This window comes from Bacillus cereus group sp. BfR-BA-01441 (genome assembly GCF_022663075.1).
Taxonomy (GTDB): domain Bacteria; phylum Bacillota; class Bacilli; order Bacillales; family Bacillaceae_G; genus Bacillus_A; species Bacillus_A cereus.
The window spans coordinates 1-57,671 of sequence record NZ_JAKUEU010000021.1 but is presented as its reverse complement, the minus strand read 5'-3'; the positions used below and the strand labels follow the sequence as shown (position 1 = coordinate 57,671).

The following is a 57,671-nucleotide window of genomic DNA, read 5'->3' as shown; positions in this document are numbered from 1 at the left end:
AATCTGTTTCCCGCACTTAAAAGTAACAATTGTAGATTCATTGCAAAAACGTATTAATTTCTTAAATCACTTAGCCCAAAAGTTAGAATTAAGTGATGTTGCATTTTGTCACGATCGTGCTGAAACATTTGGGAAAAAAGAAGGTGTACGTGAATCATACGATATTGTAATGGCACGTGCAGTTGCGCGTCTTTCTGTATTAAGTGAGCTATGTTTACCACTTGTAAAAGTTGGAGGAACATTCATTGCAATGAAAGGTGCAGCAGCAAACGAAGAAATTGAAAATGGCAAGTATGCTTTAGAGGTGCTAGGCGGAGAGTTAAAAGAGATGTCTACGTTCCAATTGCCGTTTGAAGAGAGTGAACGTAATATTTTATTAATCGAGAAAAAGCGCAAGACACCAAAGAAATATCCACGCAAACCGGGAACACCCAATAAATTACCTATTGAAAAATAAATCTTATTAGACGTAAGATTAAATTATATAAATGAAAACGTAAATGTTTCATAGGAAACATTTTATGGAGAATAGTCAATAGGCCTAAAAGGTGGTGGAATATGTATGAAAAATACGTTTTCTCGTTTATTTGGCTTTGGAGATAAAGAGAGCGAATTCGAATTACAAGACGAAAGCCATGAAGAGATAGATAAAAAGGTATATGAAGAAATACAAGAAATTCCGATAGTAAATATTACCCCTAACCGTTATCAACCAAGAACAGTTTTTGATGATGCGCGTATTGATGAGCTAGCATTAACAATTCGTACACATGGACTTATTCAACCGATTGTTGTAAGGCAATATGAGGATGATAAGTACGAGATTATTGCTGGAGAAAGACGTTTTCGCGCGGCAACAAAGTTAGGTTGGGAAAAGGTTCCTGCAATTATAAAGAATTTAAATGATACAGAGACAGCTTCTGTAGCTTTAATTGAAAACTTGCAACGTGAGGAACTAACGGCAATCGAGGAAGCTGTGGCATATCAAAAGCTGATTGAGTTACATAATTTAACACAAGAAGCATTGGCACAACGACTTGGAAAAGGACAATCTACAATCGCAAATAAGTTGCGCTTGTTAAAGTTGCCTGAAGAAATAAAAAGTGCATTATTAGAAAAAAGCATTACAGAACGTCATGCCCGCGCTCTCATTCCTTTAAAAAATGAGGAATTACAACTGAAGGTTTTACAGGAAATTGTTGAGAAACAACTAAATGTAAAGCAAACAGAAGAACGAATTGCGAAGTTACTAGAGGAAGCGAAACCGAAGCGTAAGGCAAAGCAAAAAGCAGTAAGTCGAGATACGAGGATTGCTATGAATACAATTAGACAATCTTTACAAATGGTTACTGAAAGTGGTTTGAATGTTAATTCTGAGGAAGAAGAATTTGATGAGTACTATCAAATTACAATTAAAATTCCAAAGAAAAAATAATAATGACGTGCTAGAGACCTTATCCTATTGGAGAGGTCTCTTTTACTATATTTTCTTGTTAAATGAAGAAGGAGTTTAGAAATAAATTTTGAAGTTTAATAAAGGACGTAAAAGAAAAAGTTTTATTTCATGTTACAATAAACGTAATTGTTACTAGAATAAGATAGAAAGGTTGAAAGTAGGTGACATCATGGGAAAAATCATTGCTATTGCTAATCAAAAAGGCGGTGTTGGAAAAACAACAACATCTGTTAATTTAGGGGCTGGATTGGCGCAAGTAGGTAAAAAAGTCCTTCTTGTAGATATTGATGCTCAAGGAAATGCAACGACTGGTGTGGGAATTGAAAAATCTGAATTAGATCAATGTATTTACAACGTTCTTGTGGAAGATGCAGATGTTCAAGGGGTTATACAGAAAACCGCAACTGAAAACTTAGATGTTCTACCCGCTACAATTCAATTGGCTGGTGCTGAAATTGAATTGGTACCGACTATTTCCCGGGAAGTACGTTTGCAAAGAGCATTACAGCCAGTTCGTGATGAATATGACTATATTATTATCGACTGTCCCCCATCTTTAGGGTTATTAACGATTAATGCATTAACAGCAGCAGATTCTGTTATTATTCCTGTACAGTGTGAATATTACGCACTAGAAGGGTTAAGTCAGCTATTAAATACAGTTCGACTTGTACAAAAACATTTAAATAAAAATTTAGCAATTCAAGGTGTATTGTTAACAATGTTGGATGCCCGTACAAATTTAGGGATTCAAGTTATAGATGAAGTGAAAAAGTATTTTAGGGATAAAGTATATCGCTCGATTATTCCGCGTAATGTACGCTTGAGCGAGGCTCCAAGTCATGGGAAACCTATTATGCAGTATGACGCTAAATCAAGAGGAGCAGAAGTGTATATAGATTTAGCAGAGGAAGTGATTGCAGGTGGCTAAAGGATTAGGAAGAGGAATTAATGTGTTTTTTCCTGATTTAGATGTGAAAGAAGAGGAAACAATTCAGGAGATTCTTGTAACTGAATTAAGGCCGAATCCATATCAACCGCGTAAACACTTTAATAAAGAGGCGATTCAGGAATTAGCAATTTCGATTAAGGAACACGGTATTCTACAACCATTAATTGCTAGGAAGAGTATTAAAGGATATGAAATTGTTGCAGGTGAAAGACGATTTCGTGCTGCAAAAGAGGCTGGTTTAGAAAAAGTACCTGCGGTTGTAAGACAATTAACTGAACAGCAAATGATGGAATTTGCTTTGTTAGAAAACTTACAACGAGAAGATTTAAATCCTATGGAAGAGGCAATGGCATACCAGATGTTAATGAATGAGCTAAATGTAACGCAAGAACAATTAGCGAAACGTCTTGGTAAAAGCAGACCTTACATTGCAAATTATACTCGGTTATTAAGCCTACCTTCTTTCGTACAAGATATGATTGCAAATGGTCAACTTTCAATGGCTCATGGGAGAACTTTACTTACGATAAAAGATGAAGAACAATTGAAGTCCTTATTGAAACGCATTGAAAAAGAAGGATTAAATGTTCGTCAATTAGAGAAAATCGTCCAAGAGATTAATCAACACGTTTCACGTGAAACAAAAAAAGTGAAAAAAGAGCGAAATATATTTTTCGTAGAACGTGAAACGTTCTTAAGAGAAAAGTTTGGCACAGATGTGAAAATTAAAGAGACGAAAAAAGAAAAAGGTAAAATCGAAATTGAATTTTTTAATAAAGAAGATTTAAATCGTATTTTAGAACTATTAGCACAGAAAAATTAAAAAGCAAACCATCTTATTATTTATAGATGGTTTGCTTTTTTTAATGCGGATAATTTTTGATCCGTCTCTTTTATACTTTTTACGATTACATCAGCCATTTTCATGACTAAACTTAATCTTGTATTTTGAAGAACGAAAAACTCCATAAACCCATTTAGATTGACGATACCGTGTATGTGCAAATCACCAACTGCAGGTAATTTCTTATTCATAGCAGCTCCAGGTTTACTAGGTCCCTTTCCAGTAGTGATTGATCCGATATTTTGGGACTTTCCTAAACATGCATCAACAGCAATTATAAATGCAGTAGGATATTCTTTCTGTATATTCTGAATTTTCTCCTCTAAATTTAGCGCATGTACTGGCTCATCTAGTGTACCGAATACTTGGAGGTTTTGGATGTCTATTTGTTCAAGTTTTGTACCAACTAATGGGCCGAGTGCGTCACCTGTAGAGCGATCTGTGCCGATACAAACGAGAATGAGTGGTATATTAGTTTTAATAGGAATATGGGTAAGTAAGAAATTACTGATTATCTCAGAGGCTTCTAGATCTTGGTGCATAACGTTTTGAGTTTCTTTCTCAAAAAATGGTAAGCGAAAACTTCCAATATTCATGAAGCACCCATCCTTTTAATAAATTTTCAATATATGTTATATGGTGAGGAAAATGGAAAGTTATAAGTGCGTAATTTTTGCAAAATGTGAATGAAAACGGAAATAATAGTACTAGTATATATATATTCGTTCCATTTTATACCTGGATGTCGGGGATAAAATAGGATTAAAATCATAAAATTTTTTCAGCAATTAGGGGACTTCTGATACAATAATAAGGGTAACTAAAAAGAAATTTTAGCTAGAGAGGTAGAGGTACATGGATTTATTAGCGAAGTGGTTTAATTCTATGAAACAGTATTTATTAGATGCTGATCGTTGGGCTCATATTGGAGTTGCGACATTAAAAATATGTATTATTTTAACAATTGGTGCAGTTGTTGTGCGAATTGCAAGGGCGGTTGTACGAAATGCGTTTCGTATGGGGAGTCGTTCTCCAATTCAAATTTCAGAACGTCGTACAGTTACAGTAGCGAAATTACTTGAAAATATTGTAGCGTACGTTGTTATGTTCATTATGCTAATTGCGATTTTAGGTGTGTTTGATATTAATGCATCAGGTTTATTAGCGGGTGCTGGGGTAATTGGTTTAGCAGTCGGATTTGGTGCTCAAAGTTTAGTGAAAGACGTTATTACAGGTTTATTTATTTTGTTAGAGGATCAGTTTTCAGTTGGCGATTATGTTAAAATCGGTCAATTTGAAGGAGTCGTTTTAGAAATTGGACTTCGTACAACGAAAGTAAAGAGTTGGACAGGTGAAATTCATACTTTACCAAATGGAAGTATTATTCAAGTTACTAACTACTCAGTTAGTAATAGTGTAGCGTTTGTTGATGTATCTATTTCATATGAGGCTGATATTGCGAAAGCAGAGCAAGTTATTGAAGATTTATTAGTAGAATTACCTTCAAAGTACGAAAAAATGGTAACAACGCCTCAATTATTAGGTGTGCAAACATTAGCTGCATCAGAAGTTATATTACGTGTTATTGCTGAAGTAGAACCGATGCAACATGCAGTTATTGCAAGGGCACTTCGTAAAGAGATTAAAAATCGTCTTGATTTACATGGAATTGAAATTCCATATCCACGTATGGTTTTATATAATCGTGAAGAATTAGTTAGTGGAAAAGCAATTTAGTATGGAGAGGAGTTTGGAGAATGGAGCAAAAGGAATATAACTTGTATGATGTTGTGGAAATGAAGAAAGCCCATCCATGTGGCGAGAATCGTTGGAAAATTATTCGTATGGGAATGGATATCCGCATTAAGTGCGAGGGGTGTGACCATTCAGTAATGATTCCTCGAAGAGAGTTTGATCGTAAGGTGAAAAAAATACTTGTGAAGCACGAAGAATAGAGGGAGAGTAACAGTTACAGTAGGTAACTGTTACTTTTTTTCGTTTGGCGGAAACTTGTCATTTTTTTCGTTACTATCTATAATGATGAAAGATTGAGACATAGGAGTGAAAAATATGGGATTAACGGCTGGGATTGTTGGATTACCTAACGTAGGGAAGTCCACTTTATTTAATGCAATTACACAAGCAGGAGCAGAATCTGCGAACTATCCATTCTGTACAATTGATCCAAACGTAGGGATTGTAGAAGTACCAGATGAGCGTTTAAATAAATTAACGGAATTAGTAGAACCGAAAAAGACTGTTCCGACTGTATTCGAGTTTACTGATATTGCAGGTATCGTAAAAGGTGCTAGTAAAGGTGAAGGTTTAGGAAATAAATTCTTATCTCACATTCGTCAAGTAGATGCAATTTGCCAAGTTGTTCGTTGTTTTGAAGACGAAAATATTACGCACGTTTCAGGGAAAGTAGATCCAATTGATGATATTGAAACAATCAATTTAGAGCTAATTTTAGCGGATTTAGAGTCTGTTGATAAGCGTATCGAGCGTGTTGCGAAATTAGCAAGACAAAAAGATAAAGAAGCGGTATATGAGCATGAAATTTTAGTTCGTTTAAAAGAAGCTTTTGAAGAGGGAAAACCAGCTCGTACTGTTGAATTTACAGAAGAGCAGATGAAGATTGTTAAAGGCCTTCATTTACTTACAACAAAAGAAATGTTATACGTAGCGAATGTAAGTGAAGACGATATTATCGATCCTTCGGAAAATAAATACGTACAAATGGTAAAAGAATTTGCAGCAAATGAAAATTCTCAAGTAATCGTTGTATGTGCAAAAATTGAATCAGAAATCGCTGAATTAGACGAAGAAGAGAAAAAAGTATTCCTTGAAGAATTAGGAATTGAAGAGTCTGGTTTAGATCAATTAATTCGTGCAGCATATGACCTATTAGGACTTGCTACGTACTTTACAGCTGGCGTTCAAGAAGTACGTGCTTGGACATTTAAACAAGGAATGAAGGCACCACAATGTGCTGGTGTTATTCATACAGACTTTGAGCGTGGATTTATTCGTGCAGAAACAGTTTCTTACGATGATTTAATGACAAACGGTTCTATGACAGCTGCAAAAGAAGCTGGAAAAGTACGTTTAGAAGGAAAAGAATATATCGTAAAAGACGGAGATGTTATGCACTTCCGTTTTAACGTTTAATTTAATATTTCCTAGGAAAAATAAAGATATGAACTTGGCAAATATATTATATGTTTGCCAAGTTTTTTATGTATTGGTGAGTTGATTCATATAACTTACTATGATATAATCTAAACTCGTGAGTAATTACTATAAATTAATTGCTCCTTGCCCATTACGGGCCGTTTAGACCAAAAGGAGGTGAAAGTGTAATGAGAAAGTACGAAATTATGTACATCATTCGTCCTGGCGTTGAAGAAGAAGCTCAAAAAGCTTTAGTTGAACGTTTTGCAGGTGTTTTAACAAACAATGGTGCAGAAATCATTAACACGAAAGAGTGGGGTAAGCGTCGTTTAGCTTACGAAATCAACGACTTACGTGAAGGTTTCTACATGATCTTAAACGTGAAATCTAACGCAGAAGCGATTAACGAATTCGACCGTTTAGCTAAGATCAACGAAGACATCCTTCGTCATATCGTTGTTAAAGAAGAAGAAAAATAATTGATATATAAGGGAGAGTGGTTCGATTGATGAATCGTGTTATCCTCGTTGGTCGTTTAACTAAGGACCCTGACTTACGTTACACGCCCAATGGTGTCGCAGTAGCTACTTTTACGTTAGCTGTGAATCGCGCATTTGCCAATCAGCAAGGTGAGCGTGAAGCTGACTTTATTAATTGTGTAATATGGCGTAAACAAGCAGAAAACGTAGCAAATTATTTGAAAAAAGGTAGCTTAGCAGGCGTAGATGGACGTCTTCAAACTCGTAATTACGAGGGACAAGATGGTAAACGTGTATACGTAACAGAAGTTCTTGCGGAAAGCGTGCAATTTTTAGAGCCGCGTAATGGCGGTGGGGAGCAACGTGGTTCATTTAATCAGCAACCATCAGGAGCTGGTTTCGGTAACCAAGGCTCTAACCCATTTGGTCAATCTAGTAATTCAGGTAACCAAGGTAACTCTGGATTTACGAAGAATGACGATCCATTTTCAAATGTAGGTCAACCGATCGACATTTCCGACGACGATTTACCGTTCTAATACAGTAAATTTGTTAGTTTTAACAAAGAATGGAGGGAAATAGACATGGCAGGACGCAAAGGTGGACGTGCGAAACGTCGTAAGGTGTGTTTCTTCACAGCTAACGGCATCACTCGCATTGACTATAAAGATGTTGATTTATTAAAACGTTTCGTTTCTGAGCGTGGTAAAATTTTACCTCGTCGTGTAACAGGAACAAGCGCAAAATACCAACGCAAACTTACAGTTGCAATTAAACGTGCTCGTCAAATGGCACTTTTACCATATGTTGGTGAATAATAGCGTATGAAATGCACAGTAGAGTGGGACTCTACTGTGCATTTTGCTATGCTTTTCTTTTTGAAAGAGAGGTTAAAATGTGAAACAAACAAAGTTTATTACAGAAGGTGCAGCATTATTAGCTATATATGCAATTTTATTGCTTATATCTATGTATATTCCGATTTTGGGTACAGTTGTAACTTTTGCGTTGCCGTTACCATTTATACTATTAATGATAAGACATAAACTATCTAATGTGCTCGTGGTTTTTGTAGCAGCACTTTTTGTTACTATTATTGTGAGTCAACCGCTGAATTTAGTGAAGACAATTATGTTTGGATTGATAGGGATTGTTTTAGGATATATGTATAAAACAAGAAAAAAGCCAGTGGAAATCTTAATAGCGGGGACGCTTGCATACTTAATTGGTTTTGTAATTATTTATGTTGCGAGTATAAAGTTTTTCAACATAGATATAATGAAGCAAATGCAAAGTATGTTTAGTGAAAGTATGGCGAAAAGCGAAAAGATAGTAAGTGCTACTGGCATGCCGATTAGTAAGGAACAAAAAGAGTTACTTGCACAAATGAATGATATATTACAATCGTTACTTCCAAGTATACTTGTGCTAGTTTCAGTATGTTTTTCTTGGATTACAGTGATAATATCAGGTAGTGTTTTGAAAAAGTTAAAACATGAAGTTATATCTTGGCCTAAATTTAAAGATATACAATTACCAAAGAGTATCATTTGGTATTACGTTATATTTATTTTGTTAGCAACTTTTATAAAAGTAGAACCAACATCATATTTACATATGGTATTTTCTAACCTAAATGTCATATTTGCACTATTGCTTGTACTGCAAGGTCTGACATTTATCGCCTTTTTAGCGTATAGAAAAGGTTTTACTAAAGGGGTTCCTATTATTAGTTTTATTGCATGCATGTTTATTCCGATGCTGTTTCCTCTTGTGACAATCTTAGGTATAATTGACTTAGGGATTTCATTGCGTTCTAAAATAGGGGGATAAAATAATATTCCTTATACTATTTTAATCTGTTTAACTAACTGGAAGGTAAGTTAGTTTTACTTTATAGGAGTTGTATACATGCCTGAATTTGATAAGAAACAGTGGTTTTTATATCCTGTTTATGTATTGGCATTTTTTGTGTTTGTGCTCATTTTAATTCTCTGTTATTTTCATTTAATTATGGGTATAGCTGCTTTTGTCATTTTTTGTATCGTATTCTTTATCGTTATACGATTTGAACTTAATTTTCAAAGGAATTTCGAAAAGCATACGACAGATATGATTACAAGAGTAAAGAAAGTAAGTAATGAAGCATTTAACCAAATGCCGATTGGTATTTTGTTATACAATAAGGATTATGGGATTGATTGGGCAAATCCTTATTTATCTTCATGTCTGGGACAGCACGCATTAGCTGGATGGCACCTTTACGATGTATCAGAAACATTACTTCTTTTCATTAAAGGAGAAACTTCTGATGATATAGTCTCTTTAAATAATCGAAAGTTTCGCGTTTTTGTAAGGAAAGAAGAAAAGTTAATTTATTTCTTTGATGTAACGGAACAAACAGAAATTGAAAAGATGTACGAGGATCAAAGGACTGTTTTAGCTGTCATCTATTTGGATAATTATGATGAAGTTACACAAGGATTAGATGATCAATTACGTACGAATATAACAAGTCTTGTGACATCGCGACTAAATGAATGGGCACTTAAGTATGGTGCTTATTTAAAACGTGCATCTTCAGAAAGATTCTTCGTTGTGCTAAATGAAAGTATTTTGACGCAGATGGAGAAAGGGAAATTTAGCATTTTAGATCAGGTGCGTGAAGAAACATCTAAAAGGAATATACCACTTACATTAAGTGTGGGTGTCGGATCAGGTGATTTACCTTTATCAGAGCTTGGAGCAATGGCTCAATCTGGTTTAGATCTTGCGCTTGGGCGTGGGGGAGACCAAGTAGCTATTAAACAAGCGACAGGTAAAGTTAAGTTCTATGGAGGTAAGACAAATCCGGTTGAAAAACGTACCCGTGTACGCGCCAGGGTCATTTCGCATGCGTTAAAGGATTTAGTATTAGAAAGTAGTAATGTCATTATTATGGGGCATAGGGCTCCCGATATGGACGCAATTGGTGCTGCGATTGGTATTTTAAAAGTGGCTCAATTAAATGAGCGTAAAGGATATATTGTGTTAGATGAAAATGATTCCGATAAAGGAATTAAGCGTTTGATGGACAAAGTGAAACAAAATGAGGAGTTATGGTCTCATTTTATTACTCCAGAGCAAGCGATGGAATTTGCAAATGATGAGTCGTTACTTGTTGTTGTCGATACGCATAAACCTTCTATGGTGATGGAGCAAAAACTGTTACATAAAATTGAAAATGTGGTAGTTATTGATCATCATCGCCGTGGAGAAGATTTTATTGAAGACCCATTGCTAGTTTATATGGAACCATATGCTTCTTCAACGGCAGAATTGGTTACAGAATTACTTGAGTATCAACCTAAAAATTTAAAGATGACAATGTTAGAAGCGACGGCATTGTTAGCGGGTATTATTGTCGACACGAAAAGTTTCACATTCCGGACAGGGGCTCGTACATTTGATGCTGCTTCTTATTTACGCTCACATGGTGCAGATACTGTACTTGTACAAGAACTTTTAAAGGAAGATATGGATCAGTATTTACGGGTTGCAAAAGCTATAAAAAATGCGTACATTTATAAAAATGGAATTGCGATTGCTAAAGTTGATAGTGATGATTACTACGATCAAGTGCTTATTGCGCAATCGGCAGACACGTTATTAACGATGACAGGGATTATTGCATCATTTGTTGTTGCGAAACGTGGCGAGAATCTCATTGGAATTAGCAGCAGGTCTTTAGGTGAAGTGAATGTGCAGCTAATTATGGAAAACTTAGGCGGTGGCGGGCATTTGACGAATGCAGCCACACAGATGAAAAATGTTACAGTAGATGAAGCTGAGGAGAAGCTTCGATTTGTTATTGATGACTATTTACAGGGAGGCACACAATCATGAAAGTAATTTTTCTAAAAGACGTAAAAGGTAAAGGTAAAAAAGGAGAAGTAAAAAACGTACCAGATGGCTATGCAAATAACTTCTTACTAAAACAAGGATTAGCTGCTGAAGCAACAAATAGCAGTATGAAAACTTTAGAAGCTCAAAAGCGTAAAGAAGAAAAAGATGCAGCAGCAGAGCTTGAAAATGCAAAAGAGTTAAAAGAGACTTTAGAGAAATTAACTGTAGAATTAAAGGCGAAATCTGGAGAAGGTGGCCGTTTGTTTGGTTCTATCACAAGCAAACAAATCGTAGATGCAATGCAAAAATCACACAAGATTAAACTTGATAAACGTAAATTTGAAATGGACGATGCAATCCGCGCGTTAGGTTATACAAACGTTACTGTGAAATTGCATCCACAAGTAACAGCAACAGTAAAAGTTCATGTTAGTGAACAATAAAAATAAATTAAGCAAGGAGGATTGCGTATGAGTGATGTACTTGCTGATCGTACCCCTCCGCATAATATAGAGGCTGAGCAGGCGGTTTTAGGGGCCATATTGATTGATCAAGATGCGTTAACTTCAGCATCAGAGTTATTGGTACCTGATTCGTTCTATCGAACGAAACATCAAAAGATTTTTGAAGTCATGCTTGGGCTATCTGATAAGGGAGAGCCGATTGACTTAGTAATGATGACATCAGCAATGGCTGATCAAGGATTACTAGAAGAGGTTGGTGGGGTTTCTTACTTAGCAGAGTTAGCAGAAGTTGTGCCAACTGCAGCTAACGTAGAATATTACGCACGCATCATCGCTGAAAAGGCGCTTTTACGTCGTTTAATTCGCACGGCGACTCATATTGTATCGGATGGATACGAGAGAGAAGATGATGTGGATGGTCTTTTAAACGAGGCTGAGAAAAAAATATTAGAAGTATCCCATCAAACGAATGCAAAAGCATTCCAAAACATTAAAGATGTTCTTGTAGATGCTTATGACAAAATTGAACTTTTGCATAATCAAAAGGGTGAAGTTACTGGGATACCAACTGGGTTTACTGAATTAGATAAGATGACAGCAGGTTTCCAACGAAATGATTTAATTATCGTGGCAGCACGTCCATCAGTAGGGAAAACGGCATTTTCATTAAATATTGCACAAAACGTAGCGACGAAAACGGATGAAAATGTAGCGATTTTTAGTTTGGAGATGGGTGCTGATCAGCTTGTTATGCGTATGCTTTGTGCAGAAGGGAATATTGATGCACAAAGACTTCGTACTGGTTCATTAACTTCCGATGATTGGGCAAAATTAACAATGGCAATGGGGAGTCTCTCAAATGCTGGTATATATATTGATGATACGCCAGGTATTAAAGTAAATGAGATTCGAGCAAAATGCCGTAGATTAAAGCAAGAACAAGGTCTTGGTATGATTTTGATTGACTATTTGCAGCTTATTCAAGGAAGTGGGAAATCAGGAGAAAACCGTCAGCAGGAAGTATCTGAGATTTCTCGTACCTTAAAAGGGATTGCGCGTGAATTGCAAGTGCCTGTTATTGCTTTATCACAGTTATCTCGTGGTGTAGAATCTCGTCAAGATAAACGCCCGATGATGTCTGATATTCGTGAATCTGGAAGTATTGAGCAGGATGCTGATATTGTAGCTTTCCTATATCGTGAAGACTACTATGATCGAGAAACGGAAAACAAAAATACAATTGAAATTATTATTGCAAAACAACGTAACGGTCCAGTAGGTTCAGTGGAACTTGCATTCGTCAAAGAGTTCAATAAGTTCGTTAACTTAGAACGTCGTTTTGAGGATGGACATGCTCCACCGGCATAAAGGCAGTATAAAAAAGAAACACATTTCTTATAATAAGATGTGTTTCTTTTTTTTTATAAGAAAGATAAGGCTTTCATAAGTTAAATATATAATTCTTACGAACGAAAATGTTTTTTTGTGAAAAAATGTTCGCTTTTCGGTTGACTTCTCTTTCGGTTTTGGTACAATTATATTGTTTGAATAGATCGTTTGAAAATTGCGGAGGTGCTTTAATAATGTCTTCAGTAGTAGTTGTAGGAACACAATGGGGCGACGAAGGAAAAGGTAAAATCACTGATTTTCTTTCTGAGCATGCGGAAGTAGTTGCAAGATATCAAGGTGGAAATAACGCGGGACATACAATTGTTTTCGGCGGAGTTAAATATAAATTACACTTAATTCCATCTGGTATTTTCTATAAAGAGAAAATTTGTGTAATCGGAAACGGATTAGTAGTAGATCCAAAAGCATTACTTGAAGAGTTAAAATACTTACACGATCGTGGTGTAAGTACTGATAATTTACGTGTAAGTAACCGTGCACATGTTATTTTACCTTACCACTTAAAACAAGATGAGTTAGAAGAAGCAAGTAAAGGTGATAACAAAATCGGTACAACGAAAAAAGGTATCGGTCCTGCATATATGGATAAAGCTGCTCGTATTGGTATTCGTATGGCTGATCTTTTAGACCGTGAAGCATTTAAAGAGAAGCTTGAGCGCAATTTAGTAGAAAAAAATCGTTTATTTGAAAAAATGTACGATACAGAAGGTTTCACTGTAGAAGAAATTTTCGAAGAGTACTTCGAGTACGGGCAACAAATCGCGCAATATGTATGTGATACGTCTGTTGTATTAAATGATGCATTAGATAATAATCACCGTGTATTATTTGAAGGTGCGCAAGGTGTTATGCTTGATATTGACCACGGTACGTACCCGTTCGTTACATCTTCTAACCCAATTGCTGGTGGTGTAACAGTTGGAACTGGAGTTGGTCCTGCGAAAGTTACTCGCGTTGTAGGTGTATGTAAAGCATATACAAGCCGCGTTGGTGATGGTCCATTCCCTACTGAGCTTCATGATGAAATTGGTCATCAAATTCGTGAAGTTGGTCGCGAGTATGGAACGACAACTGGTCGTCCACGCCGCGTAGGTTGGTTCGATAGCGTTGTTGTAAGACATGCACGTCGTGTTAGTGGTTTAACGGATCTATCATTAAATTCTATCGACGTTTTAACAGGTATTCCAACTCTTAAAATTTGTGTAGCTTACAAATACAATGGCGAAGTTATTGATGAAGTTCCAGCTAACTTAAACATTTTAGCGAAATGTGAGCCTGTATATGAAGAGCTTCCAGGTTGGGAAGAAGATATTACTGGTGTAAAATCATTAGATGAACTTCCTGAAAATGCACGAAAATACGTAGAACGTGTTTCTGAGTTAACAGGAATTCAAATATCTATGTTCTCAGTTGGACCAGATCGTAACCAAACAAATATTGTACGTAACGTATACGAAGCTTAATTAACATTTTTTGAAAAAAACTCATGTCTGCATGAGTTTTTTTCTTATTCCTTTATAAAAAAACAAAAAAAGTATTGCAATAAATACAGAATACATGTTATGATACATCTTGTCGTCACGAAAATATGACGTTGGTGAGTATGAGCCATTAGCTCAGTTGGTAGAGCATCTGACTTTTAATCAGAGGGTCGAAGGTTCGAGTCCTTCATGGCTCACCATTTTATTTTTCGTGGCCCGTTGGTCAAGTGGTTAAGACACCGCCCTTTCACGGCGGTAACACGGGTTCGAATCCCGTACGGGTCATGTTTTTTTTTGCTTATTTTTGGTCCCGTGGTGTAGTGGTTAACATGCCTGCCTGTCACGCAGGAGATCGCCGGTTCGACCCCGGTCGGGACCGCCACTTTTGTTTATACCACCATTAGTGGTTTTATATATAGTTTTGGCTCGGTAGCTCAGTCGGTAGAGCAGAGGACTGAAAATCCTCGTGTCGGCGGTTCGATTCCGTCCCGAGCCACTCTCAGGATATTAAGTGGGCCCACTTAATATCCTTTTTATTTATGTAATTTTACAAAACTGAGTAGTTATTTTAAAATAGAACGAGGAGCCTCTAGCAGTTGAAGCTAGAGGTTTTTCTATAGATCGTATAGGATGCCGTGTAAAAGTGGATCATACATGAGTCTATGAGAATAGAGGAGAAAATACTTAAACAAAGGATGCGGTCATATAGGACATACTATGTAAACATCAATATGTTTAGGGATTATTGACCATATTTTTATAAGGAGGAAATAGACGATGATGGGAAAGAAAATTTTAGTAGTTGATGATGAAAAGCCGATTGCAGATATTTTGAAGTTTAACCTAGAAAAAGAAGGTTTTGAAATAGTAATGGCGCATGATGGTGATGAAGCAATTGAAAAGGCTAATGAAGAGCAACCAGATATGGTTTTATTAGATATTATGCTACCAGGTAAAGATGGCTTAGAGGTTTGCCGTGAAATACGTAAAAGCTCAGAAATGCCGATTATTATGCTTACAGCAAAGGACTCTGAGATTGATAAAGTATTAGGGCTCGAGCTTGGGGCAGATGATTATGTAACGAAGCCATTTAGTACGAGGGAATTACTTGCTCGTGTGAAGGCGAATTTACGCCGCCATCAACAAGGTGGTGCTGCGGAAAAAGAAGAAAATACAGAAATGGTTATTGGACCAATTGTGATTAATCCAAATGCATATAGTGTAACGAAGCGCGAGGAAAATATCGAGCTTACACATCGTGAATTTGAGTTGCTACATTATTTAGCGAAACATTTAGGACAAGTTATGACACGCGAACATTTATTACAAACAGTTTGGGGTTATGACTATTTTGGAGATGTGCGCACAGTAGACGTTACAGTACGTCGTTTGCGTGAAAAAATTGAAGATAATCCAAGCCATCCTACTTTAATTGTAACTAGACGTGGAGTAGGGTATTACTTGCGTGACCCAGAGCAGGAATAGTATATGAAGAAAGTTGGTTTTTTTCAATCTATTCATTTAAAATTTGTGCTTATATATATGCTATTAATATTAATAGCGATGCAAGTTATTGGAGTATATTTCGTAAGGGAATTAGAGAAGAGCTTAGTACAAGGTTTTAGGGATTCTTTAACGCAGCAAACAAACTTATTATCATATAATTTGAAGCAAGAGTTTAAAAAAAGTTATACAAAAGCAGAAACAGAGTCAACAGATGAAACGATTAAAACTTCAATTCGAAAATTTGCCTCTGATCAGAAGAAAGTTATACAAGAGGTAAGTGTATTTGATTCGCACAGAAAGTTACTGGCTATTTCAGATGAATCAAAGCAGAATAAGGTGAATCGAACATCAACTGATATAGCTGTTCAGCGAGTGTTAGTACAAAAAAAGCCGGAAGTGAAAATTGAGAAGGATGGTAGTACAGGTCATCGTGTTCAAGTTATGCTTACTCCGATTCTAGATGATAACGGTAAGGATGCGCTTGGTGTTATTTACATTGTGGCATCTATGGAAGATGTATATAAACAAATGAAGGATATAAATCAAATTTTTGCTACGGGAACAGTAATTGCTTTATTAGTAACGGCCGTACTTGGGATTTTATTGGCTCAAACAATTACAAGACCAATTTCAGATATGCGGAGACAAGCAATCGAAATGGCAAAAGGAAATTATTCGAGAAAAGTAAAAGTGCATAGCCATGATGAAATTGGACAACTGGCATTATCCTTCAATAATTTATCAAAAAAATTACAACAAGCTCGTTCTTCTACAGAAAGTGAAAGGCGTAAATTATCATCTGTTTTATCACATATGACAGATGGAGTAATTGCTACTGACCGAAAAGGGGATATTATTTTACTAAATGATCCTGCGGAAAAGATGTTAAATGTTTCTCGTGAAACAGCGCTCGATCAATCTGTTTTAGAAGTATTAGGGATACAGGAAGAATTTACGCTCGATCATTTATATGAAGAGCCAGATTCTGTTTTATTAGATTTTAGTACGAGAAACGAACCATATATTTTACGTGCTAGTTTCTCTGTTATTCAAAAAGAAACAGGGAAGGCAAACGGCTTAATTGCTGTACTATATGATGTAACAGAGCAGGAGCGTATAGAACGGGAACGCCGTGAGTTTGTGGCGAATGTCTCTCATGAATTAAGGACGCCATTAACGACGATGCGCAGTTATTTAGAGGCACTTACAGATGGAGCATGGCAGGATCCAAATATTGCACCACAATTTTTAACGGTTACACAAGAAGAAACAGAAAGAATGATTAGACTTGTAAATGCGTTGTTACAGCTATCTAAACTTGATAGTACAGAGCATCGTTTAATGAAAGAATGGGTCGACTTTACTGATTTCTTTAATAATATTATTGATCGCTTTGAAATGTCTAAAGAGCAAAATGTAAGTTTCAAACGATCTTTCTCTAAGAAATCTAGATTTATTGATATGGATACTGACAAAATTACTCAAGTGCTGTATAACATTATTTCTAACGCATTAAAGTATTCACCAGAAGGTGGAACAGTAACATATCGTTTACGTGATCGCGGTGATTTATTAGAAATTAGTGTAAGTGACCAAGGAATGGGTATTCCAAAAGAAAACGTTGATAAAATCTTTGAACGTTTTTATCGCGTAGATAAAGCTCGTTCAAGACAAATGGGTGGTACTGGGCTTGGATTAGCAATTGCAAAAGAAATGATTGAGGCACATGGTGGCTCTATTTGGGCGAAGAGTGAAGAAGGAAAAGGGACAACTATTTATTTCACGTTACCAATGGCAGCAGATGAAGAGGACGATTGGGAATGAGTATGGAAAACTTTAAAACAATAGTTTTAATTAACCTAGTTGTAATTAGCCTATTTCTTACTTTTAACCTATGGACGTATGTGCCAGATTCTACATCCATGCAAAACGCGAAATTTGTGCAGGGAAATGAAGGAATGAACCAAACTAAAATTTCCGATGTTGTCCGTCCTACTTCTATCATCGTGCATAAAGATAAAAATCATTATGGGAGCAGAAGAGAGGCAGATATAGAATCAATCTATAAGCCTCTGGAAGTAGGGGAACTACATGATTTTAAAGAGATATCAATCACTAAGGGTGATTTCCTTTCATATGTGCATGGTGAAGGGAAAGTTGAACTTGTTTTCCCTACCGATATCCCATTTGATGCAGTAAAATCCATGTTTAACATGAAAGAGAAGAGTACAGATAAGCCTAAACATTTTAATCGTATTCTCCTCGATCCTTCTCGAAGTAAGGATCAAGAAATTAAAATTAACTTTGTTTCTGATGGTGATAACTTTAAAATATACGAGGCAAAATTAAGTGGCGTGTATTTAAAAGATATTGTAAATGCCCAAAATCAATTTATAGTATCAGCAAAGCCTTATTTTGATTATCAACTTAATGATATGAAAAAGTTATTTTTACCAGATGGAACGACAGAGTTAAACAATATAACATATATTTCATCTAATTTAGCAGTTGATACGTTTAAGAATGCTCTGTTTAGTGATCCTCGTTATTTAAGTCCGATTACCGAGATGTCGAAAGAAACATTTACAGATGGTATTAGATCCATGGAAATTGAAAACGATCGTCACATGCTAAAGTATAAAAACTCTTCTGTCTTAACTGAGAAAACGATAGATAATTTAATGCTTTTACAAAAAAGCTTTGAATTCGTAAGTGGTCACAGTGGAAGTTTGGATTCATATCGTTTGGACTATATGAATAAAGGAGAGACAGTATTTCGTTTAAATGAAGATGGATATTCAGTATTCAATGAAGATGGATTAGCTGAATTGAGACAAATATGGGGATCAGAAGAAGTAATGGAATATGAAAGACCGTTGCTGTCTTTAAATACTAAAGGTATAGAACAGAAGGTTACTCTTCCGTCAGGGCATGTTGTAATAGCATCCCTAGAAAATAATCCAGAGATAAAGAAACAAGTAATTAAGGATATTGGTATTGGATACAAGTTATCACTAGATGGACAAGTAGTTCGATTACAACCAATTTGGTATGTAAAGCTTGTTGAAGATGAAACAGGTAAACAGAAAATCTATGAGTGGAGTGAGGGAGGACTAAATGGATTGGGATCGGATTAAAACCATATTTATTGTGACCTTTTTTGTTTTGGACCTCTTTCTCATTTTCCAATTCATTCAAAAGCAAGATAGTAATCAATTGGAGCTTATTGCAGAAACAAAGATAGATCAAGAATTAAAAGCAAACAAAATTACGATGGGAAATATCCCTAAAGAACCGAAAAAAGAGTCATTTATTAGAGCAGAAAATAAAGCTTTTAAAGAAGAAGATATACAGTCTTTGAAAAATCAAACAGTGCATATACAAAATATGTACAAGATAGAAAGTAAGCTAAAAGAGCCTTTTTTAAATACGAAATCATTATCAAAAGATAAGTATAATGAATTTTTGAAGAACTATGTATTGGATGGACAAAAGTATGAATTTGGAGCGGTGAAAGACTCTAAAATTTATTTCTTCCAAAAATATAAAGATAAGCCTATTTTCTATAATAATCAGGCGATGATTGTTGTGGAATTAAATGAAAAAAATGAACTTGTTTCATATACGCAGACAATGCTAACTGATTTAAAAGAAATGGGCGAAGGTGAAAAAACGAAAGAGCAAGAAATTATTACGGCTCAAACAGCTTTAGAAAATTTGTATTTAAAAAATAAAATTCATGGAAATACGCATGTTAAAGAAGCGCAAATTGGTTATGCCACTCTTACCGCATCTACTTCTAATAACCAAGTACTGGCTCCAACGTGGAATTTGAAAACGGAGCAGAAGCAGGACTTCTTTGTGAATGCAATTGAAGGACAAGTTATGGAATTAGGAGAAAAGGAAAATCAAGTGGTTGATGAACATACTGGAGTGAGAAAGAATGGGGTTGCATTTTAGCGTACTTGCAAGTGGAAGTACAGGAAATATGCTATACGTAGGAACCGATGAAAAAAAATTACTAGTCGACGCAGGTTTAAGTGGTAAAGCAACAGAGGCTTTATTTAAACAAGCAGAACTGAATATAAATGATGTATCAGGTATTCTTGTAACGCATGAGCATAGTGATCATATTAAAGGTTTAGGTGTACTGGCACGTAAATATGATTTACCTGTTTATGCGAATGAGAAAACATGGAATGCAATGGAACATTTAATAGGAAATATCCCAACTGAACAAAAGTTTATTTTCTCAGTTGGTGATGTGAAAACCTTTGGTGATATTGAAGTCGAGTCATTTGGAGTTTCTCATGATGCGGCAGAACCGATGTTTTATGCTTTCCATAACAATAATAGGAAGTTAGCGCTTATTACAGATACGGGATACGTAAGTGACCGTATGAAAGGCGTTATTAAGGGAGCTAATGCTTTCGTATTTGAAAGTAATCATGATGTAGAAATGCTTCGTATGGGACGTTATCCATGGAGCATTAAACGACGTATTTTAAGTGACGTTGGGCATGTTTGTAATGAGGATGCTGCATTAGCGATGGCAGATGTAATTACAGATGAGACAAAGCATATTTATTTAGCCCATTTAAGCTTAGATAATAACATGAAAGAACTAGCGCGTATGTCAGTATCACAAGTACTAGAGGAAAAAGGATTTGGAGTGGGTGAATCCTTTGAAATTCACGATACAGATCCAAAAATGCCTACAAAAATTCAATACGTATAATTCTTCATTTTAGTAAACAATAAAGGTGAATATAGTTGTTTTCAGGAAGATAGGTGAACAAATATGTCCTTTATTGATGAAGAAAATTATCGTATGAAACGTGCAGGAAAAAAGAAGCACAAAGGTATAGTTCTTTCTAGTATAGCGGGAACAATTGTAGGAGCTTCTTTATTCGCGTTTGGAGCGCCTTTATTTTCAAATTCTGCTGATACGCTTCCGCAAGCTGAAGCAAGCGGAAGTAATATGGCCGAAGCTCAAGGGATTAAACAGATTAGCTTTGTAGATGCTGTTGATCGTGCATCTGAAGCTGTTGTGGGTGTTATTAACATTCAACGAGATAACTTTTCAGAGGCAGATTCAGAGGCCGGTACAGGATCAGGAGTAATTTATAAAAAGACAGATGGTCAAGCTTATATTGTAACGAATAATCATGTTGTAGCTGGAGCGAATCGTATTGAAGTAAGTCTAAGTGACGGTAAGAAGGTTCCTGGAAAAGTATTAGGAACCGATGTAGTCACAGACTTAGCTGTATTAGAGATAGATGCAAAGCATGTGAAAAAAATAATTGAAATTGGCGATTCTAATACTGTTCGCAGAGGAGAGCCAGTTATTGCGATTGGAAACCCGCTTGGACTGCAATTTTCTGGAACAGTTACACAAGGCATTATTTCAGCTAATGAACGTATTGTCCCTGTAGATTTAGATCAAGATGGACATTATGATTGGCAAGTAGAAGTGTTACAAACAGATGCAGCGATTAATCCCGGGAATAGTGGCGGTGCGCTTGTAAATGCAGCAGGACAATTAATTGGTATTAATTCAATGAAAATTGCTGCAAAAGAAGTAGAAGGAATCGGCCTTGCTATTCCGGTGACTAGAGCTGTTCCGATTATGAATGAACTTGAGAAGTATGGAAAAGTAAGAAGACCATATGTTGGGATTGAACTTAGGTCATTAAATGAAATTCCAAACTATTATTGGTCAAAAACATTACATTTACCAGGTACTGTAACAGAGGGAGTTTGTATTTTGGATGTGAAAAGTCCTTCGCCAGGTGCGGATGCTGGTTTAAGAGAACATGATGTTATTGTGGCGGTAGATGGAAAACCGATTCGCGATATTATTGGATTCCGTACGGCCTTATATGATAAGGAAATTAATGATAAAATGACTCTTACGTTTTATCGTGGCACAAAAAGAGTAACAACAACAGTGAAATTAGGCATTCAAAAGTATTAAAAACAGGAGGGCCTACCTCCTGTTTTCTATTGTAGAAAAGTGAGGTGAAGAAAATGAATTTACCTTGTTGTTTAGAGCATGTTGAATTAGCGTTAGATATTATTGTGGATGAGTGTGAAGTTGCGCCAGTTATCAACAATGTGGATAACTCGAAAAAAGAGAAAAAAACATGTGAATTTTGTCAAAATGAGGCGACATATGTTGTATCGAACACAGATTCTCACACAATATGTGGGTAGCATTTGTGGATATGTGGATAAGTTTTGTGGATAACATGTTTGTAAGGTGGAGGATACGTGTGAATATCTCGATTATTTCAATTGGGAAATTAAAAGAAAAATATTTGAAACAAGGTATAGCAGAATACTTAAAACGATTATCTGCATACGCAAAAGTAGAAGTAATTGAATTGCCTGATGAAAAGGCGCCAGAAAATTTAAGTGAAGCAGAAATGTTAATTGTAAAGGAAAAAGAAGGTATACGTATACTGGATAAAATTTCGGATGACACGCATGTGATTGCATTAGCTATAGAAGGAAAGCAAAAGTCATCAGAAGAATTCGCGATAAGTCTAGATCGCCTTGCTACATACGGAAAGAGTAAAGTCGCATTTGTAATTGGTGGATCACTTGGACTAAGCTCAGAAGTGATGAAGCGTTCAAATGAATCACTTTCTTTTTCAAAGATGACATTACCACACCAATTAATGCGATTAGTGTTGCTTGAGCAAGTGTATAGAGCGTTTCGGATTAATCGTGGTGAACCGTATCATAAGTGATGTATTCTATATAAAACACTGATATTATCATATTTATTTTATTATGCCTATAACTGGAGGCTATGTGAATGGTAAGTGATCAGACGAGATATTCTAGGCTCGCGAATATAACAAAAATAATAAATACGAAATTAGAACTACGTGACGTATTGCAGCGTGTGACAATGGCGATATCAGAGGAGATTGTTAGGTGCGACGCTGTTGGAATTTATTTACCCCAGGAAGATGGAACATTTAGAGGGTTTGCAGGAAAACCAGAGACTATAAATTGTGTAACGCTCGATACTCAAGTAATTGATCCTGAAATAGACTTACTGGCAAAAGAAGTTATTGAAACGAAAAGAACCATCTATATTCCTGATACCTCAAAGGATCATCGACCAGATCCGAGACCGGTTAATGCATTCAAAATTAAGTCCTTATTAGCTCTGCCTATCTCATTTGGGCAAGAGTTATTTGGTCTGGTTTTTTTATTTGATTATGGAATTCCGATGAACTTAACAGATTCAGAAATTCAAAGTGTTGAAGCTTATGTAAATATGGCTGCGGTTGCAATTCAAAACGCAAATAATTTAAAACAAAAGGAAAACCTTATTGCTGAGAAACAACTGTTACTAAATGTTACACGTGATTTATCGATGTGTTCCTCGATACAGGAGAGTTTTGATAAATGCTTTTTTTACCTAGAACAGATTTTAGAGAGTAAAAATATGACTGCTCATCTTCTAGATCCGCTAGACAAAACAACAATTAAAACAACGAAATTAAGTAAGGACTGTCATTGGACAGAAGCGGATTGGACAGAGAAAAGCTATGAAGCCAAGATCCAAGAGGTTATTCAAACAAAAAATATAGATAGTAAGGGTCTATTGATGATTCCATTGGTTTCAATGGGAGAAGTATTAGGGGTAATCGTCGTTGGCAAAGAAGGAAAAGCTCACAATTATGATGATTCCCAACTTCAACTAGCAAAATCTATCGTTGATGCCACAGCCCCTACGTTTTCGAATTTGTTGTATATGGATCAACTAGAGAGCATAGTGGAAGAGCGAACGAGAGAGCTAGCTGCTGCTAATGAAAAAGTTACAAGTGTGATTGAATGTATTACGGATGGATTTTTTATTTTAAATAATAAATGGGAATTTACGTACGTAAATAAGCACCAATATTTTCCGCAAAGAAAAACAGCAAAAGATGTATTAGGAAAGAATATATGGAATGTTTTCCCGAGTGAAATTGAAACAGTTATGTATAAGGAATTTCATCGTGCGATGTCAGAGCGAACTACAGTTCATTTCGAATTTCTTTCTACTGCAGATGAATATTGGCACGAAGTTATTGCATACCCATATGATGATGGTATTTGTTGTATTTTTAAAAACATAACGGAAAAAAAGAAATATGAACAGGAATTGAAAAGATTATCCAATATAGATTTAATAGGGCAAATGGCAGCAGGTATCAGCCATGAAATTAGAAATCCAATGACAACAGTACTGGGATTTTTACAGTTATTAAAAGAAGAGAATACCTATGAGAAACATAATAAGTACTTTCATTTAATGATTGAAGAACTTAACCGTGCCAATTCTATTATTACTGAATTTCTCTCAATGGGTAATACAAGGAAATTGGATTTGCAGATGTTAGATTTAAATTCAATTATCCGCGATATTATTCCTTTAATAAAGATTGATACGTACAATCAAAATAAATATATTCAAGTCGATACAAATGACATTCCAGAATTACTTTTAAATCGTAATGAGATACGGCAATTATTAATGAATCTATATCGTAATGGCTTAGAAGCGATGAATACAGGGAAAGTTCTAACCATTAGCACTTACAAAGAAGGTCAAAATTGTGTGGTGCTTGCAGTGCGGGATCAAGGAAAAGGTATCAGGCCTGAAGTATTAGAGAAACTGGGTACGCCGTTTTACACGACCAAAGATAATGGAACTGGATTGGGGTTAGGTGTATGTTATGCCATTGCTGCCCGCCATAATGCAAAAATAGAAATTCAAACAGGATCGGAAGGCACTACCTTTTTTGTTAAATTTAATTATGAAAATAATAAAAAATAACCTTATTTAGAATAGTTACGATGAGCCGTATCATAAATAAATTTATTCTTTGTATATAAAAGGATAAAAAGACCATTGGACAAAAATTACCGATGGTCTTTTAAATATTATTAGATGGTGTGTAGATTTCCTAAAATAAGTATGTTTCTATTTCCATAAAAATATGCTGTAATATGAAGAGGAAAAAGTATAAGTAGTTAGAGAAGTGAGGAATTAAAGGTGAAGAAGTTTAAGAAGTTTTACTTGGAGATTACGAGTGTATGTAATCTTGCGTGTAGCTTTTGTCCGCCGACGGAAAGGCAGAAGCAATTCATTTCTGTGGAGGATTTTGCTAAAAGATTAGACCAAATTAAACCTCACACAGACTACATTTATTTGCACGTGAAGGGTGAGCCGTTGCTCCATCCGAAAATAGATCAACTATTAGACTTAAGTCATGAAAAAGGATTTAAAGTTAATATTACAACGAACGGAACGTTAATTAATAAGAGAAGACATAGGCTGTTAAATAAGCCTGCGTTAAGACAAATGAATTTTTCACTGCATAGTTTTGATGGACATCCAGGTTCGCAAGATAAAGAGGGCTATGTAAGGAGTATACTTTCCTTCATTAGGGAAGCGACAAGTCAATCAGATTTAATTGTATCGTTAAGGTTATGGAATTTAACTCAGGATAATAAAACAAATGCTGAAATCCAGAAAAATAGAGAGTTATTATCTATAATTGAAAATGAATTTGATCTAGCTTATCAAATTGAAGAGAAGCTTACACCAGGAAAAGGTATAAAAATTGCAGAACGTGTCTTTATTAATCAAGACTATGAATTCCAGTGGCCAGCATTACATGAGGAAGAGGATGATGGGAAAGGATTCTGTCATGGACTTCGTAATCAAGCGGGTATTTTAGCGAATGGAACAGTTATTCCTTGTTGTTTAGATGGTGAAGGGATTATTAACCTTGGGAATATTAATAATGATTCATTTTCTAACATTATTGAAGGTGAAAGGGCAACAAACATTGTCGATGGATTTTCGAAAAGAGTTGCGGTTGAAGAACTTTGCAGGAAATGTGGATATCGCAAACGTTTTGGGAAGTAAATATGAAATAAGCCCTCATTAAAGCGAGGGCTTATTTTTTTATTCTTGATAAGAATGCTCTAATTCATCAATTAATGAACCAACGTAAGAAACAGCTTTACGGATTGCATCTGGTTTTGACATATCTACTCCGGCATGTTTCATTAGTTCAAGTGGTTTCATTGTACCACCAGCACGAAGCACATCTAACCAGCGATCAATAGCAGGTTGTCCTTCCTCTTTAATCATTTGAGCTACTGCAGTGGATGCAGTGAGGCCTGCGGAATATGTATAAGCATATAGACCCATATAATAATGAGGCTGACGCATCCAAGTTAAGCCCGCACCTTCATCGATTTCTACAGAATCTCCCCAGAATGTCGAAAGGACATTTGTTTTAATTTCAGTTAAAGTTGTAGCTGTAAGGGCCTGTCCTTTTTCTGCTAGAGCATATACTCTACGTTGATATTCACCCTCAAGTAAATGAGTAACAAAGTTGTGATAATATGTGCCAAGTAGTTGTAGAATGACCCATCTGCGCATTCTCTTATCGTCAGTAGTCGCTAGTAAATGCTGAGCTAATAGTAATTCATTCATGGTTGATGGTGCTTCAACAAAGTACATAGATGGGCGTACGTTCATGATACGTTGGTTTTTATTTGCTAAATAGAAATGACCAGCATGTCCAAATTCATGTGCTAATGTAAAGCATCCACGCATCGTATTTTGCCATGTAATTAAAATATAGGGATGAGAGCCGTATGGACTTGAGCAAAATGCCCCTGTTGATTTGCCTACGTTATCTGCAAGATCTACCCATCTTTCTTTGAATCCTTTTTGGATTATGGAACTATATTCATCGCCTAATACTTTTAAAGAATCTTGAATGAGCGTGCCTGCTTCTTCATAAGTAATCGCCGGATTAAATTCGGGATCTAAAGGTGCATGTAAGTCACAGAAAAGCATTTGATCGAGTCCTAATACTCTCTTTTTTAAATCTGCAAAACGGCGCATATGAGGTGCTAGTTCTTTATAAATAATATCAAGTTGGTTGTTATACATTTCAAGTGGAACCTTTTGTGGTTCTAATAGCATATGAGTAACGGATTCATATTTACGTAAACGAGAAAGTGTTACTTGTTTTTTTACTTCAGTAGCATATGTTGTGGCAATTGTATTTTTATATCGTTTTAGTGTGGAAACAAATGATGAATATGCTTTTCGACGTATATATGTGCTTGGAGAAAATTCATATTTGCTTTCAAATAATGAGAATGAAACAGGAAGTTCGTTTCCTTGTTCGTCTTGTATAGAAGTGAAATCCATATCGGCCAATTTAGTCATGCCGTAAATTTTGTATGGAGAACTATGAACTTCGCCAAGTGCAGCAAGTGCTTCTTCTGTTTCAGGAGAGAGAGTGTGCTGTCTTTTTTGTAGTATTTCTAGTAAAGATTTACGGAAAGGTTCGAGTTTTGTTTCTTCAGTTAAACATCTTTCAATTGTTCCTTCGTCGAATGAGAGGATTTCATTATGAATAAAGGATAGTGCAGTATGTACTTTCGTCCATAAAGCAGAAATTTTGGAAGAGTTCGCTTGAATACTTGGATTTGTACGATCAGTAGCTTCTTTTAAATTTGCATATGAGTACAGTTTTGTTAACGTCATTAAAAGCTCTTCTTCTAAAAGTAGGCAATTTAATAAAGTGTGGGAGCTAGTATGTAAATGCCCTTTAAATGAATCAAGTTTCTGTATATCATTTTCCAATGCGTTTAATGCAGTATGCCATTCGGCATCAGAATTATACAAATCGGATAAATCCCATGTTAGTTCAGCGGGTACCTCTGCGCGATTAAGGCGATTTTCTATTACATTTTTCAAGTCGTATCTCCCCCTTATTAAGACTATCTAAACACATAATACTAGAAAATTCAGTTAAATTAAAATGTTTTACATTTTCATATACAAAAAAGAAGGACAAGCATGAAAATGCTTGTCCTTCGAGTTAATTTAAGAATTAATATACTTTGTCACCATTGAAAATCGAGTTTTTCACGACAACATAATCTACAGTACGAATAGCGTCTAATTTTGTTCCGCCAGCGTAAGAGATAGAAGATTGAAGATCTTGTTCCATTTCGATTAACGTATCTTCTAAAGAACCTTTATGCTCAACGAACATTTTCTTACCTTCAACGTTTTTCTTCTCACCCTTTTGGAATTCAGAAGCAGAACCGAAGTATTCTTTATAAAGTTTTCCATCTCTTTCAATTGTTTCCCCTGGAGACTCTTCGTGACCAGCAAATAGAGAACCGATCATGACCATAGTTGCCCCAAAGCGAATAGATTTAGCTACGTCGCCGTGTGTACGAATACCACCATCAGCGATAATTGGCTTACTTGCAGCTTTTGCACACCAGCGAAGTGCAGCTAGCTGCCAACCACCAGTTCCGAAGCCTGTTTTAATTTTAGTAATACAAACTTTACCAGGTCCAATACCAACTTTTGTTGCATCGGCACCAGCATTTTCTAATTCTCTTACCGCTTCTGGAGTTCCAACGTTTCCAGCGATAACGAAGCTCTCTGGTAAATGTTTTTTAATATGTTGAATCATGTTGATCACAGCATTAGAATGACCGTGTGCGATATCAATCGTGATATATTCAGGTGTAAGTTGCTCAGCAGCTAATTGTTGTACGAATTCATATTCGTCCTCTTTTACACCAACGCTGATAGAAGCGATTAATCCACGTGATTGCATATCTCTAATGAATGAGATTCGTTTCTCTGGTTGGAAACGATGCATGATATAAAAGTAGTTGTTCTCAGCTAAATAAGTTGCAATTCTTTCATCAATAATCGTTTGCATATTTGCAGGCACGACAGGTAATTTAAATTTATGTTTTCCTAAAGTGACAGTTGTATCACATTCAGAGCGGCTATTTACAATACATTTTGCAGGAATTAATTGAATATCTTCATAGTCAAATACGTTTTCCATCATTTACACCCCTAAAATACGAATATTTTATTTTTATTAATCAAAAATGTTCGTCCATAGGATAATTTACATTATTTTTATTAAGAAGTCAAAGGATTTCTTAACATTTTTTAAAAAAGTAGATTTTACATCTGAAAAAAAACGTTAAAAACGAATTTAAAACATTTTTTTGTTTTTATTGTTCGTTTATGGGAAGGGTTGAAAAATTAAGATAATTATACAAGGTTGTATGTATTCTTTTTATTTTTTTGATTGGATGTAGGATACTATAAAAAGGTTAATGCTAACAATACGAGCAAAAGATGTTATCAAGTAGTTGAACAATATATGAAATGAAAAGGTTTATTTCTATATAAAAAGATGAATCTGGCATGATTCACCTTTTATGTGAGGTTTCAAGTATAATAAGTAGGGTGATAGTAACGTATACAAAAGATAAAAAAGAAAATAATACAGAATAAAATGAGGTTAATATATGAGTAAAAAAAGTTTTTCTGATTATAAATTAAGTAAGGAAATTGTAAGGGCACTTACTGGGTTAGGGTATGATCATCCAACAGAAGTACAAGGTGAGGTTATTCCAGTTGCATTACAAAAGAAGGATCTTGTTGTGAAGTCCCAGACTGGAAGTGGAAAAACAGCTTCATTTGGTATTCCACTTTGTGAAATGGTGGAGTGGGAAGAGAATAAACCACAAGCATTAGTTTTAACACCAACGAGAGAGCTTGCGGTACAGGTAAAAGAAGATATTACAAATATAGGTCGATTCAAAAGGATTAAGGCTGCGGCAGTTTATGGGAAATCTCCATTTGCACGTCAAAAATTAGAATTAAAGCAAAAGACACATATTGTAGTTGGGACTCCTGGTCGTGTGTTGGATCATATTGAGAAGGGTACCCTTTCTTTAGAGTGTTTGAAGTATTTAGTTATTGATGAAGCAGATGAGATGCTAAATATGGGCTTTATCGATCAAGTAGAGGCAATTATTGATGAATTACCTACAAAAAGAATGACGATGTTATTTTCAGCAACACTTCCAGAAGATGTTGAGAAATTGTCTCGTACATATATGAATTCACCAACTCATATTGAAATTAAAGCGGCTGGGATTACGACGGATAAAATTGAACATACTCTTTTTGAGGTGATAGAAGACGAGAAGCTTTCACTACTTAAAGATGTAACAACGATTGAGAATCCTGATAGCTGTATTATTTTCTGCCGTACACAAGAAAATGTAGATCATGTATATAGACAATTAAAACGAGCTAACTATCCCTGTGACAAAATACATGGTGGTATGGTACAAGAAGATCGTTTTGAAGTCATGGATGATTTTAGAAAAGGAAAATTCCGTTATTTAGTAGCAACAGATGTAGCTGCGAGAGGAATTGATATTGATAATATTACACATGTTATTAATTATGATATTCCACTTGAAAAAGAAAGCTATGTACATCGTACTGGAAGAACGGGACGAGCTGGAAATAGTGGAAAAGCTATTACATTTATAACACCATATGAAAATAGATTTTTAGAAGAGATTGAGGAGTATATTGGATTTGAAATTCCAAAGGCAATTGGACCTTCAAAAGAAGAAGTTATGAAAGAGAAAGCTGCATTTGAAGAAAAGATACATGCTAAACCAATTATAAAGAAAGATAAAAATGCAGACATCAACAAAGGCATTATGAAGCTGTACTTTAATGGCGGGAAGAAAAAGAAAATTAGGGCGGTAGATTTCGTCGGTACAATTGCTAAAATTAAAGGTGTTACAGCAGAAGATATAGGTATTATTACGATACAAGATAATGTTTCTTATGTTGAAATATTAAATGGAAAAGGACCACTCGTCTTGAAAGTCATGAAGACTACAACGATTAAAGGGAAACAACTAAAAGTTCATGAAGCAATTAAGTAAATAAAAAACTATCCACTTTAATAGGTGGATAGTTTTTTATTTATGATTCTTTTAAATCATCCACTAGTTGCTCCGCTAAACGTCTATACATATTACTCATAGTCACGAAGGATGTTAGTAGTAGAAATTTTTCTAGCTTTGTATCTTCTAAGGAAGAAATCTCATTTACTTCTGTAACACGGTTATTTACGTCTTGTTTAAAGCTTTCGACATTGCTTTCAGTAAGAGCAAGATAATTTTTGTATAACGTATTTAATTCGAATGAATCATCATTTAATAAGGAGTCATTTATAGTTTCTAATGAACTTTTTATATCGTTAATGGAGAGAGCTCCCTTTAATTGATAAATTAGGCTAATTAAAATCATATGCTCTTTTGAATACTTTTTATTTTTGATGGGGATGAATAGTTTTCCTTTTGCGTAATTATTAATCATGGTTTTAGTTAATACTTTTTCATCATCAGTTCTCGTTGTATCTGCATAAGTATTCTCAAATAGTTGAACAACTTGATCTACATATAAGTCAACATTTGGAATATCCTCAAGTTTAATGTTTTTTTCTAAATGCAATGTCTCAAGTAATTCATTTATATTTTCCACGTAGAATCCCTCACTTTTATAACTTAGTGGAACTTAATGTTTAATATATCTTTAAATATGGTATTACGAAACAAATGAATTGTAAATGTTGACCTTAAAAAGAAATGTGTATATAATTACATGTAGTTATCAAAACTACATGTAATTATATGAGGGGTGTTATTATGAATGCTTATGTAAGGGAACCGGTTAATGCATTTACTCACTTAGGTGGAGCAATATTATCATTTATTGCCTTATTAGCTATGCTTGTGAAAGTTTCTATCAAGATGCCATCATTTGCTGCAATTACAGCTGTTATTTTGTTTGGTATTGGAATGATGGTCCTTTATACGGCGTCAGCTGTGTATCATAGTGTTGTGGCCAATGAACGTGTTATTTACTTCTTTAGGAAGCTAGATCATTCTATGATTTTTATATTAATTGCAGGTACATATGCACCCTTTTGCTTAATTACATTAAATTCAGCAAGTGGTTTACTATTATTTTGTTTAGTCTATGCAACTGCGATTTGTGGCATTGTATTTAAAATGTTTTGGTTTAATTGTCCAAGATGGTTATCGACAGCAATTTATATTACGATGGGTTGGTTAATTGTGTTATTCTTTGCACCGTTAGCTGAGAATTTAAGTACAGGAGGCATTATTTTCTTAGTACTTGGGGGCATTTTTTATACAATTGGTGGATTTATTTATGGAACAAAGCCAAAATGGTTAGAGTTTAAATATATGGGGCATCATGAAATTTTTCATGTTTTTGTATTATTAGGTAGTCTTGCGCATTTTCTAAGTGTATATTGTTATGTAATTTAATAAAAAAACGCCACATAATAAAAATTATGTGGCGTTTTTTTATTACCTGATTAGAATCGTATATGTTATAAATTTATTATGGGATAAAATGTAAGTTTCTGTGTTCGCATGTTAAACATAGGATAAGAAATATGTGATATACTTTGAGAAGTTTATAATGAATGAAATATGGAGGACTATAATTATGGCAATACTTGTAACAGGTGGAGCAGGATATATTGGTAGTCATACATGTGTAGAATTACTAAATAGCGGTTACGAAGTTATAGTAGTGGATAATCTTTCGAATAGCTCGGTAGAATCTATAAATCGAGTGAAAGAAATAACAGGAAAACAATTTAAGTTTTATAAAGAAGATGTTTTAAATCGCGAAGCGCTTGACGCAATTTTTGAAGAAAATGCAATTGAAGCAGTTATTCACTTTGCAGGATTTAAAGCTGTAGGGGAGTCAGTAGCGATTCCATTAACATATTATCATAACAACATTACAAGCACGTTAGTGCTATGTGAAGTAATGCAGAAACATAATGTAAAGAAGATAATCTTTAGTTCATCTGCAACTGTATATGGTATCCCGGAAACGTCACCGATTACGGAGGAGTTTCCATTAAGTGCAACAAATCCATATGGTCAAACGAAATTAATGATTGAGCAAATTATGCGTGATGTAGCATTTGCAGATGCAGAATGGAGTATCGCATTACTTCGCTATTTCAATCCATTTGGTGCACACGAAAGTGGGCGTATCGGAGAAGATCCAAATGGAATCCCAAATAACTTAATGCCATATGTAACGCAAGTAGCGGTAGGTAAGTTAAAAGAATTAAGCGTATTCGGAAATGACTATCCAACGAAAGATGGAACAGGAGTCCGTGATTACATCCATGTTGTGGACTTAGCAAATGGTCACGTAAAGGCGCTTGAGAAAGTACTGAGTACAACGGGAGTAGATGCTTATAACCTGGGAACAGGTATGGGCTATAGTGTACTAGAGATGGTTGAAGCGTTTGAAAAAGTTTCGGGTAAGAAAGTTCCTTATAAAATTACAGAGCGTCGCCCAGGTGATGTGGCAGTATGTTTTGCTGATGCATCGAAAGCAAAGCGTGAATTAGGCTGGGAGGCAACACGCGGATTAGAAGAAATGTGTGCAGATTCTTGGAAATGGCAATCAAATAATAAAAATGGCTATTTAAAAGTTTAATGATGAATATAAAAAAATGACCTTTGCATAAAAGCAAGAGGTCATTTTTTATTAATTTTATTAGCGAACCTAGAAAAGAACGTTCGCTGTTTTAAATGATGTGATTTTACAATATCTTATGCTAGAAGGTAGTAGAATGAGATAGAGGAATGTATTATTTTATTAATTTTTTATAGAAATTGAAAGCGTATTATTGAAAAGTATTCCAACACTTGTATCATTGATAGAGTCCGTTTATAATCAAGGAATCCTAGTTCATGTTTTAATAGGATTATTTATTATTGAAAGCGTTTTAAGTTCGCTCCTTTTTGAGGTAGGAGGTCTGACTTATTTGAATGAAAAATTATGTATGTAGTTTTAAATGGGAAGAAAAATAATATAAGTATCACTTTATAGTGTGGGGAGGTTAAAAGTGTGAAAGGTAAAGATTTTCACACGAATATATATGGGTTATGTAGGATTATTACTTTCAGGGGCAGCTTTATTTTTAAATAGTCTTGTTATATTAGGGAAAGCAGAGATGAAAAGTGCGGGTGTTTTTAATTTATTTGTGGGTGCACTACAAATTATTATTCCGTTTTATTTGATCATGATTTCTGACCAAAGCAATTGGACAGTGTATTCATATGCGGCTACTTTCTTATTTGGATTAACTTATTTATATGTAGGTGTTACTTTTATAAAAGGAATGGATAGTAGTGGTCTAGGATGGTTTTGTATTTGGGTAGCAATTATAGCCTTATTCTATATGGTTGTTTCATTTGTTCAATTCCATGATGTTGTTAATGCGTTAACGTGGTTTATGTGGGCATTACTTTGGTATTTATTCTTTGTATTAAATACACAAAAGAAGAACATTAATCAATATCTTGGAAGGATTGCCTTCGTACAATCATGGGTAACATTGACTTTACCTTCACTCTTTTATTTTATGGGAGTGTGGGGAGAGGGATTTGTATATGAACTATGGGTTTATGTATCAGTAATTTCTATTTTGTACTTCTGTTATTGTATTTATAAATATCGAGTACGTTAATATATTTTCTGTAGAAAAGCATGGAATCGTTAAACGAATTCCATGCTTTTTATATTTTGGCACTTATAATAGAGAGGTAGTATTTTACAATTTGCTAAAATGGGGATGATGAAGTTGAAAAAAGTATTGGTGCTAGGGGGAACAAGATTTTTTGGTAAACATTTAGTAGAAGCACTTTTGCAAGAGGGGCACGATGTAACGATTGCGACGAGGGGAGTTACTGAAGATTCTTTTGGTAGCACAGTAAAAAGAATAATTATTGATAGAGAAGATGGAAAGCTACTAGAAAAGCGTCTAGAAGGAAAAAGTTATGATATTGTATACGATAATTTATGCTATAGCTCGAATGCAGCGAAGATAACATGTGAAGTGTTACGAGGGAAAACGAAGAAATATGTTATGACATCTTCAATGGCCGTCTATGAACCTGCCCTAAGCTTATCAGAAGAAGACTTTAATCCGTACGATTATGCAATCGCGTATGGAGATAGGAATGACTTCAATTATGGTGAAGGAAAGAGATTAGCTGAAGCCGTTGTATTTCAACAAGCAACATTCCCAGTTGTTGCAGTTCGTTTTCCAGTTGTTATTGGAGAAAACGATTATACGAAAAGGTTACAATTTTACGTTGAATGTATTGTGAACCAAAAACCTATCGTTGTGGATCATGTAGATGGAACTTTGTCATTTATACATGAAAAAGAGGCAGGAGAGTTTCTAGCTTGGTGCGGAATGGAAAATGTGAAAGGGCCAATTAACGCCTGTAGTAACGGGGTAGTTTCTACGGAAGAAATTATTCATTTCATAGAAGAGAAGACAGGAATAAAAGCACTCATTCAGAAAGCTGGGGAAAATATAGCTCCTTATAATGAGGTAACTAACTGTACATTACATAATGGAAAGGCTCGTGAATTCGGATTTTTGTTCCGAGAGCTGAAACTAGAAATGAAAAATGTTTTAAAACATTATATAAATACAATGAAGTAATCATAAATCCCCCGGTGGCAATCCGGGGGATTCTGGAGGATTTCGACAATACTGATTTTACATTACCAAATTTACCTTATACGTACGACTAATGTTTTTGTGATTGTATTGCTTGTAAATACTTCTCGTTTACTTGGTCCCAGTTTACTGTATGCCACCAGTTGGTAACAAACTCTGGGCGCCTATTTTGATACTTTAAATAATAAGCATGTTCCCATACATCAATTACGAGTAAGGGGATTTTCCCTTCTTGCAAAGGCGTATCTTGATTTGGTGTACTCATAACAGAGAGTTCCTCACCGTCAAGAACAAGCCATCCATAGCCACTTCCAAAACGACTAATAGCTGCTTTGGAAAGTTGATCTTTTAAGTTGTCAAAGGTATTGAAATAATAATCAATTACTTTTGCAACGTCTCCATTAGGCTCACCGCCACCTCGTGGGCTCATCACTTCCCAAAAAAGACTATGACAATAGTGACCACCACCGTTATTTCGTACAGCTGTAACAATTTCCTTCGGTAAAGTATCTAAATTACATAGCAATTCTTCTAAAGATTTATTATGTAATTCAGTATAATTTTCTAAAGTAGCATTTAAATTGTTTACGTATGTCGCATGGTGCTTTCCATGATGAATGGAAAGTGTATTGCTATCAATATGTGGCTCTAGTTCATCATAGTCATATGAAAGCTTTGGCAATTGAAATGAAGACATAACATTACCTCCTTTCTATTTAAAAAGTTGGTCTAGGTAAAAATACTTTACCTGAGTCAAAAATACACCCATTTTCCATATAAGTCAATAGTAAGTTCATTAATTTTCTGAAAAATATTACAATAAAAGTAACACTCTCACTTTCATTTGTGACTCCTATCCTTTTTGCTTATACTGTAAAGTAGCAGGGTTTTGTTGAAATAGAAGGAGATTGTTTATGAGTAAAACGAAACAATTAATAGAGGAAGCAAGTAATTTTATTACGATTTGTTATAAGGAGCTTCATAAAGAACAATTGATAGAAGAACGTATAAAAGAAATTCAAATTGAGATAGAGAAGACAGGGACATATGAGCATACATTTGAAGAACTTGTTCATGGTTCACGAATGGCATGGCGTAACAGTAATAGATGTATTGGAAGACTATTTTGGAGTAAGATGCACATATTAGATGCGCGCGAAGTAAATGATGAAGAAGGTGTATATAATGCATTAATTCATCATATTAAATATGCAACGAACGACGGGAAAGTTAAACCAACCATTACGATTTTTAAGCAATATCAAGGTGAAGAAAATAATATAAGAATTTATAATCACCAATTGATTCGATATGCAGGATATAAAACAGAAACGGGAGTGATTGGTGATTCTCATTCCGCTACATTTACGGACTTTTGTCAGGGGCTTGGTTGGCAAGGAGAAGGTACGAATTTCGATGTATTGCCACTTGTGTTCTCTATAAACGGGAAGGCGCCTACATATAAAGAAATTCCGAGAGAAGAAGTAAAAGAAGTGCCAATTGAACACCCAGAATACCCTATTTCATCACTTGGAGTAAAATGGTATGGTGTTCCAATGATTTCAGATATGCGTTTAGAAATTGGCGGTATTTCTTATACAGCCGCTCCGTTCAATGGATGGTATATGGGAACAGAAATTGGGGCGCGCAACTTAGCAGATCATGATCGTTATAATTTACTTCCGGCTGTTGCGGAGATGATGGATTTAGATACATCGAGAAACGGTACCTTATGGAAAGATAGGGCGCTAATTGAGTTGAATATTGCCGTACTACACTCCTTTAAAAAACAAGGAGTTAGTATTGTTGATCACCATACTGCTGCACAACAATTTCAGCAATTTGAGAAGCAAGAAGCTGCTTGTGGTCGTGTTGTAACAGGTAATTGGGTATGGCTTATTCCGCCATTATCTCCAGCTACCACTCACATTTATCATAAACCGTATCCGAATGAAATTTTGAAGCCAAATTTCTTTCATAAATAATATTTAGTGCAGTTTTTTTCTGCAAAATATATTTTTTTTAATTACTGTTATGTAGCAAATGGAAGCCTTTACTCTCGGTTATTTTTGGAAGAGGCTTTTTGAACCAAGGAGTACCTTATGTTATAATCAAATTTCTGTTTCGAAGACCTTATAGAAATATAAGGTCTTTTGTTTTGCTTTTTTATGTAAGAGGAAGAGAATTTTTCTTTTTAATAAGGGATTTGGCATATTTTTAGGGACAACATAAGTATGTGGGAAGTCGATAAAATGTTATGCATATATAATTATTATGTTTTAGGTTTAAACAATAAAACATAATAAAGTTGTTTTTTTAGATTGCTAAGGAAGGAGGAAGTATAAATGAGGATGAAGAGTCGAAAAACTGATTGGCCTGTATTTATTATTAGTGGTGGTTCACTTTTATTATTTGTAATTGCAGTTTTTTTGAACAAGGATTATGTAGAGAGTGCGATTAATAAAAGTTTCGCTTTTTCAATTAAATATTTCGGTGCCTTCTGGCAAGTTTTATTATTAGGTACATTTATTGTTGCGATGTGTATGGCTTTCTCCAAATATGGGAGAGTTAAGCTTGGGGGATTAGAAAAACCTGAGATTAGTACGGCAAAATGGCTTGCTATTATTATGTCTACATTACTTGCTGGAGGTGGCGTTTTTTGGGCAGCAGCAGAGCCAATGTATCATTTGATGACGGTGCCACCAATACATGATGGTATATCTGCTGGAACGAAAGAAGCAGTCATGCCTGCTTTAGCACAAAGTTATATGCATTGGGGATTTTTAGCATGGACGATTTTAGGTACAATTAGTGCGGTAGTTATGATGTATGGACATTATCATAAAGATATGCCGCTAAAACCTCGAACACTTTTATATCCTATTTTTGGGGAAAAATTAAGAAAGAGCCTGCTTGGAACGATAATTGATGCAGCTGCAATTATTGCAGTAGCTGCAGGTACAATTGGCCCAATTGGATTTTTAGGTTTACAAGCAAGTTATGGATTACAAGAATTATTTGGAATTTCTGATGTGTTTACTACTCAATTAGCAATTATTGTTTGTGTGGTGGCCGTGTCTACCATATCGGCAGTAACAGGTATTGATAAAGGGATTCAAATTATAAGTAATTTAAATGTTAGATTAGCAATTGTGTTAATGGCATTCATATTACTATTTGGGCCAGGTGGATTTATTATTGATTCGTTTGTTTCTTCGTTTGGATTTTATGTAAATGAGTTTATACCGATGAGCACATACCGTGGTGATACAAGTTGGTTAGGATCTTGGACAATCTTTTTCTGGGGATGGTTTATTGGATACGGACCAATGATGGCAATTTTAGTGAGTCGAATTTCAAGAGGGAGAACGATTCGAGAAATCATCGTTGCAATTGGAATTATCGCACCTATTATTACAATATTTTGGTTTACTATATTAGGTGGATCAGGCGTGTTTTATGAGTTGATGAATCCTGGGTCTATCTCGGACGCATTAAGTGAATCTGGTATGCCGGCAGCTATGATTGCAATTACAGGGCAATTGCCACTTTCTAATATTATTGGACCAGCATTTCTTTTATTAACAATTTTATTTGTAGTGACAACAGGAGATTCAATGGCGTATTCCATTTCAATGGCAGTGACTGGAGACGGAGATCCTAGAATTAGTTTGCGAATTTTTTGGTCGCTTATTATGGGCGCAGTTGCAGCAATTCTTTTATATATGGGTGAAGGAAGTATTAATGCGCTACAATCGTTTATCGTGGTGACGGCAGTTCCGGTATCAATTTTGTTATTCCCAATGCTATGGTTAGCGCCTAAAGTTGCGGGAGAATTAGCATTAAAACAAGGTATTGTAAAAGAAGAAGATAAAACTGCATTCTTATTTCAGAAGGCTAGTAAATCAAAATAAATAAAAACGTAAAAGAGGAAGCATCTTAAATGAGATGCTTCCTCTTTTACGTTTAATCTAATACTTTTCCCTTTGTTTCTGGTACACATAGTAGCATTGTAATTAACCCGATTGGGTAGATGATAAAAATCAAGGACAATGCTCCAAGTAGGTTGCCACCTGTAGCAAGTAAGCCAATAATAACAGGCCCAAATCCAGCTAATCCACGTCCTGTACCGAAAATAAAGTTTTCGGCGGTAGAGCGAGCTTCAGCAGGATAGTTTTCAGCTAAAATTGCTCCAAATCCTCCCATCATTCCATTTGCAAAGAATCCAAGCAATGCACTTCCCCATAATAATAATGTTGAATCTGTGAATAAGAAGAAGTAAATGAGACAGTATACTGTACCGCCAATATAATAGATTGCAAAAGTTTTACGGCGACCAATTTTATCAGCTAGAATACCAAAGATTGCAATTCCAATTAGCATACCGATGGTAGAAATGAACATCCAGCCACTTGCTTTTGCTAATGTATAGTTATATTTATTTGCTAAAATAGTGGGCATCCATGTGAAGATTCCGTAATATCCAAAGTTTTGGATGAACGACATAATAATAAGACCAATTGTTGTAATTGTTACTTTTTTATTGGCAAATAACTTTCGAAGTGGAAATTTTTTTATATGTTTTAGTTGTTCTGCTTCAGTAGTTGTTAATTTACCTGCAGCTTCTTTTTGCAATAGCTCCTTTTTGTAGCGTTGTTTTTGCTCCCATATTTTCGGTTCACTTAAACTTTTACGGACATAGACAGCTAGTAAAGCTGGAATTAATCCAAATAAGAAAACGGCTCTCCATCCAAAGTGTGGGACAATAAATGCTGGAAGGAGTGAAGCAATCAGTACACCAAATTGCCATCCAAGTGCAACAACAGATGTCGCTTTAGCGCGCATTTCTTTAGACCATGTTTCTGTTACGATGGCCATTCCGATTCCGAATTCACCACCAACTCCCATTCCAACTAAAAAGCGCAGAATTAATAATTGCCAGTAGTCTGTTGCGAAATAAATGAGTGCGGTTGCTAGTGAAAACAGTAAGATTGTGAAGGCCATTGTACGAATACGGCCAAATAAATCAGCAATAAATCCAAATAAATAAGAACCAATTAACATTCCTATTGTGGTAGCTAAAGTTAAGTTTCCACCTTCAACAGGACTTAAGTGAAACTCTTTTAAAATATAGACAAGTACGAAAGATAATAGCAACATATCTAAACCTTCTGCTGCATATCCTAGCGCAGAACCAAATAATGTTTTATATCTTTTCGCTTTTGTCTCCTCTGTTGTTTGTTGTACATCAGTAGTGACGTTCATTATTACTCCTCCTTATTTTCTACAGTCGCTATGGAAGAATAACAAAAGGCCTTCTCACCTGATATGATGAGAAGGCCAAAAAAGCATACGTATCCCCAAGAAAAGAACATACGTATATTGTATTCCGACTTCCTTCTCAACCTCACGGGGTTGGGTTAAAGGACTGTATTATATTACTTTATTTTTAGCACTCTTCTATATGTATTGTCAAATAAAGAGGAAGTTATTATGTGTAAAATATTTCAAAAAACATTTCGTTCTTCTTGACGCCGACTTCATTATTTTCCCATAATAAAACTAACTAAATAAAAAGGAATGAATCAAAGATGCTAAATTTAGTACTCATGATGATTGAACGAGTCGGACTTATAGTTATTTTAGGATTTTTACTCTCTCATATTAAAACTTTCAGACGCCTCCTTCATAAACAGGATGGCTATGTAGATAAGCTTAAGCTTATTTGTATTTTTTCGGTATTTACAATTGTAAGCAATTACACTGGGATTGAAATAGCAGGAAATACGATTATGAATGAAAATTGGTTACAAGGTGTTTCATCATCGAGTACCATTGCGAATACACGTATTATGGGTGTTGGAATTAGTGGATTGCTTGGTGGTCCTATCGTCGGAATTGGGGTAGGATCAATTGCTGGTATTCACCGTTATATGCTTGGAGGGACGACAGCTCTAAGTTGTGCAATCTCTTCAATTTTAGCAGGCGTTATAACTGGTTATATCGGATACATTTTTAAAAAATATAACCGTACAATTACCCCTAAGTTTTCAGCGATTTTAAGTGTTTTTATCGTTTCTTTAGAAATGATTATGATCCTATTAATTGTAGAGGATGGAATGAGCATTGTGAAAACAATTGCGATACCAATGATCCTTGTAAATAGTTTTGGAAGTTTTATTTTACTTTCTATGATACAAGCTATTTTGCGTCAGGAAGAGAACGCAAAGGCACTTCAGACTCATAAGGTATTACGTATTGCAGATAAAACGTTACCATATTTTCGCCAAGGCTTAACAGAAGAATCGTGTAAGCATGTGGCACAAATTATTCACCGCTTTACAGGAACAGATGCGGTATCCTTAACAGATACAGAGAAAATATTAGCTCATGTTGGATTAGCATCAGATCACCATATTCCGTCACATAGTTTAATAACTGGTTTGTCGAAAGAAGTGTTACACACAGGGAAAATAATGAAAGCAAAATCACGTGAGGTTATTAATTGTCAACATGAAGGTTGCCCTTTGCAAGCGGCGATTGTTATTCCACTAACTTCACATGGAAATACAATAGGGACATTAAAACTGTATTTCAAAAATCCTAACCAGTTAAGTCGTGTGGAAGAGGAATTAGCAGAAGGATTAGCAAAAATATTCTCTACACAACTTGAATTAGGTGAAGCTGAGTTGCAAAGTAAATTATTGCAAGATGCGGAAATAAAGGCATTACAAGCACAAATTAACCCCCATTTTTTATTTAATGCGATTAATACAGTATCAGCTTTATGCCGAACAGATGTAGAAAAAGCAAGGAAGTTATTATTACAGCTTAGCGTATATTTCCGATGTAATTTGCAAGGAGCACGTCAGTTATTGATTCCGCTAGAACAAGAATTAAACCATGTACAGGCATATTTATCCCTAGAACAAGCAAGGTTCCCAAATAAGTATGAGGTAAAGATGTATATTGAGGACGAGCTAAAGACAACTTTAGTACCACCATTTGTTCTTCAACTATTGGTTGAAAATGCGTTGCGACACGCCTTTCCGAAGAAGCAACCAGTATGCGAAGTGGAAGTGCATGTTTTTGAAAAAGAGGGTATGGTTCATTTTGAAGTAAAAGATAATGGGCAGGGAATTGAGGAAGAACGTTTAGAACAATTAGGAAAGATGGTAGTTTCGTCAAAGAAAGGGACTGGAACAGCTTTATATAATATTAATGAACGTCTTATTGGATTATTTGGAAAAGAAACGATGCTTCATATCGAAAGTGAATTAAATGAGGGGACAGAGATTACTTTTGTTATTCCAAAAAAAGTAGGGGAGGAAGAACAGATTGTTAAAAGTATTAGTAGTTGACGATGAAATGTTAGCACGTGATGAACTAAAGTATTTATTAGAGAGAACGAAAGAAGTTGAGATAATTGGTGAGGCTGATTGTGTGGAAGACGCATTAGAAGAACTAATGCAAAGTAGACCAGATATTGTGTTTTTAGATATTCAATTATCCGATGATAACGGATTTGAAATCGCCAATATATTAAAGAAGATGAAAAATCCACCTGCAATTGTATTTGCTACTGCCTATGATCAATATGCGCTGCAAGCATTTGAAGTAGATGCGTTAGACTACATTTTAAAACCATTTGATGAAGAGCGTATTGTGCAGACATTAAAGAAGTATAAAAAACAAAAACAATCGCAAATAGAAACGAAGCACGAAATAAAGGGGACAGATGTAACAGTAGAGATGCATAAGTTAGCATTACCAATTGAAGAATCAATCGTACTTGTTAATATTGAAGATATTGTATATGTAGGACTTGTGGACGGAAAAGTGACAGTAAAAACAATGAGGGAAACATATGTAACACACGATACACTTGTGATTTTGGAAAAGAAGTTGCCGCAAGTAAGTTTCATGCGTGTTCATCGTAGCTTTATTGCAAATATTAATCATATTACTGAAGTTCAGCCATGGTTTAACTCTACTTATAATTTAATTATGAAAGAAGGATCAAAAGTACCTGTTAGTCGTACATATGCAAAAGAACTCAAGAAGCTGCTTCGTATTTAAGAAGCAGCTTTTGTATTTCATCCTTTTATATTTGTAACTGATTCTGTATATTTGACGTTCCGTTATGTAAACGCTTACTTATGCGGTTATCTCCTATACAATAAAGGTACCAAATCGAAAGAGGTGGCCAAAATGAGTACGAAAAAAGTATATAGTTTCTTATCACAAGCATTCATATTCTCAGCTATTATGTTAATTTCTAATATTATTGCAACACATTTACCAATTCCAATGCCTTCATCGGTAATCGGGTTAGTTATTTTATTTAGTCTATTATGTTTAAAAGTTATTAAATTGGAGCAAGTTGAATCACTCGGAACAGCTTTAACAGGTATTATTGGATTCTTATTCGTCCCATCAGGTATTTCAGTTATTAATTCTCTTGGTGTAATGGGGCAATACTTTGTACAAATTTTAACTGTAATTGTTGTAGCGACAGTTATTTTACTCGCTGTAACAGGATTATTTGCACAATTTATTTTAGGAAAAGATGAAAAAGAAACAGAAGATATAAAAGAATTGAAAGTAGTAAATAAAGGACGCAAGCACGGAAAGGTTGCGTAACCATTGTATTTATATATTGTTGGGAGGTAATGAACATGGCAAGCACAATGACTCCATATTTCGGAATCGTCGTTTCATTAATCGCATACGGAATCGGAACATTATTATTCAAGCATTCAAAAGGGTTCTTCCTATTTACACCATTATTCGTAGCGATGGTATTAGGGATTGTATTTCTAAAGGTAGGTAACTTTACTTTTGAAGAATATAATACTGGCGGAAAAATGATTAGTTTCTTCTTAGAGCCAGCAACAATTGCATTCGCTATCCCACTATATAAACAAGTTGATAAGTTGAAAAAATATTGGTGGCAAATTTTATCAGCTATCGTGGTTGGATCTATTTGCTCAGTAATTGTCGTGTTCATTGTTGCAAAAGCAATCGGTTTAGATACAGCAGTAATGAATTCAATGCTACCACAAGCAGCAACAACAGCAATTGCGTTACCAATTTCAGAAAGTATTGGTGGTATTCCAGCAATTACATCGTTTGCAGTTATTTTCAACGCAGTTATCGTATACGCATTAGGAGCATTATTCTTAAAAACATTTAGAGTGAAACATCCGATTGCAAAAGGTTTAGCACTTGGAACAGCGGGTCATGCATTAGGAGTTGCAGTAGGAATTGAAATGGGTGAGGTAGAGGCAGCGATGGCAAGTATTGCTGTAACGGTAGTTGGGGTTGTAACAGTAGTTGTCATCCCAATGTTCATGCCATTCATTGGATAGTAAAACTTACTTAAAAAATAAGAAAAGCAAGCTATTTGTAGGACAGATTTCTACTGATAGCTTGCTTTTTATGTTACAGTAGTGGTAAGACCTATTTAAAAAAATGTAAGTTTCCTTAAATCTTCATTAATACTATGTAGAATACGTTTTGAATTAGGTCATTGTATTGTAAAATAAGAAGTAAGCTACTATATACCTGTTAAAGTAGGCATATAATGAGTTTATAAAAATCTTAATATGAATGAATAATTAAAAGTAGAAAAGAGAGAGAAATCTACTTATTAACGTTTTAGTTTATAGGACAGGAGAGAGTATTCGTCGATTATGCAAATAAAAAACCTGTTTCAAAGCAAAGGATTTCAGAGGTTACTCGTATTAGTAATACTTGCTCTCGTGTTATACGGGCTGCAAAGTATGTTGAATTTAATATTAATTACGTTTATTCTCACGTATTTAATGGATCGATTCCAAAAGTTTATTTCACGCAAATTAGATCATTTCATGCCTATTAATCGAAAAATTATTATAGCATTTCTATATGTAATGTTAATTGGTGGAATTGCTATTACGCTATTTAAATATTTACCAGTATTGACGATACAAATTTCACAACTGATTTACCAATTCAATGTATTTTTAAGAAACCCACCAGATAGTGAACTAATTAAGTATGCAGTTAATGCTGTCAATCATATGGAGCTTTCTAAATATGTAGGACAAGGCGTAGACATTTTGTATAAATCGATTACGAATGTTGGTAAATTTGGCCTTCAAGTTTTACTTTCTTTAATTTTGAGTTTGTTTTTCTTATTAGAAAAATCTCGTATTGTCGGTTTTACTGCAAAGTTTAAAGAAAGCAGGCTTGCAATTTTCTATACTGAAATTGAGTACTTCGGAAAGAAATTTGCACGTTCATTTGGAAAGGTAATCGAAGCGCAATTTTTAATTGCTGTTGTTAACTGTGTTCTTTCAGTTATCGCATTATGGATATTAGGATTCCCGCAATTATTAGGTTTAGCGTTAATGATTTTCTTGCTTGGCTTAATTCCAGTAGCGGGGGTTATCATTTCGTTATTCCCACTTTGTATGATTGCTTACAATATTGGCGGTATCATGTACGTTGTTTATATTTTGGTTATCGTAACAGTGATTCATGCGCTTGAAAGTTACGTATTAAACCCGAAGTTTATGTCGCAAAAAACAAATTTACCGATTTTCTATACATTTATGGTATTAATCTTCTCAGAACACTTCTTAGGTGTATGGGGATTAATTATCGGTATTCCAATCTTCATCTTCTTATTAGATGTTTTAGACGTGACAAGTGATGAAATGGAGAAGGATGTTGGAAAAAATAAAGTGAAGTAAAGAAAAAGCATCGATGTTCGGTGCTTTTTCTTTTATAATATGATGTTTCTTATGCCATACTGTAAGCAGAACATAGAATAGGGGTGAAGTAATGGCTGTAAATGAAAAGGTAGAATTGGCTACATTTGCTGGAGGGTGCTTCTGGTGTATGGTTTCGCCATTTGAAGAGATGGAAGGGATTATAAAGGTTGTTTCTGGCTACACAGGTGGTCATAAAGAGAATCCAACGTATAAAGAAGTATGTTCAGAAACGACGGGACATTATGAGGCAGTACAAATTACATTTGATGCAAATAAAATGCCGTATGAGGAATTGTTAAATATATATTGGAGACAAATTGATCCAACCGATATTGGTGGACAATTCCACGACCGCGGACAGTCTTATGAAACGGTGATTTTTTATCATAATGAAGAACAACATAAAAAAGCAGAGGCCTCAAAAGAAGAGCTTGAGCAGAGTGGACGCTTTTCAAAACCAATTGCGACAAAAATACTACCAGCAGCTACATTTTATCCAGCTGAAGAATATCACCAAGGATACCATAAGAAAAACACATTCAGCTATGAGTTATATCGTAAAGGCTCAGGACGAGATGCTTTTATTAAGCAACATTGGTCAAAGGATAATGCTCATTTAAAAGAAAAACTCAATGAGATGCAGTATTATGTAACACAGGAAAATGGTACAGAACCACCATTTCGAAATGAGTATTGGAACCATAAAGAGGAAGGTCTTTATGTAGACATCGTTTCAGGTGAGCCGTTGTTTACTTCTCTAGATAAATTTGATAGTGGATGTGGATGGCCTAGTTTTACAAAACCAGTGATGTCAGCAAGTGTGAAAGAAAAGATGGATGTGAGTCATAATATGACACGTACAGAAGTGAGAAGTAAAGAAGGAGATTCACATCTTGGGCACGTATTTCCAGATGGTCCAGGACCAAATGGCCTTCGTTACTGTATTAATTCCGCAGCTCTTCGATTTATTCCAAAAGAGGAATTAGAGAAAGAAGGCTATAGCGATTTCCTAATCTTGTTTGGAAATAAAAAATAACCTCGCAGTTAGCGAGGTTATTTTTTTGTTATTTTGTTTTTTTCTTTTTAAATTTGCTTAATACTTCATAAACGATTGGAACAATAAGAAGTGTTAATAACGTTGAACTTGTTAATCCACCAATTACCGTTACGCCAAGTCCTTTAGAAATTAAGCCACTACCTTCAAATCCTAATGCAAGCGGGATAAGAGCACCGATTGTTGCAATTGCAGTCATTAAAATTGGACGAAGGCGTGTTGCACCAGCTTCTAATAAAGCTTCACGTGTTGATAGTCCTTCATTTTCCTTATGAATAACGCGGTCGATAAGCACGATTGCGTTTGTTACAACGATACCGATTAACATAAGCGCACCAATCATTGCAGATACACTTAATGTTTCACCAGAGATTAATAAGGCAACAAGAGCCCCAATAATTGTAAATGGTAGCGAGAATAAAATTGCGAATGGTGCTAGGGCACCACCAAATGTAACGACAAGAACGAAGTATACAATGGCAATCGCAGCTAACATCGCTAGGCCAAGTTGCTTGAATGATTCTTGAATATCTTTAGTAACACCGCCCATAGAAACATCTACACCAGAAGGAAGATCCATTTTATCTACTTCTTTTTGTACTGCAGCAGATGCTTTTGAAACGTCATCAGATGTTAATTTGGCACTAACCTCTGCATAAACACGTCCATCTCGGTGTGTTACTGTATTCGATGTTTCACCTTCTTTTACATTCATAACATCTTTCACAGCTACTTCATTACCAAGTGGTGTTGTAATTTTGCGATTTGTTAAGTCATCGATTGTTTCATAATTTTGTTTTTCAGCTTCTACATATACATTGATATCTTTACCGTCTTTTTTAATTGTTGTCAGAACAGGGCGATCATGTTGATTAGAAAGTCCCATTCCAATTTGAGCAGCCGTTAAGCCCATTTTACTCAGCTTTTCTTGATCTGCGACTAAAGTGTACTCTGCATATGTTTTTGCAATACTAGAATCTATATCTTTTAAGTTTTTATTTTTCTTCATGATATTTTGAATATCTTTTACGACAGGCTTAATGTCTTCTGAGCTATCTCCATAAACGTATAGTTTAATTTCGTTACTACCGCCACTTGCTCCGAAGTCTTGGTTTTTCCATTCGCCTTTGCCAGACATCTTCTGTAAATCTTTAACGACTTGTTCTTTCTCTTTTTCAAAGTTTTTCGTGTCGTTATCATATTGCACGAAGAACATTGCTTGGTTTGATTGACCAGGACTCATTGGATTCTCTCCACCTAATGAGAACTGAATTGTTTTGACGTCTTTATTATCTTGGAAGTGCTTCTCAGCTTTTGTTGCAATTTTTTCAACGTCTTCTAACGTTTGACCTGGTTCAGGATTATATGTTGCAATAATCATTTTTTCTTCTTCAGAAGGTAAGAAACTTACACCGATAACTGGTACAAGTGCAAGACTACCAACTAATAGAAGGACAGCGATACTTGATGTAATAATTTTGTGATTTAAAGCCCATGCAAGTATGCGTTTATACCCATTTGCTAATTTACTTGGTTTTTCTTCATGATGTACTTCTTTTTCCCTCATGCTCTCTTTCTTAAATAAGGAATGAGCTAGCATCGGTACGATTGTAACTGCTACTAGTAATGATGCTAATAAAGCAAAGACGATAGTTAAGGCGAATGGTAAGAACATTTCACCAATCATACCTTTTACTAGTCCAAGCGGTAAAAATACAGCAATTGTTACAATGGTGGAAGACATAATCGGGATAAACATTTCTTTCGTAGCTTCACGAATTAAATCTTTTCCACGTAATTTCTCTTCTGATAACGACATACGTCGGTAAATATTTTCAATAACAACAATTGAGTCATCGACAACGCGGCCTATAGCAACGGTCATTGCTCCAAGTGTCATAATGTTAAGCGTAATATCCATTTGCTTTATGACTAAAACAGCAATTAATAAAGAAAGTGGTATTGAAACGACAGAAATTAACGTTGTTCGAATATTTCGTAGGAACAGCATAATAATAACAATCGCAAAGATAGCACCGAAAATTGCTTTGCTCAGCATTGTTTCAACTGATTTTTCAATAGGTGCACCTTGGTCGAATGTTGAAATGATCTCTAAATCTTTATATTTTTTCTCAAGATCTTTTACTTTATCTTTTACTGCATTTACAACATCAACTGTATTTGCATCAGAGGCCTTCACAATTTGAATTCCAATTGCTTCTTTTCCATTTGTTCGAGAAATAGATTCTGCTTTCCCAACTTCTTTAATGTCAGCAATTTCGTCTAATGTAACTGTTGGAATCCCGTTCATAGCAGCTGGATTCATTTGCGGCGTTTGTGCACCAGCGCCAGCATTTTGACTACCTTGACCGTTAGGTGAGGAAGGTATAGCTGGGATTTTAAGTTCTTTTAACGCTTTAATCGTTGTAATATTGCCATCTACAACAACTGATTTTTCCGTGTCTTTAAATGTGTATAAGCCAAGTGGTAAAGATACATCCGATCCCTTAATCACATTTTTTACGGTATCTTCACTTAGTCCTAGTTCTTTCATTTTATCTTTCTTGAAGACAAGCTGTACTTCATCTACTTGTTGGCCAGCAATTTGAACAGATGCAACACCATCAAGTCCTTTTAATCCTGGTACAACATTTTTTTCTACATTTTCAGTTAAGGTAGCTAAAGATTCATTCTTACTTGCCACGCTTAACGAAATAACTGGAAAGGCATTGAAGTTTACTCGTGAAACTTTAGGATCTTTAACACCTTCTGGGAGTTTTACATTTGTGAGAGCTTCTTTAATTTCTGTTTCTGCTTTTTCCATATTTTTATCAAAATCGTATTCTACTTGGATAGAAGATGCGTTTTGAAAAGATGATGAACTCACAACGTTAACACCGCTTAAATTTTGTAGTTGTTCTTCCATCGGCTTTGAAACTTTATCAGCTACTTCTTCTGGTGTAGCACCAGGATAGACCGTAGTTACTGTCACAATCGGTGTTGTAATATCAGGGATTGTTTCCAGCTTCATATTGAGTCCAGAGTAGATCCCCGCAATAGTAACAATAATGGTTAGTAGCCAAACTGCGAACTTATTTTTTAACGAGAAATTGATGATTTTGTTCATGTTTGCGCTCCCTTTTTATTATATTGACCAACTGGTCAGTCTAATACATAATATAACTGACCGTTCGGTCAATCGTCAATAAAAAGAGATGGTATAATACATTTATAATAAGATGCGAGATTAAATTTAGGAGAGAAGATATGAAAGAAAAAGAGCGTTTAATTATAGAATCGGCTATGAAGTTATTTGCTACTAAGGGTGTAAATGCGACATCAGTGCAGGAAATTGTGACAGCTAGTGGTATATCTAAGGGAGCTTTTTACTTATATTTTAAATCGAAAGATGAGCTTTTATTAGCGACACTTCGATATTATTATGACAAAATCCAAAAGAAAATGCTGGATATTGAAAAAGAGTCTTTATTACCACGTGAAAAATTTGCAAAACAATTACATTGTCAGTTTAATGATATACAAAAGCATAAAGAATTTATTATTATGCATGCGAGAGAAAATGCGATTCCGTTTAATAAAGAAGTAGAAGAATTTATGATGCGGATGAAGTTAGAGTCTCATGCATTTTATCGGAATAGTTTATTGTCCATTTATGGTGAAAAGGTTATGCCATATTTATTGGATTTAGTAATTATGGTAGAAGGCATATGCCGTGGGTATTTAGAATTAATTATTTTACAAGCACCAGAAATTGATTTATCGTATGTAGCTGCTTTTATTTTAAAAAGAGTAGATAATTTAGTAGATGGCTTAGTAGAATCTTCGGAAGAACCTATTTTACATGAAGAAAAGCTTGGAGAATTCCTTTGTAAATCAGAGCTTATTAAGGAACAAGTTAAAGAACATTTTTTAAAAGAGATTATTGTATTTAAGCGCACTTTAGCTGATCAATTAGAGGAAGATGAGCTGTTGGTTACATTAGATGTTTTAGAGGCGGAAATACGATTGCTTAATCCAAGAATTCCGGTAATTAGAGGTATGTTAGCAAATTTAGAGGCGTATTCGGAATTAAAAGAATTTCGATTACGCCTTATAGGATACTACAATATAAAAAATTCTTAATAAAAATAAGTAAAAAACTCCTTGTCTACACAAGGAGTTTTTTCTTAAAGACTACTTACTATTTTGAGACCATTCTTCAACATCCCAAACTTTTGTGATCCAATCTTCATAGAAGTCCGGTTCGTGACATACAAGGAGAATTGTTCCTTTATATGCTTTCATAGCCTTCTTAAGTTCCGCTTTTGCTGTAACATCAAGATGGTTTGTCGGCTCATCAAATAATAGCCAGTTACTTTCCTCACCCATTAGCTTACATAAACGAACTTTTGCTTGTTCTCCACCACTTAATTGACTTAATGGGCGAGAAATATGTTCATTTTTTAATCCGCATTTTGCTAACATCGCACGAATTTGATGCTGGTCTAGGCCAGGGAATGTATTCCATACATCATCAATTGGTGTTATATTATCAGCTTTAACTTCTTGTTCAAAGTATGCAGGCTCTAAGAAGTCACCAAGACTTGTTTTACCGCTTAAAGGTTTAATTTTACCTAAGATCGTTTTTAGCAACGTTGATTTACCAACACCGTTACATCCAACAATAGCAATTTTTTCACCACGTTCAATCGTCATTGATAGCTTTGGTAGTAGAGGATGCGTATATCCGATTTCTACATTTTCACCTTCAAAGACGAAGCGACTACTTGCGCGACTTTCTTTAAATGAGAATTCAGGTTTAATCGCTGTTTCTGGGCGATCAATAAGTTCCATGCGATCAAGTTGTTTTTGACGACTCTTTGCACGACCTGTCGTTGAATAACGAGCCTTGTTCTTTGCAATGAAGTCTTCTTGCTTTTTGATAAACTCGCGCTGTTTTTCATAAGCGTTTATATGTTGATTTTTATTGATTTCTGCTAGTTCTAGGAATTTTTCATATGTCGCTGTATAGCGTGTCATTTTTGTGAATTCTAGATGGAAAATAACATCAACACATTTGTTCATAAATTCCGTATCATGAGAAATTAATAAGAATGCATGTGGATATTCTTTCAAATAATTTGTTAACCAATGAATATGTTCAACGTCTAAATAGTTAGTAGGTTCATCAAGCAATAACACTTCTGGCTGTTCAAGTAATAGCTTTGCAAGCAATACCTTTGTACGTTGTCCACCACTTAATGCTGAAACATCACGATCTAAACCAATTGCATCAATTCCAAGACCACGTGCAGCCTCTTCAATTTTCATATCTAGTAAGTAGAAACCACCCGCTTCAAGTGCATCTTGTATTTCTGCCATTTGCTCAAGAAGTTCTTCTAGTTCTTCTGGTGTAGCAGTTCCCATTTTTTCTGTAACTTCATTTAAAGCTTTTTCCTTTTCGAATAACGGTAAAAATGCATCCGCTAGTACGTCACGGATTGTACGCCCAGGTGTTAAAACAGTATGCTGATCTAAGTAGCCGTAATGTGTGCCCGGTGTCCATTCTACGCGACCTTGGTCATGAATAAGCTGACCAGTAATGATATTCATGAATGTTGATTTACCAACACCGTTTGCACCAACTAATCCAACGTGCTCACCTGCTAATAATCGCATAGATACATCTTTAAATAATGTACGATCGCCAAATGTATGTCCTAATTTTTCAACTGTTAATAAGCTCATAGTATCCTCCGTCCAACTTGAAATAGTACCTTGAATCATGATACTAAATTCTTTCATATAATGCCATCATTTCAAAATGTATATTTTTTCAAAAGAAGTGTTTGTAAATGTTAGTATATAAAAAAGTTACTTCTACCTACAGAAGTAACTTTTTGGTTATGCCTTTTGTTTAACTTCACTAACTTTCTTTTCAGCTACAATAAAATGCGGTCTACGTTTTGTTTCATAATAAATACGACCGATATATTCACCAATCACACCTAGGAATATGAGTTGAATACCGCCAATAAATAGTATAGCGGAAATGAGAGTAAAGTAACCAGGAACTTCCACACCACCAAGGATGATTTGAACGAACGTAGTGATTACGTATAAAAGTCCTAAAATGGTTGTTAGTAATCCGAGATATATAGATAGACGTAACGGTTTATTATTGAATGAAATTACACCATCAATTCCGTAATTTAATAATTTCGAGAAGGTCCATTTACTTTCTCCATCAGAACGTAATACATTTTCATATTCAATGATTAATTCGTTATAACCAATCCAAGAGAATAAACCCTTTGAAAATCGGTTGTATTCACTTAAAGACACTAAAGAATCCACTGCTCTTCGACTTAAAAGTCTAAAGTCACCAATACCATCTACTAATTCAATATCTACAAACTTATTCATCACCTTATAGTAAAGACGAGAGACGAAAGAGCGAACAGGTGAATCACCAGTTCTTGTTCTTTTTGCAATGACTTGGTCGTAGCCTTCGTTATATCCTTCTAACAATTCTTTTATTAACGTAGGAGGGTGTTGTAAGTCAGCATCCATAATAACAATTGCATCGCCTGTAGCATATTTTAAACCAGCTAACATTGCAGCTTCTTTTCCGAAGTTTCGACTAAATGATATATAGTGTACCGATGAATCTACACTAGCTAAATCACGTAAAATATTTAATGTATCATCTTTACTACCATCATTAACAAAAACAAATTCATAATCGGTAGTTAATTTATGAATTTCAAGAGAAGTCTCTGAATAAAAGGCACGAAGCACCTTTTCTTCATTGTAGCATGGTACAACTATTGAAAGGGTCATGTTTGACACTCCTTGTTTGTAGTGGATTAAAATAATATTTAGATATTATTTTAGGAAGCTATCTAAATAGATAGCTTCATGATTCATTAAGTGCTCATTATTGCTTTTTAAAAGAAAATTTTCGTCGTGCTTTTGGATTTTTGAAAATTAGTAAAGCTATACAGATAATTAGTGAGATGATTGATATAGTCATACCTAATTTGAAGTAAGGTGTAACGTAAGTCATTTCGATTACATGTGAACCTTTTGTAATTGGAACACCGATAAAGGCAGAATTCGCTTTCGTAAATTCTGTTTCTTTCCCATCAATTTTTATAGTCCAGCCTTTACTATATGGGACAGATAGATATAAGAGCCCGTCTTTATTTGATTTGATATCCCCTTTTAAATAATTGTTCTTATAATAAATATTTTCAAGCCTATTTTCAGTTAGTTTTTTTGTTTCTTTTTGTATACTTTCATAGTTTACAATATTTGCTTGCAAGTCACCTAATTCATACTCACCTGCCATATCAATAGAGATAGTTAGGTTTTCTGGACGCTCATTGCCCAAATTGTAAACAAACCTTTCTAACGGATAAGAGTATGCACCAGCATCGTCCCCTTTTCCTATCGTTTTTCCATTAACAGTTGCATTGAATGTGCCTGCATTTTTTAATTTTAATTCTATCAGTAGATCACCAGGTGTATCAGGATAATTGATAGGTACAATCATATTTCCAAAGCCATGAACAATTAGTTTATTTTCTTGTTTTTCCATGTTTTCGAATTTTGCTTTTTCCGTTTTAATAGATACTGCCTTTGATTTAAGGTCTTGTTTATTAAAATGGTTTAATGAAAATTCTTTTGTATTATTAACGACAACAGCATGTAATAATAATTGATCACGCTGAGCGAAGTTTAATTTAGAAAATTCTTCTTCACTTATAGCCGAATCATATACATATCCTAACGGTAAAGCATAGTCATTTTTGTAAATATTATATGGTCCTACTTGCTGTAATAGTTTATATCCATAAGGTACATTCTTTGAATCTGTATCAGCACTTAATACGCGATATTTTATACCTAGCATATTTTCGAGTAGTAGTCGACTATCAGCTTGATAAAACATTGAAGGTGTATCGTACATTTGGAATACGCCATATTTATTTTTCATAAAGTCATGGACATAATAATTAACCAAGCTTTGATACGTACTTACGCCATGATATCCTTGTAGCATTGGTGTGTTATATTCGCTATATGGATTAAGAATACGATAAAAGTCTTTATCATTTTCTTGTATGTAGCGAATTGCAGCAATTTCTTCTTGATTATCATAGCCTGGTTCGTGTAACTTTTCAGTTGAAATCTGGCTCTGTCCGTAAACTGTGCTAAGTATATTATTCGCATACATATAATTCATAGAAATTGTGCTAACGAGTACGTTCAATACAACTAAAAATTGTATGAAAGGTTTAGAAATATAACGCCATAAACATACTGTAATAACAGAAAGAACGACAGTTCCGAGTAAAATGTTATCAACGTCTTGTAAAGGTTTATCAGTTACATTTATATTTGCCTTTCTATAAAATGCATAAATGAATAATCCAATAGACACTAATAAACTTATTAAATAAGGTAATTTGTAGTCTTTCTTATGAATAATCATCCAATCTAGAATGTATGCAATTGTTTGGGCAATTACAAATACAAATAAATAAAACCATCTAGATTGCATTGCTGAAAAACCATTAAACATAGAATATGTATATGGAAGCATAAACAGAATGAACATGAATAACGTAAAGAATACTTTATTCTTTACGAGTTTATCACGTATAAACATTCCAAATACGATTAAGAATAAAATTAAAGCTGGTAAAGCTAATTGATGATTTTCAGCATTATACATGAAGAAAATATTTTCCATTAAATCTTTATAAAATTTATCTTCAAATAATAATGGTATCTCAAACTTTTTTGATAGTCGATCAGCGCTAAATACGGCATTAACTGATGGGAGGAAGCAAACGGCGGCTAAACCGAGTGATAATCCGTACAATAAACCGATTCTAATATAATAAGTTAGAAAAGAGACAATCGTTTTATTTTGTTGTGTCGCAAAGTATTGGAATAATGCATAAATAAATATGAAAATACTTGTGATAAAAGCAAAATAAAAGTTTGATGCTAACATTAAAGTAGCAGCGATTAGGAAAAGGCCGTGCTTCTTTTCAATAATATATTTATCAAGTCCCCATATTACTAATGGTAAAAATACAATGGCATCAGCCATGAAATCCCATAGTAAAGAGTGGCGGATGAAAGTAATACAGCCACCATATATAATAGCAGCAACAAAAGATGAGAATGCTGTTTTATTATGGTAACGTAAAGAACCATACATGAATACCATAGCTAAAAAGTTTTTTAAAATACTCATGTATAATTTCACGTCATATACTTGCTCAAGACTTAGTTTAGGTAGTAACAGTGTAATCCAGAAAAACGGTGATGTGCTGTAATAATAACTAAACTCTCCAAATAAATCTCCACCTAATCCATAATCAAAAGACCAAAAAAGGTTGCCATCTTTAAAGGCATGTTGTAGAAGAAACGTAAAAAAGCCAAATTGACGTAACGCATCCCCTGTACCAGAAAAGGCTTGATTAGATGTTAAAAAGAAATAATGAAAAGCAAAAGCGCACAATAATAATATTGGCATAATTATCATTGTTTTCTTGGAAAAGAATTTATTATTCGGCTTTATGCTCATAAAAATTGATAATCCTCCTTTGAAAGTCGTTACATGTAACAACTAGTTTTTAGGTAGCATATAAAAACACACCAATTTTTAAAGGTGTGTTCTTTAGTTTTAACATGAGAAAATATATATTTTTGTTGAAGCATATATATTTTTACAAGCGTTGAAGTTCATAGTTTACATGTAATTTAGTATAAGGCATTTTCAGAAAGTAAGTCAATTTGAGCTGGAATATATAGCATTTTTTTACTGAAGAAAAATGATGGTATATAAAAAAAGCAAAAAGCTTTTCCATTTTTAAATAGGAAAAGCTTTTTGCTTTTAAGCATGTTTGCGAATGAGCTTTTGTTTTATAAACCCTAAAACAAATCCACGTATTTGAGGATCAATTCCAATTCCAATTATACCGTATAGTATACCAGTAAGAGTTAAAGCAATTAGTGGCGGTAAGTTGATTAATGCAATTCGGTATATACCGTAACTAATAATAAAGGCTAAGGAATTAAATATAACTCCTTTAACTAATAATTGCATGCCTTTACGAATAAAGAGGGTAAATCCGATTAATAGTGTAATTTCGGTAAGGATAGCTGCGGCAGCTGCTCCCATCATTCCATATTTACTACCTAATACAATATAACCTATGATGGCAACAACTAATCCAATAGTCATTGTTGTTGCACGTTTCCATTGCTGGCCAATCGTTGTTAAATTATCGGCTAGTGGATAGTTAATTGATTGTAAAATAACCATAAACGCTAGAATAGCAAGAGCGTCACCGGCGGGAGCGTATTCTTCTCCTAATAAACTAACAATCCAGAAACTTGGATCCGCAATAAAGGGGATAGAAATTCCCATTCCTAAAAAAGACATAAGTTTTAATTCAAAACTTGATAATTTTCTATGTTCTTCAATATTTTTCTCATTACCAAAAGCAAAAAGCCTTGGATAAAAGGCCGCTGCAATTACCCCAGGTATTTGATATAGTACAGCAGGTATTTTAGATGCAGCACCAAAGAATCCAACTTGATTATACGTTGAAACCTTTTCTAATATAATAGGGCCCAATTGTGGTAAGAGCATAATGATGATGCCATTGATTGTAAAAATAAGTAGTT

50 protein-coding genes, 4 tRNA genes and 1 pseudogene (1 of these 55 running past the window's edge) are annotated in these 57,671 nt (G+C 34.8%); 44 read left to right on the top strand and 11 right to left on the bottom strand.

All coding sequences use genetic code 11. The features are described from left to right. The 4 genes from rsmG to spo0J all read left to right on the top strand — a co-directional run. Window positions 1–457, top strand: the 3' portion of a protein-coding gene (gene rsmG / locus MR107_RS11625) for a 16S rRNA (guanine(527)-N(7))-methyltransferase RsmG (protein ID WP_001019628.1). 263 nt of this gene lie to the left of the window's left edge; 457 of the gene's 720 nt are visible here — the last part of the coding sequence; its start codon lies off the left edge, out of view; the stop codon is at window positions 455–457. Window positions 458–562: 105 nt separating this feature from the next. Then, on the top strand, window positions 563–1,435 hold the full coding sequence (gene noc, locus MR107_RS11620; RefSeq protein WP_000799016.1) for a nucleoid occlusion protein: 873 nt from the start codon (window positions 563–565) through the stop codon (window positions 1,433–1,435). A 190-nt stretch (window positions 1,436–1,625) separates the two neighbouring features. After that, a complete protein-coding gene (soj, locus tag MR107_RS11615; protein WP_000516114.1) occupies window positions 1,626–2,387 on the top strand; it encodes a sporulation initiation inhibitor protein Soj in 762 nt (253 codons plus the stop codon). Continuing rightward, window positions 2,380–3,231, top strand: coding sequence for a stage 0 sporulation protein Spo0J (spo0J, locus tag MR107_RS11610; protein ID WP_001051832.1), 852 nt, complete (start codon window positions 2,380–2,382; stop codon window positions 3,229–3,231). The genes soj and spo0J overlap by 8 nt, the downstream gene beginning before the upstream one ends. A 20-nt stretch (window positions 3,232–3,251) precedes the next feature. Here the strand turns inward: spo0J and yyaC are convergent, their stop codons facing one another. Next, the gene (gene yyaC / locus MR107_RS11605; RefSeq protein ID WP_226368867.1) at window positions 3,252–3,848 is read right to left on the bottom strand and encodes a spore protease YyaC; all 597 of its coding nucleotides are present in this window, start codon (window positions 3,846–3,848) and stop codon (window positions 3,252–3,254) included. Window positions 3,849–4,107: 259 nt separating this feature from the next. Here yyaC and MR107_RS11600 point away from each other — a divergent pair, with 259 nt between their 5' ends. From MR107_RS11600 to MR107_RS11480, 25 genes are all read left to right on the top strand, one after another. Beyond that, a complete protein-coding gene (locus MR107_RS11600; protein WP_000364814.1) occupies window positions 4,108–4,989 on the top strand; it encodes a mechanosensitive ion channel family protein in 882 nt (293 codons plus the stop codon). 20 nt (window positions 4,990–5,009) lie between these two features. Then, a complete protein-coding gene (locus MR107_RS11595; protein ID WP_000435485.1) occupies window positions 5,010–5,207 on the top strand; it encodes a DUF951 domain-containing protein in 198 nt (65 codons plus the stop codon). A 115-nt stretch (window positions 5,208–5,322) separates the two neighbouring features. Then, window positions 5,323–6,423 carry a redox-regulated ATPase YchF gene (gene ychF, locus MR107_RS11590; protein WP_000524657.1) on the top strand — a complete coding sequence of 367 codons (1,101 nt, stop codon included), beginning with the start codon at window positions 5,323–5,325 and terminating at the stop codon, window positions 6,421–6,423. Between the two features lie 191 nt (window positions 6,424–6,614). Further along, entirely contained in the window at window positions 6,615–6,905 is a 291-nt protein-coding gene (gene rpsF, locus MR107_RS11585; RefSeq protein ID WP_001233778.1) for a 30S ribosomal protein S6, read from the top strand. Window positions 6,906–6,931: 26 nt separating this feature from the next. Then, the gene (gene ssb / locus MR107_RS11580) at window positions 6,932–7,444 is read left to right on the top strand and encodes a single-stranded DNA-binding protein (protein ID WP_000981966.1); all 513 of its coding nucleotides are present in this window, start codon (window positions 6,932–6,934) and stop codon (window positions 7,442–7,444) included. A 45-nt stretch (window positions 7,445–7,489) separates the two neighbouring features. Further along, entirely contained in the window at window positions 7,490–7,723 is a 234-nt protein-coding gene (gene rpsR / locus MR107_RS11575) for a 30S ribosomal protein S18 (RefSeq protein ID WP_000918873.1), read from the top strand. Window positions 7,724–7,802: 79 nt separating this feature from the next. Then, window positions 7,803–8,738: a YybS family protein gene (locus tag MR107_RS11570; RefSeq protein WP_242292386.1), complete on the top strand. Its 936-nt coding sequence runs from the start codon at window positions 7,803–7,805 to the stop codon at window positions 8,736–8,738. A 78-nt stretch (window positions 8,739–8,816) separates the two neighbouring features. Beyond that, the gene (locus tag MR107_RS11565) at window positions 8,817–10,790 is read left to right on the top strand and encodes a DHH family phosphoesterase (protein WP_001113778.1); all 1,974 of its coding nucleotides are present in this window, start codon (window positions 8,817–8,819) and stop codon (window positions 10,788–10,790) included. After that, window positions 10,787–11,233, top strand: coding sequence for a 50S ribosomal protein L9 (gene rplI / locus MR107_RS11560; RefSeq protein WP_000864228.1), 447 nt, complete (start codon window positions 10,787–10,789; stop codon window positions 11,231–11,233). The genes MR107_RS11565 and rplI overlap by 4 nt, the downstream gene beginning before the upstream one ends. A gap of 27 nt (window positions 11,234–11,260) precedes the next feature. Continuing rightward, window positions 11,261–12,622: a replicative DNA helicase gene (gene dnaB / locus MR107_RS11555; protein WP_001286148.1), complete on the top strand. Its 1,362-nt coding sequence runs from the start codon at window positions 11,261–11,263 to the stop codon at window positions 12,620–12,622. A 215-nt stretch (window positions 12,623–12,837) separates the two neighbouring features. After that, complete coding sequence (locus MR107_RS11550) at window positions 12,838–14,127, top strand: adenylosuccinate synthase (protein ID WP_000100238.1); 1,290 nt, start codon at window positions 12,838–12,840, stop codon at window positions 14,125–14,127. A gap of 142 nt (window positions 14,128–14,269) precedes the next feature. After that, window positions 14,270–14,345: transfer RNA gene (locus MR107_RS11545), tRNA-Lys, on the top strand. Window positions 14,346–14,358: 13 nt separating this feature from the next. Further along, window positions 14,359–14,430 (top strand) — tRNA-Glu (locus tag MR107_RS11540). A 21-nt stretch (window positions 14,431–14,451) separates the two neighbouring features. Beyond that, a tRNA-Asp gene (locus MR107_RS11535) sits at window positions 14,452–14,527 on the top strand. Window positions 14,528–14,568: 41 nt separating this feature from the next. Further along, a tRNA-Phe gene (locus tag MR107_RS11530) sits at window positions 14,569–14,641 on the top strand. Window positions 14,642–14,922: 281 nt separating this feature from the next. After that, window positions 14,923–15,630 (top strand): cell wall metabolism DNA-binding response regulator WalR, encoded by a 708-nt coding sequence (gene walR / locus MR107_RS11525; RefSeq protein ID WP_000971865.1) that lies wholly within the window; start codon window positions 14,923–14,925, stop codon window positions 15,628–15,630. A gap of 3 nt (window positions 15,631–15,633) precedes the next feature. Beyond that, window positions 15,634–17,475: a cell wall metabolism sensor histidine kinase WalK gene (walK, locus tag MR107_RS11520; RefSeq protein WP_000755367.1), complete on the top strand. Its 1,842-nt coding sequence runs from the start codon at window positions 15,634–15,636 to the stop codon at window positions 17,473–17,475. After that, window positions 17,472–18,788, top strand: coding sequence for a YycH family regulatory protein (locus MR107_RS11515; protein ID WP_000061560.1), 1,317 nt, complete (start codon window positions 17,472–17,474; stop codon window positions 18,786–18,788). Before walK ends, MR107_RS11515 begins: the two co-directional genes overlap by 4 nt. Then, on the top strand, window positions 18,769–19,611 hold the full coding sequence (locus tag MR107_RS11510; RefSeq protein ID WP_000383740.1) for a two-component system regulatory protein YycI: 843 nt from the start codon (window positions 18,769–18,771) through the stop codon (window positions 19,609–19,611). Before MR107_RS11515 ends, MR107_RS11510 begins: the two co-directional genes overlap by 20 nt. Next, entirely contained in the window at window positions 19,595–20,389 is a 795-nt protein-coding gene (locus MR107_RS11505) for an MBL fold metallo-hydrolase (RefSeq protein ID WP_000522837.1), read from the top strand. The genes MR107_RS11510 and MR107_RS11505 overlap by 17 nt, the downstream gene beginning before the upstream one ends. Window positions 20,390–20,452: 63 nt before the next feature. Further along, on the top strand, window positions 20,453–21,628 hold the full coding sequence (locus MR107_RS11500; RefSeq protein WP_000008031.1) for a S1C family serine protease: 1,176 nt from the start codon (window positions 20,453–20,455) through the stop codon (window positions 21,626–21,628). 53 nt (window positions 21,629–21,681) lie between these two features. Next, window positions 21,682–21,867: a CxxH/CxxC protein gene (locus MR107_RS11495; RefSeq protein WP_002183021.1), complete on the top strand. Its 186-nt coding sequence runs from the start codon at window positions 21,682–21,684 to the stop codon at window positions 21,865–21,867. 59 nt (window positions 21,868–21,926) lie between these two features. Further along, window positions 21,927–22,406, top strand: a complete 480-nt coding sequence (gene rlmH, locus MR107_RS11490) for a 23S rRNA (pseudouridine(1915)-N(3))-methyltransferase RlmH (RefSeq protein WP_001027000.1) — start codon at window positions 21,927–21,929, stop codon at window positions 22,404–22,406. Between the two features lie 68 nt (window positions 22,407–22,474). Beyond that, window positions 22,475–24,493: a GAF domain-containing sensor histidine kinase gene (locus tag MR107_RS11485; protein ID WP_242292385.1), complete on the top strand. Its 2,019-nt coding sequence runs from the start codon at window positions 22,475–22,477 to the stop codon at window positions 24,491–24,493. 219 nt (window positions 24,494–24,712) lie between these two features. Then, window positions 24,713–25,591 (top strand): radical SAM/SPASM domain-containing protein, encoded by an 879-nt coding sequence (locus MR107_RS11480; protein WP_000713630.1) that lies wholly within the window; start codon window positions 24,713–24,715, stop codon window positions 25,589–25,591. Window positions 25,592–25,630: 39 nt separating this feature from the next. Here MR107_RS11480 and pepF read toward each other — a convergent pair whose 3' ends face one another. Beyond that, window positions 25,631–27,448: an oligoendopeptidase F gene (gene pepF / locus MR107_RS11475; protein WP_000800003.1), complete on the bottom strand. Its 1,818-nt coding sequence runs from the start codon at window positions 27,446–27,448 to the stop codon at window positions 25,631–25,633. A gap of 136 nt (window positions 27,449–27,584) precedes the next feature. Next, window positions 27,585–28,568: a GMP reductase gene (gene guaC, locus MR107_RS11470; RefSeq protein WP_000432447.1), complete on the bottom strand. Its 984-nt coding sequence runs from the start codon at window positions 28,566–28,568 to the stop codon at window positions 27,585–27,587. Between the two features lie 475 nt (window positions 28,569–29,043). On the opposite strand from guaC, the gene dbpA reads away from it, so the two are divergent. After that, window positions 29,044–30,489 (top strand): ATP-dependent RNA helicase DbpA, encoded by a 1,446-nt coding sequence (gene dbpA, locus MR107_RS11465; protein WP_000039350.1) that lies wholly within the window; start codon window positions 29,044–29,046, stop codon window positions 30,487–30,489. A 40-nt stretch (window positions 30,490–30,529) separates the two neighbouring features. Here the strand turns inward: dbpA and MR107_RS11460 are convergent, their stop codons facing one another. Then, window positions 30,530–31,090 carry a DUF1836 domain-containing protein gene (locus MR107_RS11460; protein WP_000427879.1) on the bottom strand — a complete coding sequence of 187 codons (561 nt, stop codon included), beginning with the start codon at window positions 31,088–31,090 and terminating at the stop codon, window positions 30,530–30,532. Window positions 31,091–31,254: 164 nt separating this feature from the next. On the opposite strand from MR107_RS11460, the gene trhA reads away from it, so the two are divergent. The 4 genes from trhA to MR107_RS11440 all read left to right on the top strand — a co-directional run bounded on the left by trhA (window position 31,255) and on the right by MR107_RS11440 (window position 35,126). After that, window positions 31,255–31,902: a PAQR family membrane homeostasis protein TrhA gene (gene trhA, locus MR107_RS11455; protein ID WP_000995363.1), complete on the top strand. Its 648-nt coding sequence runs from the start codon at window positions 31,255–31,257 to the stop codon at window positions 31,900–31,902. Window positions 31,903–32,086: 184 nt separating this feature from the next. Continuing rightward, on the top strand, window positions 32,087–33,103 hold the full coding sequence (gene galE / locus MR107_RS11450) for a UDP-glucose 4-epimerase GalE (RefSeq protein WP_000996541.1): 1,017 nt from the start codon (window positions 32,087–32,089) through the stop codon (window positions 33,101–33,103). A gap of 445 nt (window positions 33,104–33,548) precedes the next feature. Beyond that, a complete protein-coding gene (locus tag MR107_RS11445; RefSeq protein ID WP_000542569.1) occupies window positions 33,549–34,139 on the top strand; it encodes an AmiS/UreI family transporter in 591 nt (196 codons plus the stop codon). Between the two features lie 99 nt (window positions 34,140–34,238). After that, window positions 34,239–35,126, top strand: coding sequence for an NAD-dependent epimerase/dehydratase family protein (locus MR107_RS11440; RefSeq protein WP_017657607.1), 888 nt, complete (start codon window positions 34,239–34,241; stop codon window positions 35,124–35,126). 88 nt (window positions 35,127–35,214) lie between these two features. Here the strand turns inward: MR107_RS11440 and sodA are convergent, their stop codons facing one another. Beyond that, entirely contained in the window at window positions 35,215–35,841 is a 627-nt protein-coding gene (sodA, locus tag MR107_RS11435) for a superoxide dismutase [Mn] (protein ID WP_000094042.1), read from the bottom strand. A gap of 217 nt (window positions 35,842–36,058) precedes the next feature. Here sodA and MR107_RS11430 point away from each other — a divergent pair, with 217 nt between their 5' ends. Together MR107_RS11430 and MR107_RS11425 are read left to right on the top strand one after the other, a co-directional pair. Next, entirely contained in the window at window positions 36,059–37,129 is a 1,071-nt protein-coding gene (locus tag MR107_RS11430; RefSeq protein ID WP_242292384.1) for a nitric oxide synthase oxygenase, read from the top strand. Between the two features lie 360 nt (window positions 37,130–37,489). Beyond that, window positions 37,490–39,058, top strand: a complete 1,569-nt coding sequence (locus tag MR107_RS11425; RefSeq protein ID WP_242292383.1) for a BCCT family transporter — start codon at window positions 37,490–37,492, stop codon at window positions 39,056–39,058. 52 nt (window positions 39,059–39,110) lie between these two features. Here MR107_RS11425 and MR107_RS11420 read toward each other — a convergent pair whose 3' ends face one another. Further along, window positions 39,111–40,409, bottom strand: a complete 1,299-nt coding sequence (locus MR107_RS11420; RefSeq protein ID WP_001103412.1) for an MFS transporter — start codon at window positions 40,407–40,409, stop codon at window positions 39,111–39,113. A 326-nt stretch (window positions 40,410–40,735) separates the two neighbouring features. Here MR107_RS11420 and lytS point away from each other — a divergent pair, with 326 nt between their 5' ends. The 7 genes and pseudogenes from lytS (at window position 40,736) to msrB (ending at window position 46,940) form a co-directional block, all read left to right on the top strand. Continuing rightward, window positions 40,736–42,505: a two-component system sensor histidine kinase LytS gene (lytS, locus tag MR107_RS11415; protein WP_000933561.1), complete on the top strand. Its 1,770-nt coding sequence runs from the start codon at window positions 40,736–40,738 to the stop codon at window positions 42,503–42,505. Next, the gene (locus tag MR107_RS11410) at window positions 42,483–43,223 is read left to right on the top strand and encodes a LytR/AlgR family response regulator transcription factor (RefSeq protein ID WP_017657608.1); all 741 of its coding nucleotides are present in this window, start codon (window positions 42,483–42,485) and stop codon (window positions 43,221–43,223) included. The genes lytS and MR107_RS11410 overlap by 23 nt, the downstream gene beginning before the upstream one ends. Before the next feature lie 132 nt (window positions 43,224–43,355). Further along, complete coding sequence (gene lrgA / locus MR107_RS11405; protein WP_000104900.1) at window positions 43,356–43,787, top strand: antiholin-like murein hydrolase modulator LrgA; 432 nt, start codon at window positions 43,356–43,358, stop codon at window positions 43,785–43,787. 35 nt (window positions 43,788–43,822) lie between these two features. Further along, window positions 43,823–44,515 (top strand): antiholin-like protein LrgB, encoded by a 693-nt coding sequence (gene lrgB, locus MR107_RS11400; protein ID WP_000168869.1) that lies wholly within the window; start codon window positions 43,823–43,825, stop codon window positions 44,513–44,515. A 324-nt stretch (window positions 44,516–44,839) separates the two neighbouring features. Then, entirely contained in the window at window positions 44,840–45,883 is a 1,044-nt protein-coding gene (locus MR107_RS11395) for an AI-2E family transporter (RefSeq protein ID WP_001166010.1), read from the top strand. 91 nt (window positions 45,884–45,974) lie between these two features. Next, window positions 45,975–46,439, top strand: a pseudogene (msrA, locus tag MR107_RS11390) (peptide-methionine (S)-S-oxide reductase MsrA); the annotation flags it as partial. A gap of 48 nt (window positions 46,440–46,487) precedes the next feature. Further along, entirely contained in the window at window positions 46,488–46,940 is a 453-nt protein-coding gene (gene msrB / locus MR107_RS11385; RefSeq protein WP_227754010.1) for a peptide-methionine (R)-S-oxide reductase MsrB, read from the top strand. Between the two features lie 28 nt (window positions 46,941–46,968). Here msrB and MR107_RS11380 read toward each other — a convergent pair whose 3' ends face one another. Then, a complete protein-coding gene (locus MR107_RS11380) occupies window positions 46,969–50,085 on the bottom strand; it encodes an efflux RND transporter permease subunit (RefSeq protein WP_242292382.1) in 3,117 nt (1,038 codons plus the stop codon). Window positions 50,086–50,225: 140 nt separating this feature from the next. On the opposite strand from MR107_RS11380, the gene MR107_RS11375 reads away from it, so the two are divergent. Continuing rightward, complete coding sequence (locus MR107_RS11375; RefSeq protein WP_242292381.1) at window positions 50,226–51,101, top strand: TetR/AcrR family transcriptional regulator; 876 nt, start codon at window positions 50,226–50,228, stop codon at window positions 51,099–51,101. A 51-nt stretch (window positions 51,102–51,152) separates the two neighbouring features. Here the strand turns inward: MR107_RS11375 and MR107_RS11370 are convergent, their stop codons facing one another. From MR107_RS11370 to MR107_RS11355, 4 genes are all read right to left on the bottom strand, one after another. Continuing rightward, window positions 51,153–52,706, bottom strand: a complete 1,554-nt coding sequence (locus tag MR107_RS11370) for an ABC-F family ATP-binding cassette domain-containing protein (protein WP_000055410.1) — start codon at window positions 52,704–52,706, stop codon at window positions 51,153–51,155. A 156-nt stretch (window positions 52,707–52,862) separates the two neighbouring features. Then, on the bottom strand, window positions 52,863–53,801 hold the full coding sequence (locus MR107_RS11365) for a glycosyltransferase family 2 protein (protein WP_074555721.1): 939 nt from the start codon (window positions 53,799–53,801) through the stop codon (window positions 52,863–52,865). A 97-nt stretch (window positions 53,802–53,898) separates the two neighbouring features. Beyond that, the gene (locus MR107_RS11360; protein ID WP_000023708.1) at window positions 53,899–56,565 is read right to left on the bottom strand and encodes a YfhO family protein; all 2,667 of its coding nucleotides are present in this window, start codon (window positions 56,563–56,565) and stop codon (window positions 53,899–53,901) included. 309 nt (window positions 56,566–56,874) lie between these two features. After that, the coding region (locus MR107_RS11355) for a lipopolysaccharide biosynthesis protein (RefSeq protein WP_242292380.1) at window positions 56,875–57,671 on the bottom strand (797 nt) is incomplete at its 5' end.

What these genes read in the sequence shown, in the direction of transcription:
- noc (WP_000799016.1), top strand. Translation starts at nt 563, where the DNA reads ATGAAAAATACGTTTTCTCGTTTATTTGGCTTTGGAGATAAAGAGAGC.
- soj (WP_000516114.1), top strand. Translation starts at nt 1,626, where the DNA reads ATGGGAAAAATCATTGCTATTGCTAATCAAAAAGGCGGTGTTGGAAAA.
- yyaC (WP_226368867.1), bottom strand. Translation starts at nt 3,848, where the DNA reads ATGAATATTGGAAGTTTTCGCTTACCATTTTTTGAGAAAGAAACTCAA.
- MR107_RS11600 (WP_000364814.1), top strand. Translation starts at nt 4,108, where the DNA reads ATGGATTTATTAGCGAAGTGGTTTAATTCTATGAAACAGTATTTATTA.
- MR107_RS11595 (WP_000435485.1), top strand. Translation starts at nt 5,010, where the DNA reads ATGGAGCAAAAGGAATATAACTTGTATGATGTTGTGGAAATGAAGAAA.
- ychF (WP_000524657.1), top strand. Translation starts at nt 5,323, where the DNA reads ATGGGATTAACGGCTGGGATTGTTGGATTACCTAACGTAGGGAAGTCC.
- rpsF (WP_001233778.1), top strand. Translation starts at nt 6,615, where the DNA reads ATGAGAAAGTACGAAATTATGTACATCATTCGTCCTGGCGTTGAAGAA.
- rpsR (WP_000918873.1), top strand. Translation starts at nt 7,490, where the DNA reads ATGGCAGGACGCAAAGGTGGACGTGCGAAACGTCGTAAGGTGTGTTTC.
- MR107_RS11565 (WP_001113778.1), top strand. Translation starts at nt 8,817, where the DNA reads ATGCCTGAATTTGATAAGAAACAGTGGTTTTTATATCCTGTTTATGTA.
- rplI (WP_000864228.1), top strand. Translation starts at nt 10,787, where the DNA reads ATGAAAGTAATTTTTCTAAAAGACGTAAAAGGTAAAGGTAAAAAAGGA.
- dnaB (WP_001286148.1), top strand. Translation starts at nt 11,261, where the DNA reads ATGAGTGATGTACTTGCTGATCGTACCCCTCCGCATAATATAGAGGCT.
- MR107_RS11550 (WP_000100238.1), top strand. Translation starts at nt 12,838, where the DNA reads ATGTCTTCAGTAGTAGTTGTAGGAACACAATGGGGCGACGAAGGAAAA.
- walR (WP_000971865.1), top strand. Translation starts at nt 14,923, where the DNA reads ATGATGGGAAAGAAAATTTTAGTAGTTGATGATGAAAAGCCGATTGCA.
- walK (WP_000755367.1), top strand. Translation starts at nt 15,634, where the DNA reads ATGAAGAAAGTTGGTTTTTTTCAATCTATTCATTTAAAATTTGTGCTT.
- MR107_RS11515 (WP_000061560.1), top strand. Translation starts at nt 17,472, where the DNA reads ATGAGTATGGAAAACTTTAAAACAATAGTTTTAATTAACCTAGTTGTA.
- MR107_RS11510 (WP_000383740.1), top strand. Translation starts at nt 18,769, where the DNA reads ATGGATTGGGATCGGATTAAAACCATATTTATTGTGACCTTTTTTGTT.
- MR107_RS11505 (WP_000522837.1), top strand. Translation starts at nt 19,595, where the DNA reads ATGGGGTTGCATTTTAGCGTACTTGCAAGTGGAAGTACAGGAAATATG.
- MR107_RS11500 (WP_000008031.1), top strand. Translation starts at nt 20,453, where the DNA reads ATGTCCTTTATTGATGAAGAAAATTATCGTATGAAACGTGCAGGAAAA.
- MR107_RS11495 (WP_002183021.1), top strand. Translation starts at nt 21,682, where the DNA reads ATGAATTTACCTTGTTGTTTAGAGCATGTTGAATTAGCGTTAGATATT.
- MR107_RS11485 (WP_242292385.1), top strand. Translation starts at nt 22,475, where the DNA reads ATGGTAAGTGATCAGACGAGATATTCTAGGCTCGCGAATATAACAAAA.
- guaC (WP_000432447.1), bottom strand. Translation starts at nt 28,568, where the DNA reads ATGGAAAACGTATTTGACTATGAAGATATTCAATTAATTCCTGCAAAA.
- dbpA (WP_000039350.1), top strand. Translation starts at nt 29,044, where the DNA reads ATGAGTAAAAAAAGTTTTTCTGATTATAAATTAAGTAAGGAAATTGTA.
- trhA (WP_000995363.1), top strand. Translation starts at nt 31,255, where the DNA reads ATGAATGCTTATGTAAGGGAACCGGTTAATGCATTTACTCACTTAGGT.
- galE (WP_000996541.1), top strand. Translation starts at nt 32,087, where the DNA reads ATGGCAATACTTGTAACAGGTGGAGCAGGATATATTGGTAGTCATACA.
- MR107_RS11445 (WP_000542569.1), top strand. Translation starts at nt 33,549, where the DNA reads ATGGGTTATGTAGGATTATTACTTTCAGGGGCAGCTTTATTTTTAAAT.
- MR107_RS11440 (WP_017657607.1), top strand. Translation starts at nt 34,239, where the DNA reads ATGGGGATGATGAAGTTGAAAAAAGTATTGGTGCTAGGGGGAACAAGA.
- sodA (WP_000094042.1), bottom strand. Translation starts at nt 35,841, where the DNA reads ATGTCTTCATTTCAATTGCCAAAGCTTTCATATGACTATGATGAACTA.
- MR107_RS11430 (WP_242292384.1), top strand. Translation starts at nt 36,059, where the DNA reads ATGAGTAAAACGAAACAATTAATAGAGGAAGCAAGTAATTTTATTACG.
- MR107_RS11425 (WP_242292383.1), top strand. Translation starts at nt 37,490, where the DNA reads ATGAGGATGAAGAGTCGAAAAACTGATTGGCCTGTATTTATTATTAGT.
- MR107_RS11420 (WP_001103412.1), bottom strand. Translation starts at nt 40,409, where the DNA reads ATGAACGTCACTACTGATGTACAACAAACAACAGAGGAGACAAAAGCG.
- lytS (WP_000933561.1), top strand. Translation starts at nt 40,736, where the DNA reads ATGCTAAATTTAGTACTCATGATGATTGAACGAGTCGGACTTATAGTT.
- lrgA (WP_000104900.1), top strand. Translation starts at nt 43,356, where the DNA reads ATGAGTACGAAAAAAGTATATAGTTTCTTATCACAAGCATTCATATTC.
- lrgB (WP_000168869.1), top strand. Translation starts at nt 43,823, where the DNA reads ATGGCAAGCACAATGACTCCATATTTCGGAATCGTCGTTTCATTAATC.
- MR107_RS11395 (WP_001166010.1), top strand. Translation starts at nt 44,840, where the DNA reads ATGCAAATAAAAAACCTGTTTCAAAGCAAAGGATTTCAGAGGTTACTC.
- MR107_RS11380 (WP_242292382.1), bottom strand. Translation starts at nt 50,085, where the DNA reads ATGAACAAAATCATCAATTTCTCGTTAAAAAATAAGTTCGCAGTTTGG.
- MR107_RS11375 (WP_242292381.1), top strand. Translation starts at nt 50,226, where the DNA reads ATGAAAGAAAAAGAGCGTTTAATTATAGAATCGGCTATGAAGTTATTT.
- MR107_RS11370 (WP_000055410.1), bottom strand. Translation starts at nt 52,706, where the DNA reads ATGAGCTTATTAACAGTTGAAAAATTAGGACATACATTTGGCGATCGT.
- MR107_RS11365 (WP_074555721.1), bottom strand. Translation starts at nt 53,801, where the DNA reads ATGACCCTTTCAATAGTTGTACCATGCTACAATGAAGAAAAGGTGCTT.
- MR107_RS11360 (WP_000023708.1), bottom strand. Translation starts at nt 56,565, where the DNA reads ATGAGCATAAAGCCGAATAATAAATTCTTTTCCAAGAAAACAATGATA.